The organism is Peribacillus butanolivorans (assembly GCF_001273755.1).
Taxonomy (GTDB): domain Bacteria; phylum Bacillota; class Bacilli; order Bacillales; family DSM-1321; genus Peribacillus; species Peribacillus butanolivorans.
In genome coordinates this window covers 59938-106772 of record NZ_LGYA01000007.1, presented here as the reverse complement: position 1 = coordinate 106772, position 46835 = coordinate 59938, and the positions used below count along the sequence as shown (strand labels likewise).

Genomic DNA, 46835 nt, shown 5'->3' with positions numbered 1-46835 from the left:
CTTATTATCTAGTTTTGAAGGAATGAAAATTTCTTCTTGCATTTTATTAGGATTCATGTTATAATAATGAATGTCCTGATAAAAGGTTAAATGTTTGGTGGCGATAGCGAAGAGGTCACACCCGTTCCCATTCCGAACACGGCAGTTAAGCTCTTCAGCGCCGATGGTAGTTGGGGGTTTCCCCCTGTGAGAGTAGGACGTCGCCAAGCTATAACCTTTAATTGTATCCTTTTTTAAAAAAAGGACATACTAAATTTTATACAAGAAACATTTATACCGTCGCGGGGTGGAGCAGTCCGGTAGCTCGTCGGGCTCATAACCCGAAGGTCGCAGGTTCAAATCCTGTCCCCGCAATCATGAAAAAAACGAAACCTTGGTTTCGTTTTTTTGTTTTATCTGAATTTCGGATAATAATGTCCTTAACTTATTTGTTTCTTCTTTTGAAACAAGGTAAACTACATATAGAATGCTTTATTAGGGATATAATTATGGTCGTTAGCTTTTTTAAGTATTGTGTTTATGGTTCTCAAGATAAAACTAGAGAACATTCTCCTAATAGATGATAAAGGTGATTGATATATGCAACAATTTGAATGGATTTCTCAGAATGAGGAAGAAACAGCGCATTTTGCACAGGAATTAGCACAAAAGCTTTCAAGTGGTGATGTACTTGCTTTAGAAGGGGACTTGGGAGCAGGGAAAACGGCGTTCACAAAAGGTCTTGCTAAAGGTTTAGGTGTATCGAGAACTGTGAATAGCCCAACTTTTACGATAATAAAGGAATACGTTGGGAGATTACCCTTATACCATATGGATGTATATCGGGTAAGTGAATCAGAAGAAGATTTAGGTTTCGATGAATATTTTGATGGTGAAGGTGTGACCGTTGTGGAATGGGCTCATTTAATTAAAGACCAGCTTCCAAATGAAATCTTAACTATTTATATTTATCGTCTTAGTGATACAAGCCGCCGTCTTGTCTTAGAAGCCAAAGGCGAAAGGTATGTTACGTTATGTAAGGAGATTATTTGATGAAGGTTTTAGCTATAGATACATCGAACTTTACGTTAGGGATTGCTCTAATAAATGATACTCAAGTAATTGGCGAGTATACTACGAATTTAAAGAAAAATCATTCGGTTCGAGTGATGCCAGCAATTGAGACACTATTAAGGGATTGTGATACTAGTCCTAAGGAATTGACTAAAATTGTGGTCGCTCAAGGCCCTGGATCTTATACAGGGGTTAGGATTGGTGTGACAATTGCGAAAACATTGGCGTGGACGTTGAAAATTCCATTATCGGCTGTTTCTAGTTTAGAAGTTTTAGCTGCTAATGGACGTTATTTTAACGGGTTAGTTTCGCCCTTGTTTGATGCAAGAAGAGGCCAGATTTATACTGGATTATATGAAATAGAAAATAATGTGTTAAATACAGTCATGGAAGATTGCAATATTCTATCCTCTGAATGGGCAATTCGATTAAAGGAATTAAAGCGTCCTGTTTTATTTGTTGGTCAGGATGTAGAAATTCATCGGGAAGCGATTACGAAAGTGTTAGGGAATTTAGCAGTATTTTCTCCCGTACAGTTATTTAACTCCCGACCAAGCGAACTTGCATTTATTGGCCTAAACAAGACTGAAGTGGACATACACCAGTTTGTACCGAACTATATTCGTATGGCTGAAGCGGAAGCTAAGTGGCTCGAACAGCAGGGGAAATAAAATAATAGGAAAGCGACCGATTATTATGAGTAAAACATTGACGTTTCGAAAGATGAAAACGGAAGATATTGACCAAGTGTTAAACGTAGAAAAACAATCCTTTACTTTGCCTTGGAGCCGGGAAGCTTTTTTTAATGAATTAAATCATAATCAATATGCTGTATACATGGTTATTGAAGATGAAGGGAAAATTGCTGGTTATTGCGGCGCGTGGATTGTCATTGATGAATCGCATATTACCAATATCGCTATTTTACCTGAATATCGAGGGCAAAAGCTGGGTGAAGCTCTGCTTAGAAAGATGATTGAAATCTCAATTAGCATGGGCGTTGTAAGGATGACGCTTGAAGTTCGTGTTAGTAATGCAGTGGCCATTTCACTTTATGAAAAACTAGGTTTTCAAAAGGGTGGAATTCGTAAAAATTATTATACAGATAATCAAGAAGATGCTTATGTTATGTGGGTGAATTTTTCATGAAAAAAGATCAACTTATATTAGGAATTGAAACCAGCTGTGACGAAACTGCTGCAGCTGTCATAAAAAATGGAACAGAGATATTGAGCAATGTCGTGGCTTCACAAATAGAAAGCCATAAGCGGTTTGGTGGTGTTGTACCTGAAATAGCGTCCCGACACCATGTAGAGCAAATTACAATCGTGCTTGAAGAGGCTTTGCTTCAGGCTGGTGTGACGTACGAAGATTTGGACGCTATTGCTGTTACAGAAGGTCCTGGGCTAGTAGGGGCATTGTTAATAGGTGTTAATGCTGCTAAAGCGGTGGCATTCGCTCATGGAATCCCGCTTGTTGGAACGCACCATATCGCGGGCCATATATATGCAAATAGACTTGTTCAAGAAATTCAGTACCCAGCCCTCTCATTAGTCGTTTCAGGAGGCCATACGGAATTGGTGCTTTTAGAGGAGCCCGGTTCCTTTAAAGTAATAGGGGAGACGCGGGACGATGCAGCAGGAGAGGCATATGATAAAGTAGCTCGAACTTTAGGACTTCCTTATCCAGGCGGTCCTCATATCGATAGGCTTGCACAAGAGGGTTCACCATCTTTGAAACTGCCTCGGGCATGGCTGGATGGCAGCTATGACTTTTCTTTCAGTGGGTTGAAATCAGCTGTAATTAACTCTTTGCATAATGCAGAACAACGTGGAGAAAAAATTGATCCTAAAGATTTGGCCGCAAGTTTCCAAGCAAGCGTCATTGAGGTACTTGTAACAAAAGCTGTAAAAGCTGCTAAGGAATATGATGTGAAACAGGTGTTACTTGCAGGTGGTGTTGCCGCTAATAAAGGCCTACGGGAAGCATTAACTGAAGCCTTTATGGATTTACCAATGGATATTTCTATTCCCCCTTTATACCTTTGTACGGATAATGCAGCTATGATTGGTGCAGCTGCAAGTGTCATGTTCGAAAAAGGGAAGCGCTCTGGGTTAGATTTGAACGGAAACCCCGGATTAGATTTAGAAGTTTTCTAACGATAAAAAAGGCAGGATACCAAACTTCGGTATCCTGTCTTTTTTATCATATTTTAAAAAAATAGAATATTCTGTGGATAACGTTTTTTATTATTCAAACCCGCTGTGTATAACCAGTTGTTATGTGGATAAGTGCATAAGTTTCTGTGGATATTGTGGATAAATTGATTGAGTAGCTATTGAGTAACAACTTGTTTGTGTATAAAAATGTGGATAACTTTGAGTGGATCTTTTCAAAACATCATGTAAAGACCGAGTTAAATAACTCGGTCCGAATGTTTAATCTTCTAATTCAGCCCATTCTTCAAGATGCTGATCTAATGTTTCCTGTGCTTTATCAAGCTTCGTCTGAACTTCCATTACCTTTTCATGGTCTTGGAAGACGTTTGGGTCACAAAGGAGCACATTATACTCGCTTATTTCAGTTTCGAGTAGCTCCATGGCTGCTTCGATTTCCTCGATACGGCGTTTTCGCTGGCGTTCTGCTTTTTTTGCTTCTTTATCAATTTTGTAGTTTGTCTTTTCAACGATTAGTTCTACAGTGTTTGATTTATTTTGTTGTTCGAGTGCTTCGATTTCTGCTTGCTCTTGTTTCTTCTCTACATAGTAATCATAATCGCCGAGAAACTCTTCATTGCCGTCTTTGGATAGCTCAATGACCTTTGTTGCAATTCGATTTATAAAATAACGGTCATGTGAGACGAAAAGAATGGTTCCTGGATAATCTATCAAAGCGTTTTCAAGCACTAATTTGCTGTCGAGATCTAAATGGTTCGTTGGTTCATCAAGAATTAAAAAATTCCCTTTTTCCATCATCATTTTGGCTAAAGCAAGCCGTGCCTTTTCACCACCGCTTAGTGTCGAAACGGTTTTCAATACATCATCTCCACTAAAAAGGAAATTACCAAGTACTGTGCGGATATCTTTTTCCGGTTTAAGGGGATAATCATCCCATAGTTCATTTAGTACGCGTTTATTAGAAATCAAATTGGCCTGTTCTTGATCGTAGTAGCTGACCTCGACGTTCGTTCCAAAACGGAAATCGCCAGAAATTGCAGGCAGCTTGGATATAATCGTTTTCAATAACGTCGATTTACCAACGCCATTTGGACCGACAAGGGCAATACTTTCTCCTTTTGTCATCCGAGAGTTAATATTATTAGATACTGTTTCCCCTTCATAACCAATAGCTAAGCTTTGAAGATGAAGTACCTCGTTTCCGCTTTGCTTTTCAATTTGGAAGGAAAAATTAGCAGATTTTTCGTCACCTTGTGGCCTGTCCAATACGTCCATCTTTTCGAGCTGCTTACGCCTGCTTTGCGCTCTTTTCGTGGTCGAAGCTCTTGTGATATTACGTTGAACAAAGTCACGCAGCTTTTCGATTTCACCTTGTTGTTTTTCGAATTGCTTCATGTCCCGTTCATAATCTTCCGCTTTTCCTTCTAAATAAGAACTGTAATTACCATAGTACTTTTTCATATTATTTCTTGAAATTTCATACACCTGGTTTACCACTTTATCTAGAAAATAGCGGTCATGGGAAACAATAAGTACAGCACCTTGGTAACTTTGTAAATATTGTTCAAGCCAGGAGAGAGTTTCGATATCCAGATGGTTTGTTGGCTCATCGAGAATCAATATATCGGGCTTCTTTAAAAGCAGCTTTCCTAATGCAAGCCGTGTTTTTTGGCCTCCACTCAACGTGGAAATGAGAGTGGAATAGTCAAAGTCACCAAACTGAAGACCATGTAATACGGAACGGATATCTGCTTCATATTGATAGCCCCCCTTTTCTTTAAAGGCTACCTGTAAAGTGTCATATTCATTTAACACCTTTTGGTAAAGTATTTCGTTATCAAAAGTGTCAGGTTTGGCCATTTCGGCCTCAAGTCGGCGCAGTTCTTTCTCTTGCTCTATCAGGTCTTTGAATACAGTCAGCATCTCATTCCAAATGGAAAGTTCAGATTCTAAACCTGTATCCTGTGCCATATAGCCAATAGTGACGCCTTTGGGTTTGATGATCTCACCGCCATCATGGGAAAGTTGTCCGGCTATGATTTTTAGTAGAGTTGATTTTCCAGCGCCGTTTCGGCCAACTAGGGCAATTCGATCTTTATTTTGAACTTCGAGCTTCATATTTGATAAAATAAGTTCAGCCCCGTAATATTTGGATAGTTGATTGATTTGTAATAAAATCATAAATTTTCACCTCAATTGATTATTGTTAGTGTAACGTATTATAGTAATTATCGGCAACAGCTGAGGTTTAGGCAAAAACAAGCTGTTACATAATGTGGAATAATAGTGTATGATTTAGGAGGGGTTATTAATGGGGGACTTAACGCATTTTAATGAACAAGGCAGAGCTAAAATGGTTGATGTGAGTGCGAAGCCTGAAACCATTCGGACGGCAACAGCTCAATCGAGTATCTTATTGAACGATGAAATATATGAAAAAATTACGAACCAGAAAATGAAAAAAGGTGATGTTCTGTCAGTTGCACAGGTTGCAGGCATCATGGCAAGCAAAAATACATCCAATATAATCCCGATGTGTCACCCTATTTCTCTACAAGGGGTCAATATAGCCTTTGATTGGGTAAAAGAAGAACAAGGTTATAGGCTTAAAATAGAAACAGAAGCCAAGACAAAAGGGAGTACAGGTGTTGAAATGGAAGCGTTAACAGCTGCATCTGTGACCGCTTTAACTGTCTACGATATGTGTAAGGCTATTGATAAAGGAATGGTAATCGGGCCTACATTTTTAGTGGAGAAAACAGGTGGGGTGTCTAGTAGCGATTACAAAAGACAGTTGAATCAAACAGATAAAGAAGAATAAGTTTGAAAAGCATGTGTGAAGGCGGGGAAGAACGATGAACCATGACCCAAAGATACCGCAGGCAACGGCCAAAAGGTTGCCCTTATATTATCGATTTTTAAAGAACTTACATTCCTCAGGTAAACAAAGAGTATCCTCGGCAGAGCTTAGCGAAGCTGTAAAAGTTGATTCGGCTACAATTCGCCGTGATTTTTCCTACTTTGGCGCGCTTGGAAAAAAGGGCTACGGCTATAATGTGAATTATTTACTATCCTTCTTCAGAAAAACACTAGATCAAGATGAATTGACAAAAGTCGCTTTAATTGGAGTAGGGAATTTAGGGACCGCTTTTTTAAATTACAATTTTTTGAAAAATAATAATACAAAAATTGAAATGGCATTTGAAGTTTCTGAAGATAAGGTTGGAAAGCGAATTGCTGATGTACCAATCTATCATATGGACCAAATAGATACCCTTTTGCAGGAAAATAATATTACAGCAGCTATTTTGACAGTACCTGCCCAAGTGGCTCAAACGATAACCGATCGTTTAGTTAAAGCTGATATTAAAGGAATATTGAATTTCACTCCTGCTCGGCTGACTGTACCGCCGTCTATAAGAGTTCACCATATTGACTTGGCCGTAGAGCTTCAGTCTCTCATCTACTTTTTAAAGCATTATCCTGTGGTAGAAGAAGTTGCATTAGAGGAATAAAAAAAACGCTGCGTCTTCGCAGCGTTTTTTATTTTTTCTTCTTATTGTTTGCGGATTTAATTTTAAAGTGCAGCATGATCATACGTAACCCTGACCCAAAGTCAAGAGTTGCAATAAGTACGAGTATGTAGGCAAAGATTCCCCATCCTGATGAATTGACGGTTTGGATTGCGATAGCCGTAAAAAGGGCTCCTAAGGCTGAATAGATGATACCGATAAATAGTGGTGATTGACGACGTTTCATAATAAACCTCCGATAAAGGCCTGTGCAGTATCTAGCATTTTCTCAATATCTTCTCTATATAACACTTGAAGGATGATAACAAGGGTATTCATTGCAATATGTGCCACCATCGACACAAGGATACGACCTGTTTGCGCATAAAGAAATGCAAAGGTGAAGCCCATTGCTGTATATAAAAGAAGATGTTCGAGTTCACCATGCGCCAAGCCGAAAATAACTGAGCTGATTAAAGCTGAAATAAAGAAATTAAAGCGTTTATTAAGTGACCCGAAAATGATTTTCCGGAAAAGGATTTCTTCCAAAATAGGTCCAATTACTGAAGTCACGAAAATGACCATTGGGACTTCGTATATGAGTGAAATAAGATTCTGCGTATTTTCAGATTCAGACTTCACCCCGAACATTTGTTCAATGCTTCCAGCTAAGCTTTGAGCAATAAGAGCCAGAAATACACCTGCTATCGCCCACAATATAGACGTAGGGATTGAAGCTTGATTACGTGTGTCTATTCTTTCCCTCATATCTTTTCTCATCAAAATTAAAATCAGTGTTAGAGCTGCGAGAAAGCTGAATACAATCCAGTATGCTGCCGCTTTAACTTTGAGTTCATCAGCAGGCATTTCGCTTAAAGATCCAATCAGCATGAAAATAGGCATCCCAACAATACTGGATAACTGCATGGCTATGTAAGTGATGATGACGAACCAATATTCTTTTTTCAAAAATGAAAACTCCTTTTATTTAGTCCGCCATTTCTCTTATAACGGTCCTGACATGGGGACAATCTCTAAACGTATACTCCAAAATGGTATCAAATAATGAGACAGAACTCCACTTAAACGTACGCATAAGAGAACATTTCATCTCCTTTGTTAAAAGAAACATTATCTTAAAGTAGTATACCCGGAATTTATCAGAAATTAATAAAAAATTTTCGATAAGATACTTGCAAAAAAGGCTCGGTTTATTTAATATTATAAATGTGTTAGCACTCGATGATGAAGAGTGCTAATAATCATAAAGCAAATTATCAAGAGAATATGAGGAGGTTGTTTCACTTGTTAAAACCATTAGGTGATCGCGTTATTATTGAACTAGTTCAATCTGAAGAAAAAACGGCAAGCGGTATTGTTCTTCCTGATACTGCAAAAGAAAAGCCACAAGAAGGTAAGGTCGTAGCAGTTGGTACAGGCCGTGTTCTTGAAAATGGCGAACGTGTTGCTTTAGAGGTTGCCCAAGGCGATCTAATTATCTTCTCAAAATATGCTGGTACTGAAGTGAAATACGAAGATACTGAATACTTAATTTTACGTGAAAGCGACATTTTAGCTGTTATTGGCTAATTATACATCATACTTAACTGAACGAAAATTTTCTTAAAATTTTAGGGAGGTACTTATAAATGGCTAAAGAAATTAAATTTAGTGAAGAAGCACGCCGCTCAATGCTTCGTGGTGTGGACGCACTTGCAGATGCAGTTAAAGTAACGCTTGGACCAAAAGGTCGTAACGTGGTTCTTGAGAAAAAATTCGGTTCACCGCTTATCACAAATGACGGTGTAACAATCGCTAAAGAAATCGAATTAGAAGATGCATTCGAAAACATGGGTGCGAAATTGGTTGCTGAAGTAGCAAGCAAAACAAACGACGTAGCTGGTGACGGTACAACTACTGCAACGGTTCTAGCGCAAGCAATGATCCGTGAAGGTCTTAAAAACGTAACAGCTGGTGCTAACCCAATGGGTATCCGTAAAGGAATTGAAAAAGCGGTTAATACTGCAATTGCAGAATTAAAAGCCATTTCTCAACCTGTTGAAAACAAAGAATCGATTGCACAAGTTGCTGCTATCTCTTCAGCTGATGAAGAAGTAGGACAACTGATTGCTGAAGCTATGGAACGTGTTGGTAACGACGGCGTCATTACAATCGAAGAGTCTAAAGGTTTCACAACTGAATTGGACGTTGTAGAAGGTATGCAGTTCGACCGTGGATATGCTTCCCCTTACATGGTTACAGATTCAGATAAAATGGAAGCTGTTTTAGACAATCCATATATCTTAATCACGGATAAAAAAGTAACGAATATCCAAGAAATCCTTCCTGTACTTGAGCAAGTTGTTCAACAAGGAAAACCACTATTATTGATTGCTGAAGATGTAGAAGGCGAAGCGCTTGCAACTCTTGTTGTGAACAAACTTCGTGGAACATTCAATGCAGTTGCGGTTAAAGCTCCTGGATTCGGTGATCGTCGTAAAGCAATGCTTGAAGACATCGCAGCTCTTACAGGCGGCGAAGTAATCACTGAAGAAATCGGACTTGACCTTAAATCTGCAACAATCGAATCTTTAGGACGTGCGTCTAAAGTGGTTGTTACAAAAGAAAACACAACTATCGTTGAAGGATCTGGAGATACAGCTCAAATTCAAGCTCGTGTAAACCAAATCCGTGTTCAATTAGAAGAAACAACTTCTGAATTCGACCGTGAAAAATTACAAGAACGCCTTGCTAAATTAGCTGGTGGTGTAGCAGTAATCAAAGTCGGTGCAGCTACTGAAACAGAATTAAAAGAACGTAAACTTCGTATTGAAGATGCATTGAACTCTACTCGTGCTGCTGTTGAAGAAGGTATCGTAGCCGGTGGTGGTACAGCTCTTCTAAACGTATACAATAAAGTGGCAGAAATTCAAGCGGAAGGCGACGTAGCAACAGGCGTGAAAATCGTTCTTCGTGCTATCGAAGAGCCTGTACGCCAAATCGCTCACAATGCTGGACTTGAAGGCTCTGTAATCGTAGAACGCCTTAAAGGTGAAGCAGTTGGAACTGGCTTCAATGCAGCTACTGGCGAATGGGTTAACATGATCGCATCTGGTATCGTGGATCCTACTAAAGTAACTCGTTCAGCTCTACAAAACGCTGGTTCTGTTGCTGCAATGTTCTTAACAACAGAAGCTGTTGTTGCTGACAAACCAGAACCTGCTGGCGCTGGTGGCATGGGCATGCCTGATATGGGTGGCATGGGCGGAATGGGCGGCATGATGTAATTTGATCTATAAAACCCTTATATATTAAGGGTTTGTAGGTAGAAACATCATTTTAGGTGCCGAAAAAGTGCCCGAACCAATCCGAAATTAAAATTAGAGGCTTCTCATTAGTTGAGCAAACTTTTGAGAAGCTTCTTTTTTTCGGTCTTTTGTAATGTGTAAATAAACTTGTGTAGTTGTTTCATCTTCTGTGTGACCAAGTCGATCCATAATTTGAAGTAATTCAACACCAGCTTCTGCTAACAAAGATGTATGGGTGTGTCTTAAGGAGTGAGGTGTTAATCGTTTGTTAATAGCTCGCGTTTTTGTTAACAAGCTTTCCATTCGATTTTCTATAGTCTTAATAAAATGTGGATAACCGAAATAAGGAGCATTTAATCTTCCAAAAACAAAATCTTTATCATAATACTCTTTGCCAACTTGTAGTTTGATTTCTTTTTGCTTCAATCTATGTTTATGGAGGGGATTAATAACTTCATCTTCCACATCAATCTTACGTATTGAACCGTTAGTCTTGGGAGGAAGCAATTTATAATCTTTGGTATTATTTCTTGGATTATAGTAGGTCTTTGTAATATTGATCGCATTTTCTTCAAAATCAATGTCTTTCCACTTAAGTGCTACTAATTCACTAGCTCTATGGCCTGTCCAGGATAACGTTAAAAAAATTACATAGTCATCAATTTCACCCTGTGTTTTGGCTGTATCTAAGAATGTCTTTAACTCATATTTTTTAAAAATTCATCTTCGACTTTCTTATTTTCAATATCCTCAACTGTCTTTTTATCTTTCGGAACGAAAGCATACTCTGTTGGATCAGCTAATAATAGGTCTTGTTCCATTGCTCTTTTATATATCATCCTTGCTGTTCCGTGTATACCAGAAATGGTATTATGAGCAAGCTGTTCTTTCTTCTTCAAATCATTTAATGCATTTTGATACATTCTTTTAGTAATATCTTTGATCTTATATTTAGCAAAATTGCGATTTAAATGCTCAATTTCATGGTTTCTAACACGGATAGTAATCTTTACATCTGTTTCACTATAGACATCAAGCCAGTCTTCTGTCACTTCTTCAAAAGTTAAATTTGTATCTTCAAATTTTTTACCACTTGTTTTACGCTCGAATTCTTTAAGAGCATCTTTCTGTTTAATAAATCCTTTTTTAACAATTCACCGGCGGTTTCCTATTTGAGGATCTATTCCATTCTCCACTACGCACATCCATCTTTCGCCTTTTTTGGTTTGATATTTCCTTACATAAGCCATCTATACCATCTCCTTATAGTTATACAAGAATAAAAGGTTCTTTTCTTTCGTTAGGTAATAGTTGCAATACTTCCTCGATGTCAGGAAGCTGGATAGTATATTCAATTTGCTTTTTATATGGATGATCCAGATCGTGAACTTACTCCATATTATTATTATGAAAAGCTTGGAAATTCGTATGAAGAAATGAGTGAGATGCCGGGAAGTGGAGAAGGTGACCGATTAGGATTGGATATGAAAAAGCCAGATTATGAAGAAGTTAAGGGGAAAGAAACAAAGCTAGAAGAGTAGACACAATGTTGTCTACTCTTTTTTTTGTGTTTAGGCTGTTAGATAATAAAGCATTTAATTTAAAATCATAACACGTTTAAATATATAAAAATAAAGCATTGTTTAAATCTATGTGTTTATTTAACAATCGTTAGCAATAGGTAAGCGTTTGAAGTTATCTCCGGCTTTTCTCCTACTCCGCATGGAATATGGTAGTTTCCCATCGTTCCGTACTCCATCTAGTGATATGTACTAGTTTATAAGTTCCATGTTACTCATGGTATAAGATTGATTCCATTCCGCATTTTTCGCTGTACTTGTTAATCTTTTGAACCATTGTTGGAGTAATACCAAGCTACACCATATTGATGAGCTTAATCAATCAACGCAAAAAGCAAATGCCCACTTTTCAAAAAATTGAGTACATTCCGACCCAGGTGTTAACAATGAGAATTAGAAACATTATGAAAGCGAAAGAGATTCTTCTTCAAGGAGACTGAAAAAGGGAAACTTAAAAAAAGATATCCATGTTGAAGTTACTAAAAACGTTCCTGCGTCGATTTTGCTACGCCATGATACTAATAACTGGTATTGATATTTTTTTTTAATAATCTCTTATGTATACCCCTTTAGTAGCCAAACAAGTTTCTGTTAAAGGGGTATTTTATTCATTTTTAGACAATCAGTTATGCGAAAAATACTAAAAAGTTATCCGCTACAAAGTTTTTTTCCAGAACCTGAAAACCTGAATAAAGCAGTATATTAACTAAAACGCATTGCATTAAATAAAGTTACTGAATGTTTTGAATGACAGAATATTCTTGACGGTAATAAAAGTATAAATTATAATTTATTTACATCATGGAAGAAACTAAATTGATTTTAATCTATTATCAAGGATAATTAGCATTAATAGTGGTTTATTCCGTCGGAAAACAATAAAATTCTCATTTATTAATTACATGATGTTAGGAAGGTGAATATGAGAGTCAAAGATCAGCATTTTTTAAAAAAGCAGAATCAGAGTTTGGTTCTGGAATACATAATCCAAAATGGACCAATCTCCAGAGCCGAGATTGCCAAACATATGGCCATGAGTCCAACGTCAGCTTCCCGAATTGTTGCCTCATTACAAGGCGAGCAGCTCATTAAAGAGGTGTATTTGCATACAGACGAAGTAGGACGAAAAGCTACTTATTTTATGGCTAATGAGCATTCAGTTATATTTGTTGGGATTGAAATTGATGTAGGGGTTGTTCGGGTTGGCTTGATGAATCTGATAGGTGAGTTAATCATCGTACGTTCGTTCCAAACTGAAACAGATCATTATGATCATGTGGTTGAGTTTATCGGGCAGATGGTAAATGATTTGATTATTGAACAAAACATTGGTAAAGATCGTATTGCTGGTGTTTGTGTAGGACTGCCGGGACTAATAGACAATGAAAAAGGTACCGTGGGGTTCTCGGCCCAGTTTAACTGGAAGAATGTTCCTCTTAAACAAATACTGGAACAAAAATTAGACTGCGAGGTTTTTATTGATAACGAGTTAAAGTTAAAAGCTTTGGCCGAGTATGTGAGTGCGTCCCTTCCTTACAAGAACGTCGTGATGCTTGGATTTGGTAAAGGAGTTGGCTCGGCTCTTATCACAGATGGCGAGATATATCGCGGTACAAATAATATGTCGGGTGAGATCGGCCATATGACCCTAGATCCTTACGGTGCATATTGTCCATGCGGTAATTTTGGTTGTTTGCAAACATACATAGCCATCGACTTTTTACTTGATGAAGCATCAAAATCACGACCAATGGATAGTATAGACGAGTTGGTAGCGGCGTACAAGAAAAAAGAGAAGTGGGCCGTCAATATCCTGGAAAAGGCATCTACCTATGCGGGATTAGCGATCAAAAATGTTGTCTGTGCGTATAATCCGGATGCGGTTTTTTTGTCAGGCAGTTTAATAGAAGAATACCCGGAAATAGCAGAATTGGTAATAGAGAAACATTCAAACAGCACTTTGTTCCCAGAATCATATTCATATGAATTACATGTTACTCAAATGAAAGGGATTGGTGTTGTGAAAGGTGCAGCACTTAGTGTGCAACGGAAATTAATTAAAAATTTTAATTTTAAGGGTGGTTCTTAAATATGGAATATCCTGTCATTGCGGAGGAATTCAGAAATCATCAATTGGAAAATGTACATCAAGGTGTCATATGTATTGTCAATGAAAACAAAGAGGTAATTTATCAGAAAGGAGATAGTAACCAACCGATATTTTATAGATCTGCAATGAAACCAATTCAGGCAATCCCAGTTTTCACAACAGATATTATTAATAAATACAATCTCACCGATGAGGAAGCAGCATTATTCATGGCTTCTCAAAGAGGGGAGAAATACCATCAGGAAGCACTTATTCGTGTGAAAGAAAAACTGGATATTGTGGAAGATCATTTAGTTTGTGCAAGCAGTTATCCTTTAAATGAAGCACCAAAAATGGAATACATATTAGCAAAAAAACCAAAACGAAGATTGCTGCATAATTGTGCTGGAAAACATTTGGGATTCATGGGGTATACAAAGGTGAAAGGTCTGAGTCAAGAAGGATATGAGCGACCGGACAATCCTTTACAAAAAAAGGTATTGCATTATTTGTCAGAATTATCGGAAGTCCCAATTAACGAAATCAAACTGGGAACAGATGGTTGCGGAGTACCTGTTCATGCCGTTCCACTTAAGAATATGGCAATCTCTTATTTGAAATTTGTCAGACCTGAATTGATAGAGGATCAAGTAGCAAGAGATGCTGTTATTAATATCGGTGAGATCATGAATGCTCACCCCAACATTATTGCTTCACATGATTTTATATGCAGTGTTTTATTAAAAGATAGAAATATTATTGCAAAAGGGGGCGCTCAAGGGGTTTATTGTCTTGCATTAAGAGAGGAAAAGATAAGTATTGCATTGAAGGTCCTAAGCGGGACTGAATTGATTTGGCCATTATTAGTTGCAGAAATTCTTAAAAAGCTGAATTACCAAAATGAAGAAACGATTCATGCTTTGTTGCAATTAAAACCAGATACTATTTTGAATGATGATGGGGTCGTTGTCGGAAAAACAAAAATATACTTATAAAATGCATGAGTGCACCGTGTAGTTGCTGCGGAAATTGACAAAAACACTGCATAATATTTCAAAGTGCAGCATAAAGCGGTGTCAAAGATTGCGTGGGAGTATAGTGAATCTTTAAATTCGCAAGTCTTAAGCAAAACAAAACAAATAAAAATTCAAGTTATAAAGGAGAAAATATGAGAAAATTTTCCGTTTTAGTACTTATACTGACTCTTGCACTATTTAGTGCAGCGTGTAGCAGTAACAATGCAAGTTCAACTGATAAATCAGGAAAAACAAAGAGTGACAAGGAAATTACCATTGTGATCGACCAAAACTTTATAACGCTTGATCCGCACAATGCAGGGGATACGGTATCGATCTATGGAATCCGTTCCATGTACGAAGGTTTGGTTGGTTTTGATAAGGACATGAGTATTGTTCCTGCCTTGGCCGAGTCATACGAAATTAGTAAAGATGGATTAACATATACGTTTAAATTGCGTGAAGGTGTGACATTCCATGATGGAGAACCATTCAATGCTGATGCAGTAAAGGCCAACTACGATCGTATTATGGATGATGCAAATAATTTAAGTGCAAAACGCAGTTTGAAATTTGTTGATTCGATGGACATTATTGGTGATTATGAGGTTGCCTTTAAACTGAAAGAACCTTTTAGTGCCATGATTAATAAGTTCGGGATGGTACCGATGATTAGCCCGAAAGCCATCGAAGAAGGAACAAAATATATTGAAGCAAATCCTGTTGGAACAGGAACATTCAAATTTGTTGAATGGAAACAAGGTAAAACTCTTGAAGTTGAAAAATATGCAGATTACTGGGGCGGGGATCAAACAAATGTAGAAAAAGTGAAATTCAGTCCAGTTCCAGAAAATGGTTCACGTGTAGCGATGTTAAAAACAGGTGAAGCTGATTTTGTATACCCAATGCCACAGCAAAATGTAAAAGAATTTAAAAATAGTAAGGATGCAACGATTGAAGAAACACCATCCACAATTGTAAGATATGTATCCATAAACACATTTAAGGATCCATACAAGGATTTAAAGGTTCGTCAAGCAATGAACTTAGCTGTTGACAAAAAAGCCTATATTCAAGTTGTAAAAAATGGTTTTGGACATGTTCTTGATTCGACAATGGCTCCAGAAACACAATATTATGCAAAACAGAAATCATATGAATTTAACGTTAAAAAGGCAAAAGAACTGTTAAAAGAAGCTGGTTTTGAAAATGGATTTGAATCAGAGATTTGGGGTAATACAAGTTCCGAATCTGTTAAAGGTATGGAATTCATTAAGCAGCAATTAGCACAAATAGGCATTGACGTTACGATTAAGTCGATGGAGGAAGGAACTTTGTCAGACGAAATTTACACACCGGAAAAACCTGAGGATGCGAAGGTACAAATGTGGTATGTTAGCTGGTCACCTTCATCAGGTGATGCTGACGGTGCAACCCGTGGTCTATTCAGCAGTGAGTACTTCCCGCCAAATGGTGCAAACACTGCTTACTATGATAATGACAAAGTATCAAACTGGATTAAAGAAGCAAATGCTTCAGCAGATCCGAAAGAGCAAGAAAAAATCTATAATGATATTCAACGTACTGTTTATCAAGATGCACCTTGGATTTTCCTTGCTTCAGATGTTAACTTGGCAGGACACAGTAATAACCTAGAAGGTGTATATGTTGCACCGGATGGAGTTATCAATATTTCAAAAGCACAAATGAAATAGGAAATTTTTTAGGAATATACTGTCATTCAGTAATGATCAGATTCTCAATAACAACAACCAAAAAAAGGGCTTATGAAAGTAAGCCCTTTCTTCACTCATTGGAGGTGTGTTTCTATTGTGGCAATATATAGTAAAGCGTCTGGTTAGTCTTATCCCATTACTCCTTGTTGTTTCATTTATTGTCTTCATGTTTATTCACATTATACCTGGTGACCCGGCACGACTTTTAGCTGGGAAAGATGCAACTGCGGAAGAAGTGGAAATGGCAAGAGCAAGCTTGGGGTTGGATAAGCCGTTATATGAACAGTATTTTGTATATTTAAAAGACACGCTTACTGGTGATATGGGTTATTCGGTAAAATCAGGTGCGGCGGTTAGTGAATTGATTGGTGATCGGATTTTACCAACCTTGGGTCTAACCTTTTTAAGTATTATATGGGCACTTGTCGTTGGAATCTTAATTGGAGTCATTTCTGCTGTATTTCGAAATAAATGGCTGGATCACCTCGGAATGTTTATAGCTGTATCTGGTATTTCACTTCCAAACTTTTGGGTTGGCCTTGTTCTTATTCAATTATTTTCTGTACAACTCGGTATTTTTCCAACAGGAGGAGCAGAAGGCTGGAAAAGCTACATTATGCCTTCTTTCGCTTTAGGAGCGGGTATTATGGCAATGATTGCCAGGTTTACACGATCATCCCTTGTTGAGAGTATGAAACAGGATTATATCCGCATGGGGCGTGCAAAAGGATTGGGCAGCCGCCAGATTATTTTTGGACATGGCTTAAAGAACTCATTAATTCCGGTTGTAACAGTTGCCGGACTGCAGTTTGGCTTTTTACTCGGTGGTTCCGTTGTGGTTGAGACTGTATTCAGTTTTCCGGGACTTGGAACTTTATTGATTGACTCGATTCAATTTCGTGACTATCCGGTAGTTCAAGCTGAAATATTATTGTTCGCATTTCAGTTTATTGTAGTTAATATGATCATCGACATTGCGTACAGTTATTTGAATCCAAAAATTCGGTATGAGTAAGGAGGGAAAATGATGATGAGCAATCTTCAAACAGAAACAATTACAATGGAACAAATGAAAACTAATAAGGATAATCGCTTCCTTCAATTTTGGCGATTATTTCGTCGGAAAAAGCCTGCGGCCATATCTTTCTATTTTATTTTGTTCTTGTTTATTATGATGATCATCGGTCCATTTGTTACACCCTATGATGCGGCAGAACCTAATTATACAAGTGTTCTGGAGACACCTTCTGCAAGCCATTTGTTTGGAACGGATGAATATGGACGTGATATTTTAAGCAGAATCATCGCGGGAGCAAGAATCTCGCTTTCGGTCAGTTTTTGCGCAGTTACACTCGGTGCGATTGTTGGAAGTATTTTAGGATTGATCAGTGGATTTATTGGTAAAAGGGTAGATAAATTGATTATGCGTACTTGTGACGTACTTTTTGCTTTTCCTGAATTGATTTTGGCAATTGGGATCGTTGCTATTTTAGGACCTGGTTTAAAAAATGTTATTATTGCGGTTGCATTTTTCAGTGTTCCTTCTTTTGCAAGGATTGTTCGTGGGGCAACGTTGGAAGTGAAGGAAATGCTTTTCGTTGAAGCAGAAGAATCACTTGGTGCAAGCCGGTTGCGGATCATGTTAAAACATGTATTCCCGGAGACATTACCGACCATTATTGTTTATTATACGATGAATGTTGGGACAGCCATCTTGGCAGCAGCAAGTTTGAGCTTTTTAGGTTTGGGTGCGGAGCCTTCTTCACCTGACTGGGGGGCAATGTTAAGTGTTTCAAGAGATTATATTGGTACCGCCTTCCATATAGTATTTTTCCCTGGTTTAATTATTTTCTTAACCGTTTTGGCTTTTAATCTATTAGGTGATGGATTAAGAGAAATGCTCGATCCGAAAATGAAAGACTAGGAGGGTTTATATGCCGGATTTACTTGAAGTAAAAAATCTTAAAACAGGTTTTCATACTGAAAATGGATTCTTGCCAGTCGTACATGGTATCAGCTTTCATGTCAATCAAGGTGAAATTGTCGGATTAGTTGGTGAATCAGGCAGTGGAAAAAGTGTAACATCTTTATCGATCTTGCGTCTGTTCCATGATACACACGGCGAAATTGTTGATGGCGGAATTTTATATAAAGGGGAAAATATATTAACGTTTTCTGAGAAGAAAATGACGAAATACCGCGGAAAAGAATTGTCAATGATTTTCCAGGAGCCAATGACAGCACTTAATCCTGTATTGAAAATCGGCAAGCAAATGAGGGAAACCATTATTCTTCATTTGGGGATGTCAAAAAAAGAGGCACATCAGTATGCGATTGAAAAACTAAAATCAGTTGGGATCCCACGGGCGGAGCAAGTCATGGAAGACTATCCACATCAACTTTCTGGTGGAATGAGGCAAAGAGTTATTATTGCCATGCAAATCTCATGTAACCCTTCTTTACTTATTGCTGATGAGCCGACCACTGCGTTGGATGTAACGATTCAGGCGCAAATTTTGAAATTGATGGAAGAAATTCAAGAAAAAACGAATATGGGCATTTTACTTATTACACATGATCTCGGTGTTGTAGCCGAAATCTGTGATCGAGTCATTGTCATGTATGCCGGGAGAATAGTCGAGGAAGCAACTGCTGTTGAATTGTTTGAAAATCCGAAACATCCATATACAAAAGGGTTGATTGAATCGGCACCGAAAATTGGTTCTAAAAAAGATCGGCTGAATTCCATTACAGGAACAGTTCCAAACCCAAACAATATGCCGAAAGGGTGCAAGTTTGCTCCAAGATGTCCATCAGCCATGCCGATTTGTCATGAAAAAGAACCGGAGTTAATGGCAGATGGTGATCATACAATGAGATGCTGGTTATTTGATGAAGAGGTTGAAAAAAAGGGGGAAATGCAGTATGGGTGATGATATTTTAATAGAAGCAAAAAATATAAAGAAGTATTTCCCGATAAAGACAGGCTGGTTTGAAGAGAAAAAGTACGTTAAAGCGGTAAATGGAATCTCCTTCCATATTAAAAAAGGTGAAACATTGGGACTTGTTGGTGAATCGGGTTGTGGGAAATCAACGACTGGCCGATTGCTCAACGGGCTCATTCCAGTTGATTCTGGATCGATTATATTTAATGGAAAAGACTTGGCAAACGCAAGTAAGAATGAGTGGAAAAAATATCGGCAAAAAATGCAAATGGTTTTCCAGGATCCTTATGCTTCATTAAGTCCGCGGATGAAAATAAAGGATATTTTAAGAGAACCTTTGGATATCCATTTTAAGCACATGTCTTCAATGGAAAAAGATAAAAGGGTAGAAGATCTTCTGGATAAATGCGGTATCAGCAAATTCCATTTGAATAAATATCCGTATGAATTTAGTGGCGGGCAGCGTCAACGGATTGGAATTGCGCGTGCTTTGATTTTACAGCCAGATTTAATCATTGCCGACGAGCCTGTTTCAGCGCTCGATGTCTCAATCCAGTCGCAAGTATTAAATTTAATGAAAGATTTACAGGATGAATATAATTTGACCTATTTATTTATTTCCCATGATTTAAGTGTTGTGGAACATATTAGTGACCGGGTCGGTGTAATGTATTTTGGAAATTTGGTAGAAATAGCAACAAAAGAGGAAATATTCAACAACCCAAAACATGATTACACAAAAACACTATTGTCTTCCATCCCGCAAATGATTCCAAAAGCAAGACGAAAACAAATGAATTAGTATTGTGATTAACCGATAGATTTATAAGTTACCATGCAAGTAGAATCAGTTGGACACGATTTGGATCGGCTGGTTGCTTGTCATATATGATGCAAGTGAGGAGAACGAACATGCATATCAATATCGTACCGATTCATGAAGCTAATGATGACACAGTTTATTTCGAAGAGAAATCATGCACTGAATTTGGTAAAGTGCAGCTCATCCCAAAAGAAAAGGAATTGATTGTATACATTGGAATCCACAAAGATTCTCTCACATTGGAGGATGTCCGCTTTTTGGGTGGAATCTCCCGAAAAAGTCTAAAAAACATGAAAGATGCAACTGTTTCGGTAGAGTTTTCATTGATCATTGATCGGGCAGAGAATCCGGAACTTGGGCAAGTCATCAGCAGTTTTATGGAAGGCTGGTATTTGGCCGAATATCAATTTTCATCATATAAAAGGGTTGAGAAATTAAATCATTTAACAGTGAAATGGGAAGATGAAAGTTTAAGGGAATATGATCATGTAGCTCGTATCAGGGCAAATGCGGTCAATCTTGCCAGGGATTTATGTAATGAACCAGCAAATAAATTAACACCAACTGCATATGCTGAACGTTTAAAACAAGTTTTTAGTGGAACAGATGTATCCGTTAAAGTGATTGACGGAAATGATTTATCAAGTGAAGAATTTACCGGGATTCATACTGTTGCAAAAGGAAGTAGTGAACCTGCAAAACTTGTTGTCCTGACGTTGGCTCGTGATGTAAATCAAGAAAAAATCGCTTTAGTCGGAAAAGGAGTTACATTTGATTCAGGAGGAATAAATGTAAAGACCGGGAAAGATATTGGCGAAATGAAAATGGACATGGGTGGCTCGGCTGCGGTGGTAGGTGCGATGAAGCTGTTGGCTGACTCCAACGCAGCCGCAAATGTTGTTGCCATTTTGCCGCTTGTGGAAAACCTTGCTGACGGAAATGCATTTTTGCCATCAGATGTCATTCGCTATCGAAATGGTTTGCATGTAGAAGTAGGAAATACAGATGCTGAAGGACGTTTGATTCTAGCAGATGGATTGCTATATGCACAATTGCTCGAGGCAAAAACCATTGTTGATATTGCCACATTAACAGGAAGTATCGGAAGTGCACTTGGTTTAAAAGCTGCCGGTGTATTTAGTAATGCTGAATCGGACTTGTGGCATTATAAACAACTGGGTGATCAAACAGGTGACCATGTTTGGCCAATGCCGGTGTTTGATGATTATTTATATTATTTGAAAAGCGATTGTGCGGATGTAAATAATATGAGCAGTTCGCAGTTTGGCGGGGCCATTACGGCTGCTTTATTTTTAAAGCAATTTGTGGAGAACGGGATAAAGTGGGTTCATATCGATATGGCGAATACGGTCCGACCTTGGCGTGAACAGGGCTACTATGTAACCGGCGCATCTGGCTTTGGTGTAAGGTTGTTGTTTGAAATGGTTAGATCGGAATTGGATAAATCACAAATTTGACAATTAGAGGTTGCCTAAGAAAAACAATTATAAAATGAAGGTTTTTTATGGAGGGATAATAATGCAGTTGGATTGGCCAGAACATTATGGTGATCCGTCCTGGTTTATACATGATCGGTTCGGTATGTTTATTCATTGGGGCCTGTATTCTTTACGTGCCAAAGATGAGTGGATTATGACGCAAGAGAAAATTTCGAAAGAAGAATATGAACGATACTTGGAACAATTTGAGGCTGACCTTTTTGATCCAAAGAAATGGGTTCAACATGCTAAGCAAAGTGGCATGAAATATATTGTTTTAACAACGAAACACCACGAAGGGTTTGCCTTATGGGACAGTGCCTATACAGATTACAAAATTACAAACACACCTTACGGAAAAGACGTATTAAAGGAATTCGTGGAAGCATGCCGGGAAGAAGAGATGAAAATAGGATTCTACCATTCCGTCATTGATTGGCACCATGAACATTTTACTATTGACGGGTTGCATCCTGCTAGGGAAGATGAAGCCGTAAAACAAGAAAAAAGAGATATGAAGATTTATCAAAAATATTTGTATAACCAGGTGGAAGAGCTTGTAACCAAATATGGTAAAATTGATTACTTTTGGTTTGACTTCTCATATGGTGACCGAGACTGGGGCTGGTCAAAAGGGAAAGGGGCAGAGGACTGGCGTGCAGAAGAAATTGAAAAATTAATCCTGAAACATCAACCCCAAATTATGATCAATAACCGTCTCGGATTGAATCGTGGTGTGTATACGCCAGAGCAATATCAGCCGACAGGAATTTTAACAACATCCGAAAATAAAAAACGTGTATGGGAAGCTTGTCAAACACTTAACGATCGTTGGACATACAACCCAAATAATTTAAACAGGAAATCAGCGGAAATGATTATCAAATTACTGATTGATACTGTTTCAAAAGATGGCAATTTGCTGATGAATTTTGGCCCGACTGCAAGAGGAAATTTTGATGAGGCATCTACCAAAGTTCTTCAAGAGATTGGGGAATGGATGACCTATCACAAACAGTCCATTTATGGTGCCGGTCCATCCAAATTGGATCCACCTCAAGACTGTCGTTTGACGAAAAAAAAGGACCGACTGTTTATTCATTTATTCTCATGGCCATTTAGAACGATCCATTTAAAAGATTTCCCTTATGAAATTAACTATGCACGTTTTCTGCATGACTATTCAGAGGTTCCGGTAAAACGTTTTGATCCGGAAGATTTACTTCATCATGACCGACCAGTAATTGCCGAAAATGAGGTCGTTTTGGAGTTGCCTGTCATAAAGCCAGACCATGTAGTTCCTGTGATAGAAATCGGTTTAAAAAGATAAAACTCAAATAGCAGAAAAATAACTTCAGCCATCATCAAATCTGGAGTTATTTTTTAGCCTGAAATCATGATTAAACTGAAAATTGATGATCATTTACATATTTTAATTTGATATACAAGAACTTTTGACTGGACTTTGTGGCAGCTTCCTGTTTTACCAGCTAACTGACTATTATATTCTAAAGGATGAACAGCATGGAGCAAAAAATAATTGGAATTGACATTGGTGGAACTTATATCAAAATCGGAATCATAAATTTAAATGGAGAAATATTATCTAAATGGGAAATCGATACAAATAAACAAGATCAGGGAAAACATATTGTACATGAGATATGGACATCGATTCAAAATAAATTAACAGCCTCCGAGCTTGAACATTCGTTTCTTGGTATAGGAATTGGCGTTCCGGGGGTTGTTGATGAAACACAAGGGAAAGTTTTAGAGGCTGTTAATATAGGTTGGAAAAACTATGAATTAAAAAAATACCTCAAAGAGAAAACAGATCTCCCTATTCATGTAGAAAATGATGCGAATACTGCCGCACTTGGGGAATACTGGAGAGATACAGAGAAAAATGATGATATGATTGTTGTAACATTGGGAACAGGGGTAGGAAGCGGAATTATTACTGATGGAAAAATCCTGCGTGGTCATAAAGGTCTAGCTGGAGAAATTGGTCACTTTGTAGTGAACCCCAATGGACACCTGTGTAATTGTGATAGAAGAGGGTGTTTGGAAACCATCGCATCCGCAACGGGAATCGTGCGGGAAGCAATGAAAGTTGTGAACCAGGAACCAACCAGCAGACTGGCAATGCTCTATAAGAAAGACGGTCGTTTAACAGCAAAAGATGTTTTTGATTTAGCCAAAGATAGGGATGCACACAGTATACAGATCATCAATCAATTGAATGATGATTTAGGATTTGTTTTGGCTAATGTAGCGACAATTGTGAACCCTGCCAAGATCTTAATTGGTGGAGGTCTGTCAAAGGCCGGTGATGCTTTCTTAAAACGGATCAGGGCCTCTTTCTGGAAACACTCTTTTGAGTGGATTGGTGAAAATACGAAAATAGAATTTACCAGTTTAGGTAATAATGCTGGAATAATCGGGGCTGCTTATTTAATAAGGAAGGCAGTCTATCAGGAGGCTGTGAAATGATTATTGAGGTAATTGGGACACGTTTGAATGATGTGAAAGAAGCAGAATTATACGGTGCCAATCGGGTGGAGCTTTGTCAAAGTATGTCCGAGTCAGGCCTGACGCCGAGTTATGGTTTAATCAAGTCAGCGGTTGAATTGGTGGACATTCCTATTAATGTTATGGTTCGACCACATAGTGATTCATTTGTTTACGATGAAAATGACCTAAAAGTGATGAATGAAGATATTCGGATGATAAAAAAATTAGGGGCAAATGGTATTGTAATAGGACCCTTAACGAAAGAAGGCACAATTGATGAAGCGGCGCTAAAGATATTACTTGAAGAAGCGAATGGGTTGGAAGTTACTTTCCATCGTGCTTTTGATTTTGTGCAAGATCAACAAGTTGCACTTACCACCATTTTAAAATACGAACAAATTACGACAATATTAACAGCCGGAGGAAACGGAATAGCAACTGAATTCGTATCTAATTTAGTGGCACTTAATGATCGAACAAAAAATACTCATCTAACGATCATGCCAGGGAATGGTCTGCGTGTTAATGAATTAGAGGAATTTCATCAAGAAGTAAAACCAAGAGCTCTCCACTTTGGCGCAGGAGTGAGAATTGGTCATACTTTTGCAAATGGACTGTCGGAGGAGAAGTTAAGGCAGGTTCGGGTGTAGGGGGAATGTCACTTCCCGATAAAAGGTGAAAAAGTTGGCGTTGGATACAATGCAGCAACAAACGAATGGGTAAACATGGTTGAAGCAGGAATCGTTGACCCAACGAAAGTAACACGTTCTGCATTACAAAACGCTGCATCCGTAGCTGTAATTGTTCCTAACTACTGAAGTAGTTGTTGCTGAAAAACCAGAACCAGCTGGTGCTCCTGCAATGCCTGACATGGGCGGCATGGGTATGGGCATGGGAATGTAGGTTTAAGCCACATTAACCCTTCCAAAAATGAATGATTAAAAGCATAATTTTTCACTCTTGTGAGAAGTTGTTATGGAGATAACTTTTTACAGAACCAATAGCCACTTCACAGAATTTTCTGTGGGGTGGTTTTTTTGGTGTTAAAATTTGCATTTCAAGATTTTTTAGACGACAGACGCTTTAAAAATACAACTAAGGTAAACATACGCAATTATCAAATGCTTCTAGGTGAGTTCATCAATTATTGTACTGAGCATGAAGTATTAAATGTGGAAGATGTTAATTACAGCCATATCAAGCAGTATCTGCTGGAATGCCAAGAAAAGGGAAATTAAGCTGGCACCATCAACACCAAACTCATGAGAATCAGAGCACTTTTCAACTACATGGTGGAATGCGAGGTAGTCAAAAAGAATCCGGCACTAAAAGTCCGACGCCAAAAGGAAGATGTGAAAATTGATGGTTTCACTGACGAACAGATAAAACAAATGTTGAATTTTTACAGACGAATCCGAAGACGAGAAAAGCAGTATTTTGCTTACAGAGATTATATTATGATTGTGCTTATTTTGGGAACTGGGATTAGAAGGGGAGAATTAATCAATTTATTGATACCGATATTCGAAGATATACAGCTCCGAAAGGTTGTGGTAGGTGAAGAGGTTATTAAACTATATAGAAATTGAGTAGCAAAAAGTAATACGCCTCAAATGATAAGTAATTTTCCGAATGGATCTTTTATTGAAAGTGAAATCATCCAAATTCGAGCTAGAAAGATAGATAAAGATTACTAGACCCATTGTATATCCATATGTTTGAATTAAATTCCTAAATCTTGACCATATGTACGCATTAGTTCATCGATTAACTCTTTGTGATTGTCCGTTGCAGTTGAAGCAATTGTTACTTTTTCCACTTCCTTCCCTCCATTTCGATTAATTTCTTCTAATTAACTCCAATAGTCAACTTACTAAAATAGGGCTGCGGGCTTAGTAAATAATTAGGCTTAAGTTGGTTTGCCTAATAAATACCATTTTGTATGATTACTTTGTACTCTCAATAATCATTCAGGTCAAGTCTACTAAGAAATCAGCATGTATAGTTTTTCAAAGGTTATTGATTAAGATTTTCAACATCCATGCTTAGTGCTTGTTCTGGAAATGAAAAAGTTATAGAAATTAAAAAAGATTCATTAAGAGCATTATTAATTCAAAAGTATATGGAAAATATCACCTTGAAGAAATGAGCAAGATTGATAGAGACAAGGATAAAATAGAAAAAAATTATCTATGTAGAAGGAGGAAAAATATTGTTTTTAAAGATGGTAAAGAATGATTTTGTCAGGCAGAAAATTGTAACAATTTCAGTATTTGTATTTATCGCTATGGCAGTTCTTTTGGGAGCCAGTGCAATAAATAACATTGCCAATCTGATTCAGTCGATGTCGGACCTGCAGGAACGTGCAGTACCAGCTGACATTACGCAGATGCATTCCGGAGAATTTGATCAGGCAGAAATCGATAAATTTACAGAAGAACAGCGTGAGAATATAGCGATGCAGGAGACGATGGATCTTCTGACTTTGGATGGAAGTAATATTCATTTCGGCAATAATCAAACGATGGCTGGAACTGTACAGGATATTTCATTTGTTGTACAGAATAAAAAATTCGATTTTATAATGGATCTGGATAATAAAAAGCTGGATGTAACGAAAGGGGAAGTGGCGGTTCCCATCTATTTCATGCAACAATATGACTTAAAAATAGGTGATACGATAACGGTGAAAAGCGGAGAGTATGAGAATGAGTTTGTCATTTCAGATTATGCAAGAGATTATGAGATGAACTCTTCCCTTACTTCTTCGAAACGGTTTGTTATTAATCAGGCAGACTATAATGAAATGCTTTTAAAGCAGGCCGGGGAACTGGAATATCTGATTGAATTCAAACTGCATGAAAACGGGGATTCTCAAGGACTTCAGACTGCATATATCGAAGGAGGTCTTCCAGCAAACGGTCCTACAGTCGGAGGAAAGATATTTCTGATGTTTAATGCCATGTCAGATGCGGCAGTTGCAATGGTCATTATACTTATTAGTGTTCTGCTGATTATTATAGCTTCGCTCTGTATCAGACTTACGCTTCTGGCAACCATTGATGAAGATTTAAGAGAAATCGGTGTGATGAAAGCAATAGGAATATCAAAAAAAGATATAAAGAAGGTATATCTTAACAAATACAGAGTCATGTCAGTAGTAGCCGGTATAATAGGCTATCTGCTTTCCTTTGCCGTGGTAAATCTGTTTAACGGTAATATGAGACTTTACATATCTTCGGATTTATCAGGAAACTTAAAATATGTACTATCTCTTATAGCTCCATTATTGGTATATTTCATGATTGTGATGTATTGCAAGAAAGTACTGAAAAGAATCGATAAGATTTCTGCGGTAGTAGCCTTACGGAAAGATTCTATGGAGCGTGGAAAGAACCAAAAATACAGTTTTCCACTGCTTAAGAACAAATTCTTCAGCACCAATATTTATATGGGACTTAGGGATGTATGGAAACGATTCAAATTATACAGGCTACTGTTCTTTATTTTTATCGTATGTACGTTTATTGTAATACTTCCTATAAATATTTATAACACCATGAATTCACCGGAATTTTCTACATACATGGGAATAGGAAAGTCCGATATGAGAATCGATCTTCGAAGGACCGATAGTATTACAGAAGATTTTAAAAAGCTGCAGGAAGAGCTGAAAAATGATTTGGATATTGAAAAGTATGCTTCCTACATCACAAGTTCCTACCAGGTCAAAAATGCGGAAGATTCCTGGGACTATATGAATATTGAAACCGGAGATTTTTCCATATTTCCATTAAATTATCTGGAAGGAAGAGCACCGGAGGGTGAAGGAGAAATATCACTTTCCTTTGCCAATGCGTCAAAAGACGGTTTAAACAAGAACGTAGGAGATGAAGTAGCAGTAAACGTTGGCGGGGAAGAAAAGAATTTGAAAGTAACTGGTATTTATCAAGATATTACAAATGGCGGGAAAACAGCAAAGGCGCATACCAGTCTTGGAGTAAATGATGAGGCCGTTCTTTGGTATATTGTGTACATGGATGTGGCTCAAGGCGTTGATATTCGTGAGAAAATGGACTACTACCAGAATGCCTATGATTCTGCGCAGGTCAATGATATCAAAGAATATACACGGCAGACTCTTGGAAATATCATTGATCAGATGAGCACAGTTGTGATAGGCGCATTCGCCATTGCAGTAATCATAGCTGTATTGATCACGGCACTATTCCTTCGGATGCTATTATCAAAGGATATGTCTCAGATTGCAATCATGCGAAGTATGGGATTAACTTCTAAAAACATTAAACATCAATATATGGCAGGAACTATGATGGTACTGATATTGGGAATCATAGTTGGAGTGCTGGCTTCTAATTATTTAGGGGAGTTACTTGTAAGTATGGCAATGTCCACTATGGGAGCTGCAAAAATTGAATTTGTTCATGTTGTATGGCAGACTTGGCTGTTATGTCCGTTAGTGCTGATTGTAGTAGTCGGCTTTACGATATTTGTGTCTTGTAAGGTAGCCGTAAAAGATGATTTATCTGTCGTTTTAAGAAGTTAGAAGTACTGAAAAAAAGGTTCGGGCAGGAAGTGTATCTGCTAAGGCAGAAGAAGTCTCCTGTGTGAAGACCCCTATGCAGATAAGAATGCAGATTCCTGAAAAAAAGCATTCCGGGGCGCCTCTGTGGAAATAAACTTTGATTTTAATATTTGGCATTGGAGGAATATAGATGAGCAATATATTAGAAGCAATAAGTATGAACAAAAAAGTAGAATTAGGAAAAGATAATGAGCTTCATATCTTAAAGGATGTAAACCTGGATATAGAAGAAGGTGAATTCGTATCGGTCATGGGGCCATCCGGAAGCGGGAAATCAACACTTCTGTATAATGTAAGCGGTATGGATAGAATTACTTCCGGCAGTGTGAAATTTAAAGACTGTGAAATTGGCACACTAAAAGAAGAAGAACTGGCGAAGATTCGACTGAATCACATGGGATTTATCTTTCAGGATATTAATCTATTAAAAAATCTGTCATTGATTGACAATATTATGTTTCCTGCTCTTGTATCAAAAGATGCGGATAAAAATGCGGTGTATCAAAAAGCAAAAAAACTGATGGAAATGACAGGAATTGAAAAGCTTGCAGATAATACGATCACTCAAGGCTCTGGAGGCCAGCTGCAGAGAGTCGCCATCTGCAGAGCATTGATAAATGATCCGGATATCATTTTTGGAGACGAACCGACCGGAGCATTAGATTCCAAATCGTCAGCAGACATAATGTCTATTCTGGCAGAGATTAATAATGAAGGGACAACCATCATGCTCGTGACGCATGATGCAAAGGTGGCAGCAAAAACCGAAAGAATATTGTTTATGGTAGATGGAAATCTTGTTGCACAGAAGAAAATGAGTAAATACGATAACCAGCATGACGATATTAAGAAAAGAGAAGAAAGCATTATGAAATGGTTAGTAGAAAATGGATTCTAATTTTTCATTGGCATTCGCATAAAGTTCATATGGAAACTTTATTTGGTAAGTTCGAAAGGAAAAATGAAGAATGTTTGTAAGGAAAGACACGCTAACAATTTGTTAACACAATCAAGCGGAAAACGATAAAATCTCGTTAAAGATGTTACACCACTGATTAGCAAAAACCTTGATATGACACACTTTTAGCACATATCGTTAAAGATATTACAGGCTCTCACCTTACGGGCGGCATGATGTAATCATTGCTTTAAATCCCTTAATATAGGGGTTTAACGAGGATTCAGAAATGAATGCTCACCTAACATGTGAATATCTTTAAAGTATAAGGCCTCCCACAGTTTACTGATGGGTGGCCTTTTCTTATTTGTTGTCAGTGAAGACAAAATTCCATGTTGGGATTGAAATCGTTTCGAACAGCCACCTATATTTTGATTCGTTTCGAAGCTATGCACATGGTTAAATAAATCAACCTCAACAACGGGCAAAGTCTGCCTAAAATGAGGTTGAATTCATTGTTGTTCGGAGTAGCTGCTTAATCCCAAAGTTAACAGGATATTACCATTCTATGTTTCTAATTCATTATTTTTGCACCAGAACCTTTAAAAACACCCAACAAAGTTTGACTTATCTTAACGAGAATCTAGTTAAATTCAATAAAAGAGCGCTTGCATTATTCATTATTTTGATTATAATACTTGTATACAAGTGTACTTGAACTCTATTAGAAGGTGAATTTATGGTCGAATCAAAGGAATTTCTTTATCCTGTAAAATGGCTTTCAAAAGCTTCAGCTGGTGATCGTGTAACATCCGAGCTTAGAATGCGTATTATTTCGGGAATGATTGAAAGCGGTGCCATCCTATCTGAAAATAAATTAGCTGCTGATTTCGGTGTAAGCCGCTCACCCATTCGTGAAGCGTTAAAAATACTGGCCTCTGAAAATATCATCCGATTAGAAAGAATGGGTGCGGTTGTCATTGGTTTAACAGAAAAAGAATATGCAGAAATTTATGATGTACGTTTACTCATCGAGACGTTTGTATTTGAACGGCTAGTAAGGATGGACACGAATGAATTAGTAATGGAACTTAGTAAAATACTAGAAATGATGAAGATTTCCATAAAATACCGAGATGCTGATGAGTTTTCCAATCAGGATGTCCTATTCCACGAAACAATTATTCGGTCGATCAATCATTCCTATATCCTGATGATCTGGGATAATTTAAAACCTGTGATGGAAAGTTTGATTCTTCTATCCATGCGCAGTCGTTTTAAAGAAAAGTATGAAGACTTTACACGGATCATAAATAATCATCAACTTTATATTGATGCGATTAGAACAAAAGATCGAGACCTCATGATTAAGTCGTTACATGAAAACTTTGATGATGTTCAAGAGAAAGTTGAAGACTTATGGATGGCCCAACAGATGCTTTCAAAAGGAGTCGAACAAGAAAATGACTAGCTATATGTTAGGTGTAGACATCGGTACAACAAGTACAAAAGCTGTATTATTTACGAAAAAAGGCGATGTCATTCAGCAAGAGAATATTGGTTATCCTCTTTACACACCGGATATGACAACAGCGGAACAAGACCCTGAAGAGATTTTCCAGGCCGTTTTGAAAGCCTTTTCAAATATAACGAAACAGCATTCAGATAAAAAGATATCATTTATTTCATTTAGCAGTGCGATGCATAGTGTTATAGCTATGGATGAAAATGACCAGCCGCTAACCCCTTGTATCACTTGGGCAGATAATCGCAGTGAAGCTTGGGCTCATAAAATAAAAGATGAATTAGATGGGCATGAAGTTTACAAACGAACCGGAACACCGATTCACCCGATGTCACCATTATCCAAAATCGCCTGGATTGTGAATGAGTGCCCAGAGATCGCAACCAATGTTAAAAAGTATATCGGGATTAAAGAATACATCTTTAAAAAGTTTTTTGATCAATATGTTGTCGATTATTCCCTTGCTTCATCCATGGGCATGATGAATCTCAAAAACTTGGATTGGGATGAGGAATCCCTAAGAATTGCTGGAATAACGCGTGATCAATTATCTGAACTCGTACCAACAACAAAGATCTTTAACAACTGTGACCCGGATTTAGCCAAACAGATCGGGATTGATTCACAAACCTCTTTTGTTATTGGGGCAAGTGATGGTGTCCTTTCAAATCTAGGTGTAAACGCTATCCGGAAAGGTGAAATCGCTGTCACGATTGGGACAAGCGGTGCGATTCGAACGATTATTGACGAGCCGAAAACAGATGAAAAAGGAAGAATCTTTTGCTATGCCTTAACGGAAAAGCATTGGGTGATTGGAGGGCCGGTAAATAATGGCGGGATGGTCCTTCGCTGGATTCGCGATGAATTTGCTTCTTCCGAGGTAGAAACAGCTAAAAGACTTGGAATCGACGCTTATGAAGTCTTAACCAAGATTGCCGAACGTGTAAGACCAGGCGCTGATGGATTGTTATTCCATCCATATCTTGCAGGTGAACGTGCACCATTATGGAATCCAGACGTACGGGGTTCATTTTTCGGATTAACACTCTCGCATAAGAAAGAACATATGATTCGAGCGGCTCTAGAAGGAGTCATTTACAATTTATATACAGTATTTTTAGCTTTAACCGAATGTATGGACGGTCCCGTGACCCGAATTCAAGCTACGGGAGGCTTCGCAAGGTCGTCTGTTTGGCGGCAAATGATGTCCGATATCTTCGAATCAGAAGTCGTGGTTCCAGAAAGCTACGAAAGTTCGTGCCTGGGTGCTTGTATATTAGGATTATATGCCACCGGGGAAATTGATTCCTTCGAAGTAGTTTCTGAAATGATAGGCAATACCCACAAGCACACACCGAAAGATGATTCTGTAAAAGAATATAGGCAACTACTGCCGATTTTTATTAACCTATCAAGGGTATTGGAAAACGAATATACACAGATTGCGAATTATCAAAGAAACTTAATAAATGCTACAAAGTAAAGACATGGAGGAATTACAATGCCATTAGTTATTGTCGCTTTAGGAATTGTCGCTTTATTAATTTTAATAATGGGCTTAAAATTAAACACCTTTATTTCCTTAATCATTGTATCGTTTGGAGTAGCTTTAGCACTTGGGATGCCACTTGAGGGAATTGTCAAAACCATTGAAGCTGGATTAGGCGGAACACTTGGTCACTTAGCGTTAATCTTTGGACTTGGAGCGATGTTGGGTAAGTTAATCGCAGATTCAGGCGGGGCGCAACGCATTGCCATGACCCTTGTTAAAAAATTCGGTGAAAAGAATATTCAATGGGCAGTCGTAGCAGCATCATTTATTATCGGTGTCGCATTATTTTTTGAAGTGGGATTAGTATTATTAATTCCAATCGTATTTGCGATTTCAAGAGAATTAAAAGTTTCGATATTGTATCTTGGTATTCCAATGGTTGCAGCATTATCCGTAACACACGGTTTCTTACCGCCGCACCCAGGACCAACCGTTATCGCTGGTGAATATGGTGCAGACATTGGTCAGGTTTTACTTTACGGCTTCATTATTGCGGTTCCAACCGTTATTTTAGCTGGACCAGTATTCACGAAGATAGCTAAAAAGCTCGTACCTGCATCATTTACGAAAACAGGCAGCATTGCCTCTTTAGGAGAACAAAAATCATTTAAACTTGAAGACACACCTGGATTTGGGATCAGTGTATTTACCGCTTTACTGCCCGTTATTTTAATGTCAATTGCTACAATTATTACTTTGATGCAAAAAACAATGGGCTTTGAAGACAATGGTTTACTAGCAGCTGTCCGTTTTATTGGCGAAGCCGGTACTTCCATGTTGCTTTCCTTATTATTTGCGGTTTATTCAATGGGATTAGCAAGAAAGATTCCAATGAAAGATATTATGGAATCGTGTACCTCAGCAATCTTACATATCGGAATGATGCTCTTAATCATAGGGGGCGGCGGAGCCTTCAAGCAAGTATTGATCGACGGCGGTGTAGGTGACTATGTAGCTGAATTATTCAAAGGAACATCATTATCACCAATCCTGCTTGCCTGGATCATCGCGGCAATCCTACGTATTTCCTTAGGATCTGCTACCGTTGCTGCCTTAACGACAGCTGGTTTAGTAATTCCGATGTTAGGTCAGACGGACGTTAACCTTGCTCTAGTAGTACTTGCTACAGGAGCGGGAAGTTTAATCGCTTCACACGTTAACGATGCTGGTTTCTGGATGTTTAAAGAGTATTTTGGTTTAAGCATGAAAGAAACATTTGCAACGTGGACCTTGCTTGAGACGATTATTTCAGTAGCTGGATTAGGATTTATTCTATTACTAAGCTTATTTGTATAGGCCTCCCCGGCAGTAAATCCCCCACTTATGGTAGGGATTTACTGCCTATTATTCTTACATAAAAGGAGCATAAATAAATGTTTAATACAATTGGTGTCATTGGTTTAGGGGTAATGGGCAGTAATATAGCTTTAAATATGGCTAGTAAAGGGGAACAAGTAGCTGTCTATAACTACACAAGAGATTTAACGGATCAGCTTGTTGCTAAATTGGACAGTCAGTTGCTCCATCCGTATTACGAAATCCAGGACTTTGTTCAGTCACTAGAAACTCCAAGAAAGATTTTTCTAATGGTGACGGCGGGTAAGCCGATCGACTCGGTGATCAATTCATTACTTTCTCATCTTGAATCAGGCGATATTATCATGGACGGCGGTAACTCCCATTACGAAGATACTGAACGCAGATATGATGAATTGAAATCTAAAGGAATCAGTTATTTAGGAATTGGTATTTCTGGTGGAGAAGTCGGGGCGTTAAAAGGGCCTTCAATCATGCCAGGTGGAGATAAAGAAGCCTATGAAAAAGTAGCTCCGATTCTGACAAAAATCGCAGCCCAAGTAAATGATGACCCTTGCTGTACCTATATCGGTCCAAAAGGAGCAGGTCATTTTGTAAAAATGGTACATAACGGAATTGAGTATGCAGATATGCAATTAATCGCCGAAGCCTATACGTTTTTAAGAGAAAAGTTGCATTTAGAAGTTAATGAAATTGCTGAAATCTTTGAAACATGGAATCAAGGCGAACTGAAAAGTTATTTAATCGAAATCATAGCCGAAATTTTAAGGAAAAAAGATGAAGTAACGGGTTTACCCTTGATCGATGTGATTCTTGATAAGGCAGGACAAAAAGGCACGGGTAAATGGACCAGCATGCAAGCTATTAATAACGGAATACCAGCATCGATTATTACAGAGTCTTTGTTTGCACGTTACATTTCCGCTCTAAAAGAGGAACGGGTTAACGCAGAAAATATTCTAACAGGCCCTGAGAACGTTCAGCAAAAATTAGATGAAAATGAGTGGATTGACTATATTAGACAAGCATTATATATGGGAAAAGTTTGTGCGTACGCGCAAGGTTTTACTCAATATAAAATGACTTCTGAACTTTACGGTTGGGATTTGCCTTTAAAGGATATTGCACTGATTTTCCGCGGAGGTTGTATCATTCGTGCAGAATTTTTAAACGTCATTAGCGAAGCCTATCAAGAGCAGCCGAATCTGGCTAATTTATTAATCTCACCATATTTTGCTGAAAAGGTTACAGATTACCAGGTAGGATTGCGAAAGGTTGTCTGTGAAGGAATAAATTCTGGTATATCGTTTCCATGTTTAAGTGCTTCACTTACTTATTACGATAGTTATCGAACAGGCATCTCAAATGCAAACCTTTTGCAAGCACAACGTGATTATTTTGGTGCACATACCTATGAACGACGTGATTTAGCAGGAGTCTTTCACACAAACTGGCAGTGATAGAAAGTGACAAAAGAAACAGTCATTTTTCAATAACCGTTCATGAATTTGAGATGAAGAAATTTGATAAACTCTTAAAAAATCAGTAAAAAAGTATAATGATTTCTTAATTAATTTAAGCAGAAATATACATAGCCAATTCAATGACTTTGTATATTTCTGCTTTTCTTTATAACATAAAAACCTAATTTACTTATGATACGGTTCACCGAGCTTAATATTATACTTATCAATAAAACACAATCCAATCTTTTATCAACAATCTGGCCCTTAACATAAAGGGGTTCTGCCGACAAAACGCGGATAATATACGTTAAGACAATTTAAAAGCCTGTTTTTTTATCGGCTATAAATGACTTTACTTCCTTCAAATCAAGACCAGTAACTTCTCCATTCCCTATAACATGATCAAACCCACAAGCTGAAACATTCAACCCAAGTAATAAAACAAGACACCCATTAAGAACCCTTTGAAAGTTCTTTTATTAATCTCCTCTTAGTTTTATTATAATAATATTGCACCTTTCACAGTTTTGCTGGGAGATTCAAATTCATAGATTGCTATCAAGGTAGTTATGGCTAAACTTCTTGGGCAATTCATTGAAATGGGACTGATACATATGCCTCTTCAATTCGGTTTCGTATTTCTAGATTGGTATAGAGAAACGCCTAAGATAAACCTGATACCATCGCAACTCGGTTAAAGATAATTTTAGCTTTTGTTTTTATAAGACGTTGTAAAACCTGGGAAAATGCTTTGATATACTTTGAGATTGCATCTAAAAGAATCCTCCGTCGAATAAAGAGATTTAAACTTTGGGTCATGGGGATGAAGTTTAGTTTACTTACACTTTTTGTACTATATAGTCTACAACAAAAGACCATGACATTTACAACATTTGATGAGCAGGCAAATAAAGAATCTAATAGTATACTAGTATTGTGTCTTCCCATTTAGGGTAATGGCACAGCCGGTGATTGGCTAGTGGGTATTTTGCCATTTTGCCAGTGCCGGTTTTTTGTTAGATAATGATAGATAATGATTCTTGAAAATAAAGGAAGGTGCCGTTTTTGAAAAAGATAGATTCTATCACTAGGAGGGAACAAATAGCGAGTTTTTATCTTTATTCTATTTCTTTTCTTGGTATGATTGCTGTTATCAATTCCATATTTAAAAGTGAAATGCCTTCTGAATTCATAATCGTTTTGTTGTTAGCTGTGTTTATGGGGATTATTGAGTATTTTCCTATCCGTATTGGAAGAGGAGGTATTACACTCAGTCTTACGCTTATTTATCCAATGAATTGGGAGTTTGGTATACATATAACGGTTATTGCTTGTGTATGTGTGATGGTATTTACACATACCCTTCGCCGCTTACCAATACAAAGAACACTATTTAATTGCACTCAATTTGCTTTTAGTATCACTTTGGCAGACTGGTTTTCCAACGAATGTATTTCTTTTTTTATTACGGAGATGAACCTGCCAGTTTTATATGAAGAGTTAATAAGCTTGCTTTTATTTACCGTATTTTTTTGCCTTTTCAACACCCTTTTATATGATCTTTTAATGGTGATTCTGCCTCAGCAATATCCACTAGAACAGTGGTACAAGAAAAATATATTTTTATTTTTGAGCGCAAGTTTTTGTTTATGTTACGCCTCCCTTATGTATATCTTAGAACATCGCTATCGAGGGGAGTTGGATGGAATTACCGTTCTGTTCTTCTTTTTCCCACTTGTAGCAATCTGCGCCATCAGCTCCTTCATGAGGCAAATACGGATTGAAAAAGAACGATTATATTCCCTTTTTACCATTACGACGGAGTTAAGTCACGGGCTGTCTGCCGGAAACTTAGATCAAATGAAACAATCACTTAAAGGATTCTTGGGAATACAAGCGTATGCTTTATGGGCAAAAGATGAGGGGGATTGGCAGCTTCTATTAAAGGATGGAAAAGTACATTCCAATATTTCAAGTTCTTCAGATATCCATCCGAATTTTGAAGAAATATCTGAAACCTTTGTTGTTACTGATTGGAAAACAGGTATGGCCCCGGGAGATGAAGTATTTGAAGATGTCATACGTTCCCTTGTCTACCTACCTCTTATAGTAAATCATGAATTGGTAGGGATGTTTGTTGCAGGTAAAAGCAGGAGGGCGAGTTTTATTACCGAAGATATACAGTCCTTATCTACGTTTGCCAATCAATTGGGCAGCTTGCTGAAAACACGGTCCCTCGTCGCCGAACAAGAAAAACGAATGATTCTAGAAGAAAGAAATCGGCTTGCCCGGGAAATTCACGATGGAATTGCACAAGTATTAGCCGGGGTCATATTTCAGCTGGAATCAGCTCTGAGGCAGTCCGCAGATCAATCAGGAAACATGGAGAAAATGGTAGACAAAAGTATAAAAAAATTACGGAAGAGTTTAGGTGAAGTTCGCTATTCTATCTATGCTTTAAAGCCATATCCTACCCAAAGGCTAGGGTTAAAACAAGCGATTGCAAATAAAATTCAATCGATAAAACAAGAAAATAATCTAGCGATTAAATATCATGAAAGGGGCCGTTCTCGAACACTCAGTTTTACAAAAGAACGGGCCATCTTCGATACTTTACAGGAAAGCTTGCAGAATATTGTAAAACATGCAAAAGCGGACGAAGTTGACATTCTTCTAAGCTATCAACGTGAACATGTGCTTTTAAAAGTGAAGGACAACGGGGTTGGCTTTTCCCTTTTTGAATCCATGATTAAAACAAAGCATGAGCCCCATTATGGCATTTTACATATGAATGAACAAGCTGAACAGCTGGGTGCTACCCTTCAGATTGATAGTTCCACAGGAAAAGGTACAGAAATTACATTGTTCATTCCAGATTCTGAAACAAGGGAGGAGTATCATGATTCAAATATTATTAGTAGATGATCATACGGTCTTGCGTGATGGAATTCGGAGTATATTGGATCTCGAATCAGATATCCGAGTCGTGGGAGAAGCCGTGTCCGGGGATGAGGTGTTGAAGAAAGTAGAGGAGTATCGACCTGATTGTATTTTGATGGACATCAATCTCCCTGGAAAGAATGGCATTGAGGTTACGTCCCTCGTGAAAAGTCAGTATCCGAATTGCCGCGTTCTTGTATTGACGATGTTTGAAGATAATGAATACTTAATGGAAGCACTTCGGGCTGGTGCAGATGGCTATTTATTGAAGGATTCGTCATCCGAACAAGTGGTAGCAGCGATTCGAATGGTGTCACAAGGGGATTCGGTTATTCATCCTCGCATGACCAAAAAGCTGATAACGTATCATCACCAGCAAACGAAATCAGAGCTAAACGAAAATATTCTGACTAAGCGTGAAAAAGAAATACTGTTTGAGTTGGCCAAAGGTCTTAGTAACAAAGAAATCGCTGAAGCCTTATTTATCAGTGATAAGACCGTCAAAATTCACATCAATAAGATTTTCAAAAAGCTGAATGTGAAAAGCCGTTCACAGGCAGTCATTTACGCCGTTCGAAATCAACTTGTTCCATTTTCATAAATCATAATCACTTAAAAGGTTAAAAGAACTGTTCAGTACCCTTATTATTTTTCTTTAATAACAGATCTGGAATAGTTCTTTAGTTATATATCGATCTAGAACCAATAGATGAAAAATTACTTCTTATGATTAATTTTCAGAAAAGTAGAAATATGGGATGATATATTGAATCTTAGTTTACTAGATTTATGAATTCATCTTTAAATGAATTGTTTATGAAGAACAAATGTTTAGAGAGAAAATAGCAATTATATAGGATAAGGGGATGCGGTATGAAGAGGAAAAAAATCAGTAAGATTCTTACAGGAACGCTAGCTGTTGGCATGTTATTATCTCAAGGCGCTCCGTATAATGTATTGGCGAAAAGCCCGTTTGAGCTGAATCCAGTGGAAAATGCGGAAGAGATCTTAGCGAGCCTGTCTGCAGAACAAAGAAAGGCGTTAGAGCAATTGGATGCGAATCCAAACTTTACGATTTCTCCGGATATTAATGCGAATAGTCCGGAACTAGTCAAAGTCATTGTGGAATTTGAACAGGCGCCAGCCAAAATAGAAGTGATGAAACAAGCGGCGAAAGGAAAGAAACTATCTTCTGCTGATGCGAATGAGAAAGTGAAAAAAGCTCATAAAGATTTTAAACAGCATGTGCAATCATTGAAATCACAGAAAAACGTGACTAATTACAAAGTGGAAGATGTAAAGATCACAAGAGAGTATAAAAACGCCATCAACGGTGTAGCGATGACACTGCCTGGTGTGGCAGTTAAGGATTTGCTGCAATCTGGAGTAGTTAAACGTATTTTTAAAGATTACGAGGTAAAAGTGGAACCGCCGGTAAAAACGAAAGAAGCCATTGAGCCGAAAATGGCAGACAGTATTCCGCAAATTGGCGTGGACAAGCTGCATGCCGAGAACATTACCGGTAAGGGAATAAAAGTCGGTGTTCTTGATACAGGTATTGACTACAATCATCCTGACTTAAAAGAAGCTTATAAAGGCGGATATGATTTTATAGATAATGATGCCGATCCAATGGAAACGACCTACGAGGATTGGATAAATGCTGGCAAGCCGGAAGAACCAGGCTATGTGTATTACACAAACCACGGGTCACATGTCGCAGGGACGATTGCAGCCCAAAAGAAAAACAATGTGGATTATGCTGTGAAAGGGGTAGCACCTGAAGTAGATTTATATGCGTATAGAGTATTGGGACCTTGGGGAGGGGGAAATACACAAGGAATCCTTGCTGGAATCGATCAAGCGATTGAAGATGGCATGGACGTCATCAATATGTCGCTTGGCGCGCAGACTAACGATCCTTTATACGCCACTTCTGTCGCAGTAAATAACGCCATGCTTTCAGGCTTGGTGACCGTCGTTGCTGCAGGTAACGCCGGACCGAACGAGAAAACTCTTGGTTCTCCGGGAACAGCGGCTCTTGGCATATCAGTAGGTGCAAGCGATGCCTCCATGTCCATTCCTGCATTTAATGGAAGCGCTTCCGACGAGAAATTTGAAAATATGCAGCTCATAGGCAAAGATTTTTCTGATCGATTAGAAGAATTGCAAGGGAAATCCTTACCAATTGTATTTGCAGGACTTGGTAAAGCAACTGATTTTGCTGGGAAAGATGTCAGCGGGAAAATTGCGTTGATTCAGCGCGGGGAACTTGCGTTTGATGAAAAAATCAAAAACGCCAAAAACGCTGGGGCTAAATCAGTGATAGTGTATAACAATGTCGACGGGCAAATACCTGCCTACTTGGGTGAGGCCGTCGGGTTAGTCCCTTCTTTCCGCCTGTCAAAAGCGGATGGTGAGCGATTAAAGGGGCTGGGCGAAGGTTCTTTCACTTTTGAAACGTTAAATAACACAAAAACGGAAGGCGATCATTTAGCAGATTTCAGTTCACGCGGACCGGTAAATGGAAATTATGATATAAAGCCGGATGTAGTCGCTCCAGGTGTGTCGATATTCTCTACGACACCGGAATTCATCAACGATCCGCAGGACGGTATTAATTACGGGAATGCCTATGTGCGCATGTCGGGTACATCGATGGCTACGCCACACGTGGCAGGTGCAGCAGCATTGATTTTGCAGGAGCATCCGGAATACACTCCTTTTGATGTAAAAGCGGCACTCATGAATACATCGAATGATTTAAAAGGGAATAATTCTGTATACGAAGTGGGTGCAGGACGAATCGATGCCTATCAAGCGGTTCATACAGATACATCCATCAAAGTATGGGATAAGACAAAAAATATCGAAAATGGAAACGTCGTAGAAATTGACGAACAAACAGGTTCTATCGTATTCGGCAGATATTATAAAAAAGGTAATGAACCAATTGAAGCAAGCAAAAAGGTGACGGTTCAAAACAACAGCCAGGAAGAGAAATCTTTTAAACTAGAAGTGGAGTATCATGGCGAGCGTAAAGGCATTCAAGATGCCGTGAAGAACGGTGTAAAAGTGGCGGTGCCTTCATCGATTACAGTGGGAGGCGGCCAAGTACAGGAGCTCCAGCCAAAAATAACGATTCCAACCAGCGCTGCGGCAGGAAGATATGAAGGGTACATTCATGTGACCAATACCAACAATCCAGACGAAACCTATCAAATTCCATTTGCTGTTATGGCGACGGAGAAAGGATTTGATTATGTCAAAGCGACTAGACCATCCGTGACAAATACAACACCTTTCTGGGAACTTAATGACACAAGGATCCATTTCATCATGAAGTTGAACAGTCCAATGACAACGATGGATGTGCTTGTAAAAGACAGTAAAACAGGAAAATCTGTAGGGTTCATAGGGACAGCGAACACTAACTTTCCAATAGATAGAGAAGTGTATCTTACGGGTGCGTTCAGTGGTACGGTCTTACCATTTACAAATGATCCGTCCCAGCCAATCAGTGATATTCCTATAAAGCTTCCAGCAGGCGACTATATACTGGAACTGATTGCACACGATGAGGAAGGGAAAACATATGTGGTAGACAATCCACTTATCGTGGACAATACAGCACCAGAAGTCAACATGGATATAAAATCGGGTGTAATCGAAATCAATGATTCTATGTTTACAGTAGAAGATGGCCAAAAAGCGGTGTGGCTGCATGGAACAGCTAAGGATGAGACAGTGGATCTATTACAATCTAAAGGGTTGGACATCGATCAATCGTCCAACACTATGGCTTACTATACAGGTGCCTCTGGATATATGGCTGGGTTCTTCCCGATTCAAGCGAATGGAGATGTAAAGTTAGGAATTGAGGAAAGTGATATTACAAAACAACCTATGAGATTGTGGTTGAGAACGTGGGATACTGCAACGGCAGTTGGTTACCAAAAGTATTACTTCATGAAAGAAGGAACGGAATATACGACTTCCAGTTATAACAAGAAAGAGTTAAAAGTCGACGATAGCTTTACGATGACACTCAGTCTTAATAATGTGAAACAGCTTGTCTCGGGAGAATTTAATGTAGAGTACTACAAAGACTTCTTCAAGTTTTCGAACGTGAAGCTGAACAAGGCAGTCAAACAATATGCAAAGGAAAAAGGCTTACAGGTATCACTAGATAAACCTGTTGTGACGGAAGGTACATTCAATAATAGTTTGAAAATCGGTGCTTCCATTACTGGAAATGCATTCAGAGGACTGGATGGAGACATGCCGTTCCTCGATGTAACGTTTAAAGTATCGAATGATGAAGTTTACGATGAAATTCCTGGATTTGAGGTAAAGAAGGGGTCTTATAAGAAATCCGGACAAACAGCAGACACTGCTATTCCTTTTTACGGCACTGAAGATCTTAAATTAATTCCTACACATACACAGTTGCTGGGATCCATCTTACCGGAAGCATTTTTGATATATGAATCAGGAGCAGCATTTTTGAAAAAAGCGGATTACTCAAAAATAGGAGCACAAGTATACGCTCTCTCTAGAAGTGGTAAAAAATATCCAGGAACAATTGATAAGAGTGGAAAATTCACAGTCAATGATATTCCTGCTTCCGATCAAGTATATACAGCTGTTTTTGATGTTCCGGGGCATCTGAAAGTGATGAAGAAGTTCATTCCTGGATATCATGAAAAAGGTGAGCTACGTGGGCAATTTCTTAGAATTGGTCAGAGAAGTCTTGCAGGGGATGTGAATGGCGACAAAATGATTGATATCCTCGATATCCAGAGTGTCGTTGATGCATATGGTACGAAGGATTCATCCATCGTGCCGCAAGATCTCAATCAAGATGGTGTGGTAGACGAGACAGACATTCGCTTCGTTGAGAAAAATTTCTTAACGAAGGGACCGGATGCGCCTGCCGATAAACAGCCAAAAGAAAAAATTGGCAAAAAAGGTCTGGAATACTTCCTGCGCCTGATCGGATTGGAGCCAAAGTAATAGCAATAGCAAGAATAGAAGGGGAGGAATGCAGAGCATTCCTCCCCTTCTTTTTTATAAAATAAGAAGAGCAGAGTTAAGAAAAGTTGATAAGTCCTCTTTTTTAGAAGATATGTACGGAGTACCAGATTTCTTCAACAAAAGGGCACCGACCCATCAGGTTAACGCTGCTGAATCTCCTTTACTCCTGCACCTGCTTCAATTAAAAGGGATGTGTGAGTAGATAAGAGGGGTCGATGTATCTTAAGTGATTATACGAAATTGTGCGTGTGTGTAATTTGCAACAAAAAAGGGGGAAATCTTGAGTATAAAGGCTGGACAGTTTGCTAAAGGTACGGGGCCAGGCGCCATGCCCAACCAAGATGTAACACCCACAATGGATAAGGCTAGATAGAGGCTATACAAGAGAAGGAAGGTAAGCGAATAGATGATCTAAACGTATATGGAAGTAGAAGAAAGGAAAAGGAAATCTTATCGGTATCCCTAACAATTTCTGGATAGTCTATACTTATCTAGACAGAAAATTTAAGGTCAGGTAGACTACAGATACAACTAGTTATAGAAAAGAGGTCCGATATGCGACGTGATATTCAACTGAATGAACGAGCTTTCTCTTCCAAGGAAGTGGCAGAAGAAGTGGGGATTGCAACTCCCACTGTTCGAAAGTATGGTCAAATCTTAGAGCGGAATGGATATGAGTTTTTGAAAGATGGAGATCGACGTATCTTTGTTCAATCTGACATCGGAGCGCTTATAGCGCTACGCGCTACGGACAAGCCACGATACAGCTAAAGACCTTGTATATCAACAAAAAGAAAGATTAGAAGGATCCTATGAAACAGAGGTAGCGATACCCGATACATATGAAGAAAATTTACCCCAGGACCCCAAACAATTAAAAGAGGTCTTAATGTTTTTAGTCAATGAACTCGCAGCCACACGTGAAATGAATGTCCAACTGACAAACGATATGTCAGAGCTTAAAACAAAGGTTTCCCGGCTCCAGCAAGATCATCATGTTATAAGTTCTAGTATTGGAAATTCAGCGCAAAGAACTAATGCTAAAATTGAACAATTAACTGAACAACAAAATAACCATTACGAAACATTGCTACAACAAGAAAAACAAAAAAGTGAACTCTTACAAAAAGAAATACAAAATATGCGGGTCGAACAGAATAAAGAATGGACTTCCCAAAATGAGTTTAATAAACGTTTAGAAGAAGCGATACAAAAACGTTCAGAAAAATGGTGGGGGCTTTTCTCCATATTCAGAAAATAAGGTGACCGTTAAGTTTTTTTTGCCCAACTGTGTAATGATTCTTGGAAGCAAATTATTGATGTAGAAACATTTGATAAATCTTTTTTAAATATATAATGATGGATAAAAGTATTGAGATGCCAACCCACAAAACTTTAATGAAATCATAGAGCTATATGATTCGCGTAGCTGAAACACAGAATTAAGAAAGAGTAATTCAACTTTACAGGATTTGGTATCTGCTATGTAAGAGCTCGGCGATACCAATGTATTGACGTTCTATAGGCAAACGAAGGCTCAATTGAAATTCATTGGAGATTTGTTTAAGCGATATGCATCTAAAACAAAATACACAAGCAAGCAAAAAAGGCATGCTTGATAAAAAGTTGAGGAGGTTGAAAACTTGCATTCAAAAACAAGAGTCCTCCTTAATAGAGTTGCTCCAGACAGGGGGTGACCGTCTCCTTTTTGTATGTTTCGTATCGTTGGGCGATATAACATGCAAATAAATTCAAAACCTTTAGGTTTAATAGAAAAGCTGGGTTCGATATACAAGCATGATATACATCCGAATGAACGAGTATTCTCTTCTAAGGCAGTACCAGAAGAAGTGGGGATGCAACACCCACTGTTCAAAAGTATGGTCAAAACTTAGAACGAAACGGATATGAGTTTATAAGATGGTGATTCCTATCTTTATTCACTCCGACATCGAAGCGCTCATAGCGTTACGCGATACGGACAAGCCCCTAGACGATACAGCTAAAGACCTTGTGTATCAACAAAAAGATAGATTAGAAGAAACTAATGAAACAGAGATAGCGATACCTGATACATTTGACAATTCAATCCATAATCCCAAACAATTAAAAGAGATTTTAATTGTTTTAATCAATGAACTCGTAGCTACGCGTGAAATGACCGTCCACTGACAAACGATATGCCTCAGCTTAAAACAACAGTTTCCCAGCTCCAGCAAGATCCATGTCCTTAATAGTGTTCCTCAAGAAAGGGGCTGATCGGTTCTTTTGTGTGTTTCGTATCGCTGGGCGATATAACATGCAAATAAATCTACAGAACCTTCATCTTTAATAGAAAGAGGGAGCCGATATGCGACAGGGTATACATCCGAATGAATGAGCATCCTCTTCCAAGGAAGTGGCAGAAGAAGTGGAGATACAAAATCCACTGTTTGAAAGTATTTTTAAAACTTAGAGCGATATGGATAGGAGCTGTTAAAAGATAGCGATTGGCATATCTTCGTTCAATCCGATATCGAAACGCTTATAGCGTTACGCGATACGGGCAATCCCCTAAACGATAGAGCTAAAGATTCTTGTATCAAGAAAAAGAAAGATTAGAAGGAACCAATGAAACAGAAATAGCGATACCCGATACATATGACAATTTATTTAACCCATGTTCCCATTCAATTAAAATAGATCGTAATGTTATTAACCAATGAACTCGCGCTCCGCGTGAAATGAACATCTAACTGACAAACGATATGTCATAGCTTAAAACTGAACAACAAAGAACCCATTACGAAATATTACTGTAATAAGAAAAAGGTTTCATTACCTTTTCTTTAGTCTCCTTTACGATATTAAGGTGTTAATTTACGTTATGACTATTTAAACCTAAGGCACCCAAATCAAAAGTAGAAATTCCTTTGTTCCAACTATTCGGAATCACCATTTTCAAATTTCAACAATTTCCCGAGAAATATCTACAAATTCTGAGTAGATATCGACAAAATGCGATACCCGATACATATGACAATTTATTTAATCCAGGTTCCCATTCAATTAAAATAGATCTTAATGTTATTAACCAATGAACTCGCAGCTCGCATGAAATGAACATCTAACTGACAAACGATATGTCATAGCTTAAAACTGAACAACAAAGAACCCATTACGAAACATTACTGCAATAAGAAAAAGGTTTCATTACCTTTTCTTTAGTCTCCTTTACGATATTAAGGTGTTAATTTGCGTTA

Annotated in this window: 38 protein-coding genes, 1 tRNA gene, 1 rRNA gene and 3 pseudogenes; 38 read left to right on the top strand and 5 right to left on the bottom strand. The window is 38.2% G+C overall.

What is annotated here, in order from left to right:
• Positions 1-93: 93 nt before the first annotated feature.
• The 6 genes from rrf (at position 94) to tsaD (ending at position 3212) form a co-directional block, all read left to right on the top strand.
• A 5S ribosomal RNA gene (gene rrf / locus AKG34_RS25510) occupies positions 94-209 on the top strand.
• Positions 210-280: 71 nt separating this feature from the next.
• Positions 281-354, top strand: a tRNA-Met gene (locus AKG34_RS25505).
• Between the two features lie 225 nt (positions 355-579).
• Positions 580-1032 (top strand): tRNA (adenosine(37)-N6)-threonylcarbamoyltransferase complex ATPase subunit type 1 TsaE, encoded by a 453-nt coding sequence (tsaE, locus tag AKG34_RS25495; RefSeq protein ID WP_053348963.1) that lies wholly within the window; start codon positions 580-582, stop codon positions 1030-1032.
• Complete coding sequence (gene tsaB / locus AKG34_RS25490) at positions 1032-1724, top strand: tRNA (adenosine(37)-N6)-threonylcarbamoyltransferase complex dimerization subunit type 1 TsaB (RefSeq protein ID WP_053348962.1); 693 nt, start codon at positions 1032-1034, stop codon at positions 1722-1724. Before tsaE ends, tsaB begins: the two co-directional genes overlap by 1 nt.
• A gap of 25 nt (positions 1725-1749) precedes the next feature.
• Positions 1750-2202 carry a ribosomal protein S18-alanine N-acetyltransferase gene (gene rimI / locus AKG34_RS25485; protein WP_053348961.1) on the top strand — a complete coding sequence of 151 codons (453 nt, stop codon included), beginning with the start codon at positions 1750-1752 and terminating at the stop codon, positions 2200-2202.
• Entirely contained in the window at positions 2199-3212 is a 1014-nt protein-coding gene (gene tsaD, locus AKG34_RS25480) for a tRNA (adenosine(37)-N6)-threonylcarbamoyltransferase complex transferase subunit TsaD (protein ID WP_053348960.1), read from the top strand. The genes rimI and tsaD overlap by 4 nt, the downstream gene beginning before the upstream one ends.
• Before the next feature lie 279 nt (positions 3213-3491).
• Here the strand turns inward: tsaD and AKG34_RS25475 are convergent, their stop codons facing one another.
• Positions 3492-5411, bottom strand: a complete 1920-nt coding sequence (locus tag AKG34_RS25475; protein ID WP_053348959.1) for an ABC-F family ATP-binding cassette domain-containing protein — start codon at positions 5409-5411, stop codon at positions 3492-3494.
• 130 nt (positions 5412-5541) lie between these two features.
• On the opposite strand from AKG34_RS25475, the gene moaC reads away from it, so the two are divergent.
• Both moaC and AKG34_RS25465 read left to right on the top strand, forming a co-directional pair.
• Entirely contained in the window at positions 5542-6051 is a 510-nt protein-coding gene (moaC, locus tag AKG34_RS25470) for a cyclic pyranopterin monophosphate synthase MoaC (RefSeq protein ID WP_053348958.1), read from the top strand.
• A gap of 34 nt (positions 6052-6085) precedes the next feature.
• Positions 6086-6745: a redox-sensing transcriptional repressor Rex gene (locus AKG34_RS25465; RefSeq protein WP_053348957.1), complete on the top strand. Its 660-nt coding sequence runs from the start codon at positions 6086-6088 to the stop codon at positions 6743-6745.
• A 28-nt stretch (positions 6746-6773) separates the two neighbouring features.
• On the opposite strand, the gene AKG34_RS25460 is transcribed toward AKG34_RS25465, so the two are convergent.
• Both AKG34_RS25460 and AKG34_RS25455 read right to left on the bottom strand, forming a co-directional pair.
• The gene (locus AKG34_RS25460) at positions 6774-6989 is read right to left on the bottom strand and encodes a YdiK family protein (protein WP_053348956.1); all 216 of its coding nucleotides are present in this window, start codon (positions 6987-6989) and stop codon (positions 6774-6776) included.
• Positions 6986-7711 carry a CPBP family intramembrane glutamic endopeptidase gene (locus AKG34_RS25455; protein ID WP_053348955.1) on the bottom strand — a complete coding sequence of 242 codons (726 nt, stop codon included), beginning with the start codon at positions 7709-7711 and terminating at the stop codon, positions 6986-6988. Before AKG34_RS25455 ends, AKG34_RS25460 begins: the two co-directional genes overlap by 4 nt.
• Before the next feature lie 336 nt (positions 7712-8047).
• Here AKG34_RS25455 and groES point away from each other — a divergent pair, with 336 nt between their 5' ends.
• Both groES and groL read left to right on the top strand, forming a co-directional pair.
• Positions 8048-8332, top strand: coding sequence for a co-chaperone GroES (gene groES, locus AKG34_RS25450; RefSeq protein WP_053348954.1), 285 nt, complete (start codon positions 8048-8050; stop codon positions 8330-8332).
• Positions 8333-8391: 59 nt separating this feature from the next.
• The gene (gene groL / locus AKG34_RS25445) at positions 8392-10029 is read left to right on the top strand and encodes a chaperonin GroEL (RefSeq protein ID WP_053348953.1); all 1638 of its coding nucleotides are present in this window, start codon (positions 8392-8394) and stop codon (positions 10027-10029) included.
• Between the two features lie 93 nt (positions 10030-10122).
• Here groL and AKG34_RS29145 read toward each other — a convergent pair whose 3' ends face one another.
• Positions 10123-10713: a site-specific integrase gene (locus AKG34_RS29145; protein ID WP_236695055.1), complete on the bottom strand. Its 591-nt coding sequence runs from the start codon at positions 10711-10713 to the stop codon at positions 10123-10125.
• A 35-nt stretch (positions 10714-10748) separates the two neighbouring features.
• The gene (locus AKG34_RS29140; protein ID WP_236695053.1) at positions 10749-11102 is read right to left on the bottom strand and encodes a tyrosine-type recombinase/integrase; all 354 of its coding nucleotides are present in this window, start codon (positions 11100-11102) and stop codon (positions 10749-10751) included.
• Between the two features lie 294 nt (positions 11103-11396).
• Between AKG34_RS29140 and AKG34_RS27800 the strand changes: the two are divergent.
• From AKG34_RS27800 to AKG34_RS25310, 28 genes and pseudogenes are all read left to right on the top strand, one after another.
• A pseudogene (locus AKG34_RS27800) lies at positions 11397-11591 on the top strand (cystatin-like fold lipoprotein); the annotation flags it as partial.
• A gap of 961 nt (positions 11592-12552) precedes the next feature.
• Positions 12553-13719 carry an ROK family transcriptional regulator gene (locus AKG34_RS25435; protein ID WP_053348952.1) on the top strand — a complete coding sequence of 389 codons (1167 nt, stop codon included), beginning with the start codon at positions 12553-12555 and terminating at the stop codon, positions 13717-13719.
• A gap of 2 nt (positions 13720-13721) precedes the next feature.
• Positions 13722-14714, top strand: coding sequence for an asparaginase (locus tag AKG34_RS25430; RefSeq protein WP_053348951.1), 993 nt, complete (start codon positions 13722-13724; stop codon positions 14712-14714).
• A gap of 173 nt (positions 14715-14887) precedes the next feature.
• The gene (locus tag AKG34_RS25425) at positions 14888-16450 is read left to right on the top strand and encodes a glutathione ABC transporter substrate-binding protein (RefSeq protein WP_053348950.1); all 1563 of its coding nucleotides are present in this window, start codon (positions 14888-14890) and stop codon (positions 16448-16450) included.
• A 115-nt stretch (positions 16451-16565) separates the two neighbouring features.
• Positions 16566-17486 carry an ABC transporter permease gene (locus AKG34_RS25420; protein ID WP_053348949.1) on the top strand — a complete coding sequence of 307 codons (921 nt, stop codon included), beginning with the start codon at positions 16566-16568 and terminating at the stop codon, positions 17484-17486.
• 15 nt (positions 17487-17501) lie between these two features.
• Positions 17502-18395 (top strand): ABC transporter permease, encoded by an 894-nt coding sequence (locus AKG34_RS25415; RefSeq protein WP_152952417.1) that lies wholly within the window; start codon positions 17502-17504, stop codon positions 18393-18395.
• A gap of 10 nt (positions 18396-18405) precedes the next feature.
• The gene (locus AKG34_RS25410; protein ID WP_053348948.1) at positions 18406-19404 is read left to right on the top strand and encodes an ABC transporter ATP-binding protein; all 999 of its coding nucleotides are present in this window, start codon (positions 18406-18408) and stop codon (positions 19402-19404) included.
• Positions 19397-20218 (top strand): ABC transporter ATP-binding protein, encoded by an 822-nt coding sequence (locus tag AKG34_RS25405; RefSeq protein ID WP_083450977.1) that lies wholly within the window; start codon positions 19397-19399, stop codon positions 20216-20218. Before AKG34_RS25410 ends, AKG34_RS25405 begins: the two co-directional genes overlap by 8 nt.
• Before the next feature lie 110 nt (positions 20219-20328).
• Complete coding sequence (locus AKG34_RS25400; protein ID WP_053348947.1) at positions 20329-21717, top strand: leucyl aminopeptidase family protein; 1389 nt, start codon at positions 20329-20331, stop codon at positions 21715-21717.
• 61 nt (positions 21718-21778) lie between these two features.
• A complete protein-coding gene (locus tag AKG34_RS25395) occupies positions 21779-23068 on the top strand; it encodes an alpha-L-fucosidase (RefSeq protein WP_053348946.1) in 1290 nt (429 codons plus the stop codon).
• 194 nt (positions 23069-23262) lie between these two features.
• Positions 23263-24231, top strand: coding sequence for an ROK family glucokinase (locus AKG34_RS25390; protein WP_053348945.1), 969 nt, complete (start codon positions 23263-23265; stop codon positions 24229-24231).
• Positions 24228-24902: a copper homeostasis protein CutC gene (locus AKG34_RS25385; protein WP_053348944.1), complete on the top strand. Its 675-nt coding sequence runs from the start codon at positions 24228-24230 to the stop codon at positions 24900-24902. Before AKG34_RS25390 ends, AKG34_RS25385 begins: the two co-directional genes overlap by 4 nt.
• A gap of 18 nt (positions 24903-24920) precedes the next feature.
• Positions 24921-25155, top strand: a pseudogene (locus AKG34_RS27305) (TCP-1/cpn60 chaperonin family protein); the annotation flags it as partial.
• Between the two features lie 137 nt (positions 25156-25292).
• Positions 25293-25490, top strand: coding sequence for a site-specific integrase (locus AKG34_RS25380; protein ID WP_236695052.1), 198 nt, complete (start codon positions 25293-25295; stop codon positions 25488-25490).
• A gap of 51 nt (positions 25491-25541) precedes the next feature.
• Positions 25542-25841 carry a site-specific integrase gene (locus AKG34_RS25375; protein WP_152952415.1) on the top strand — a complete coding sequence of 100 codons (300 nt, stop codon included), beginning with the start codon at positions 25542-25544 and terminating at the stop codon, positions 25839-25841.
• 623 nt (positions 25842-26464) lie between these two features.
• Entirely contained in the window at positions 26465-28819 is a 2355-nt protein-coding gene (locus tag AKG34_RS25370) for an ABC transporter permease (RefSeq protein WP_053348941.1), read from the top strand.
• A 169-nt stretch (positions 28820-28988) separates the two neighbouring features.
• The gene (locus AKG34_RS25365) at positions 28989-29756 is read left to right on the top strand and encodes an ABC transporter ATP-binding protein (RefSeq protein ID WP_053348940.1); all 768 of its coding nucleotides are present in this window, start codon (positions 28989-28991) and stop codon (positions 29754-29756) included.
• A gap of 380 nt (positions 29757-30136) precedes the next feature.
• Positions 30137-30223, top strand: a pseudogene (locus AKG34_RS27795) (IS6 family transposase); the annotation flags it as partial.
• 272 nt (positions 30224-30495) lie between these two features.
• On the top strand, positions 30496-31227 hold the full coding sequence (locus AKG34_RS25360; RefSeq protein ID WP_053348939.1) for a GntR family transcriptional regulator: 732 nt from the start codon (positions 30496-30498) through the stop codon (positions 31225-31227).
• Positions 31220-32764, top strand: coding sequence for a gluconokinase (gntK, locus tag AKG34_RS25355; RefSeq protein WP_053348938.1), 1545 nt, complete (start codon positions 31220-31222; stop codon positions 32762-32764). The genes AKG34_RS25360 and gntK overlap by 8 nt, the downstream gene beginning before the upstream one ends.
• Positions 32765-32782: 18 nt before the next feature.
• Complete coding sequence (locus AKG34_RS25350) at positions 32783-34129, top strand: GntP family permease (RefSeq protein WP_053348937.1); 1347 nt, start codon at positions 32783-32785, stop codon at positions 34127-34129.
• 77 nt (positions 34130-34206) lie between these two features.
• Positions 34207-35610, top strand: coding sequence for a decarboxylating NADP(+)-dependent phosphogluconate dehydrogenase (gnd, locus tag AKG34_RS25345; protein WP_053348936.1), 1404 nt, complete (start codon positions 34207-34209; stop codon positions 35608-35610).
• Positions 35611-36681: 1071 nt separating this feature from the next.
• Positions 36682-38541, top strand: coding sequence for a GAF domain-containing sensor histidine kinase (locus AKG34_RS25340; RefSeq protein ID WP_053348935.1), 1860 nt, complete (start codon positions 36682-36684; stop codon positions 38539-38541).
• Positions 38516-39157, top strand: a complete 642-nt coding sequence (locus AKG34_RS25335; RefSeq protein WP_053348934.1) for a response regulator — start codon at positions 38516-38518, stop codon at positions 39155-39157. The genes AKG34_RS25340 and AKG34_RS25335 overlap by 26 nt, the downstream gene beginning before the upstream one ends.
• A 272-nt stretch (positions 39158-39429) precedes the next feature.
• Positions 39430-43572 (top strand): S8 family serine peptidase, encoded by a 4143-nt coding sequence (locus AKG34_RS25330; RefSeq protein ID WP_053348933.1) that lies wholly within the window; start codon positions 39430-39432, stop codon positions 43570-43572.
• Positions 43573-44148: 576 nt separating this feature from the next.
• A complete protein-coding gene (locus tag AKG34_RS29135; RefSeq protein WP_236695051.1) occupies positions 44149-44364 on the top strand; it encodes a hypothetical protein in 216 nt (71 codons plus the stop codon).
• Between the two features lie 118 nt (positions 44365-44482).
• On the top strand, positions 44483-44854 hold the full coding sequence (locus AKG34_RS29130; RefSeq protein WP_236695050.1) for an SH3 domain-containing protein: 372 nt from the start codon (positions 44483-44485) through the stop codon (positions 44852-44854).
• Positions 44855-45513: 659 nt separating this feature from the next.
• Positions 45514-45765 (top strand): hypothetical protein, encoded by a 252-nt coding sequence (locus AKG34_RS25310; RefSeq protein ID WP_053348930.1) that lies wholly within the window; start codon positions 45514-45516, stop codon positions 45763-45765.
• Positions 45766-46835 lie beyond the last annotated feature (1070 nt).

What these genes read in the sequence shown, in the direction of transcription:
- AKG34_RS25475 (WP_053348959.1), bottom strand. Translation starts at nt 5,411, where the DNA reads ATGATTTTATTACAAATCAATCAACTATCCAAATATTACGGGGCTGAA.
- AKG34_RS25395 (WP_053348946.1), top strand. Translation starts at nt 21,779, where the DNA reads ATGCAGTTGGATTGGCCAGAACATTATGGTGATCCGTCCTGGTTTATA.
- gnd (WP_053348936.1), top strand. Translation starts at nt 34,207, where the DNA reads ATGTTTAATACAATTGGTGTCATTGGTTTAGGGGTAATGGGCAGTAAT.
- AKG34_RS25405 (WP_083450977.1), top strand. Translation starts at nt 19,397, where the DNA reads ATGGGTGATGATATTTTAATAGAAGCAAAAAATATAAAGAAGTATTTC.
- AKG34_RS25435 (WP_053348952.1), top strand. Translation starts at nt 12,553, where the DNA reads ATGAGAGTCAAAGATCAGCATTTTTTAAAAAAGCAGAATCAGAGTTTG.
- AKG34_RS25335 (WP_053348934.1), top strand. Translation starts at nt 38,516, where the DNA reads ATGATTCAAATATTATTAGTAGATGATCATACGGTCTTGCGTGATGGA.
- AKG34_RS25360 (WP_053348939.1), top strand. Translation starts at nt 30,496, where the DNA reads ATGGTCGAATCAAAGGAATTTCTTTATCCTGTAAAATGGCTTTCAAAA.
- AKG34_RS25310 (WP_053348930.1), top strand. Translation starts at nt 45,514, where the DNA reads ATGGTGATTCCTATCTTTATTCACTCCGACATCGAAGCGCTCATAGCG.
- AKG34_RS25390 (WP_053348945.1), top strand. Translation starts at nt 23,263, where the DNA reads ATGGAGCAAAAAATAATTGGAATTGACATTGGTGGAACTTATATCAAA.
- AKG34_RS25425 (WP_053348950.1), top strand. Translation starts at nt 14,888, where the DNA reads ATGAGAAAATTTTCCGTTTTAGTACTTATACTGACTCTTGCACTATTT.
- moaC (WP_053348958.1), top strand. Translation starts at nt 5,542, where the DNA reads ATGGGGGACTTAACGCATTTTAATGAACAAGGCAGAGCTAAAATGGTT.
- AKG34_RS25365 (WP_053348940.1), top strand. Translation starts at nt 28,989, where the DNA reads ATGAGCAATATATTAGAAGCAATAAGTATGAACAAAAAAGTAGAATTA.
- AKG34_RS25385 (WP_053348944.1), top strand. Translation starts at nt 24,228, where the DNA reads ATGATTATTGAGGTAATTGGGACACGTTTGAATGATGTGAAAGAAGCA.
- tsaD (WP_053348960.1), top strand. Translation starts at nt 2,199, where the DNA reads ATGAAAAAAGATCAACTTATATTAGGAATTGAAACCAGCTGTGACGAA.
- AKG34_RS25330 (WP_053348933.1), top strand. Translation starts at nt 39,430, where the DNA reads ATGAAGAGGAAAAAAATCAGTAAGATTCTTACAGGAACGCTAGCTGTT.
- AKG34_RS25400 (WP_053348947.1), top strand. Translation starts at nt 20,329, where the DNA reads ATGCATATCAATATCGTACCGATTCATGAAGCTAATGATGACACAGTT.
- gntK (WP_053348938.1), top strand. Translation starts at nt 31,220, where the DNA reads ATGACTAGCTATATGTTAGGTGTAGACATCGGTACAACAAGTACAAAA.
- AKG34_RS29130 (WP_236695050.1), top strand. Translation starts at nt 44,483, where the DNA reads ATGTTTTTAGTCAATGAACTCGCAGCCACACGTGAAATGAATGTCCAA.
- AKG34_RS25350 (WP_053348937.1), top strand. Translation starts at nt 32,783, where the DNA reads ATGCCATTAGTTATTGTCGCTTTAGGAATTGTCGCTTTATTAATTTTA.
- AKG34_RS25410 (WP_053348948.1), top strand. Translation starts at nt 18,406, where the DNA reads ATGCCGGATTTACTTGAAGTAAAAAATCTTAAAACAGGTTTTCATACT.
- groL (WP_053348953.1), top strand. Translation starts at nt 8,392, where the DNA reads ATGGCTAAAGAAATTAAATTTAGTGAAGAAGCACGCCGCTCAATGCTT.
- tsaE (WP_053348963.1), top strand. Translation starts at nt 580, where the DNA reads ATGCAACAATTTGAATGGATTTCTCAGAATGAGGAAGAAACAGCGCAT.
- AKG34_RS25430 (WP_053348951.1), top strand. Translation starts at nt 13,722, where the DNA reads ATGGAATATCCTGTCATTGCGGAGGAATTCAGAAATCATCAATTGGAA.
- tsaB (WP_053348962.1), top strand. Translation starts at nt 1,032, where the DNA reads ATGAAGGTTTTAGCTATAGATACATCGAACTTTACGTTAGGGATTGCT.
- AKG34_RS29135 (WP_236695051.1), top strand. Translation starts at nt 44,149, where the DNA reads ATGCGACGTGATATTCAACTGAATGAACGAGCTTTCTCTTCCAAGGAA.
- AKG34_RS25375 (WP_152952415.1), top strand. Translation starts at nt 25,542, where the DNA reads ATGGTGGAATGCGAGGTAGTCAAAAAGAATCCGGCACTAAAAGTCCGA.
- AKG34_RS25465 (WP_053348957.1), top strand. Translation starts at nt 6,086, where the DNA reads ATGAACCATGACCCAAAGATACCGCAGGCAACGGCCAAAAGGTTGCCC.
- rimI (WP_053348961.1), top strand. Translation starts at nt 1,750, where the DNA reads ATGAGTAAAACATTGACGTTTCGAAAGATGAAAACGGAAGATATTGAC.
- AKG34_RS25415 (WP_152952417.1), top strand. Translation starts at nt 17,502, where the DNA reads ATGAGCAATCTTCAAACAGAAACAATTACAATGGAACAAATGAAAACT.
- AKG34_RS25460 (WP_053348956.1), bottom strand. Translation starts at nt 6,989, where the DNA reads ATGAAACGTCGTCAATCACCACTATTTATCGGTATCATCTATTCAGCC.